General features: G+C 64.0%; 47 protein-coding genes (1 of these 47 only partly in view). 23 read left to right on the top strand and 24 right to left on the bottom strand.

The genetic code is table 11. The features are described from left to right. The first annotated feature begins 164 nt into the window (after positions 1-164). Positions 165-677 carry a hypothetical protein gene (locus tag SPHPH_RS18400; protein ID WP_051272732.1) on the top strand — a complete coding sequence of 171 codons (513 nt, stop codon included), beginning with the start codon at positions 165-167 and terminating at the stop codon, positions 675-677. Positions 678-728: 51 nt separating this feature from the next. Here SPHPH_RS18400 and SPHPH_RS0100430 read toward each other — a convergent pair whose 3' ends face one another. The 8 genes from SPHPH_RS0100430 to SPHPH_RS0100395 form a co-directional block, all read right to left on the bottom strand. Continuing rightward, on the bottom strand, positions 729-1790 hold the full coding sequence (locus SPHPH_RS0100430) for an NAD(P)-dependent alcohol dehydrogenase (RefSeq protein ID WP_028964943.1): 1062 nt from the start codon (positions 1788-1790) through the stop codon (positions 729-731). A 63-nt stretch (positions 1791-1853) separates the two neighbouring features. Further along, positions 1854-3167 carry an O-antigen ligase family protein gene (locus SPHPH_RS0100425; protein ID WP_028964942.1) on the bottom strand — a complete coding sequence of 438 codons (1314 nt, stop codon included), beginning with the start codon at positions 3165-3167 and terminating at the stop codon, positions 1854-1856. A 151-nt stretch (positions 3168-3318) separates the two neighbouring features. Next, positions 3319-3597 carry a hypothetical protein gene (locus SPHPH_RS0100420; protein ID WP_028964941.1) on the bottom strand — a complete coding sequence of 93 codons (279 nt, stop codon included), beginning with the start codon at positions 3595-3597 and terminating at the stop codon, positions 3319-3321. Positions 3598-3622: 25 nt separating this feature from the next. Then, the gene (locus SPHPH_RS21345; RefSeq protein WP_202900618.1) at positions 3623-3766 is read right to left on the bottom strand and encodes a hypothetical protein; all 144 of its coding nucleotides are present in this window, start codon (positions 3764-3766) and stop codon (positions 3623-3625) included. A gap of 121 nt (positions 3767-3887) precedes the next feature. Continuing rightward, positions 3888-6821 carry a TonB-dependent receptor domain-containing protein gene (locus tag SPHPH_RS0100410; RefSeq protein WP_051272730.1) on the bottom strand — a complete coding sequence of 978 codons (2934 nt, stop codon included), beginning with the start codon at positions 6819-6821 and terminating at the stop codon, positions 3888-3890. A gap of 319 nt (positions 6822-7140) precedes the next feature. After that, entirely contained in the window at positions 7141-7320 is a 180-nt protein-coding gene (locus SPHPH_RS0100405; RefSeq protein ID WP_028964939.1) for a hypothetical protein, read from the bottom strand. 3 nt (positions 7321-7323) lie between these two features. Then, positions 7324-8379 carry a sialidase family protein gene (locus SPHPH_RS0100400; protein WP_051272727.1) on the bottom strand — a complete coding sequence of 352 codons (1056 nt, stop codon included), beginning with the start codon at positions 8377-8379 and terminating at the stop codon, positions 7324-7326. A gap of 229 nt (positions 8380-8608) precedes the next feature. Beyond that, positions 8609-8971, bottom strand: a complete 363-nt coding sequence (locus SPHPH_RS0100395; RefSeq protein ID WP_028964937.1) for a hypothetical protein — start codon at positions 8969-8971, stop codon at positions 8609-8611. Positions 8972-9449: 478 nt separating this feature from the next. On the opposite strand from SPHPH_RS0100395, the gene SPHPH_RS18395 reads away from it, so the two are divergent. After that, positions 9450-11963: a TonB-dependent receptor gene (locus SPHPH_RS18395; RefSeq protein WP_202900617.1), complete on the top strand. Its 2514-nt coding sequence runs from the start codon at positions 9450-9452 to the stop codon at positions 11961-11963. 237 nt (positions 11964-12200) lie between these two features. Beyond that, complete coding sequence (locus SPHPH_RS21725; RefSeq protein ID WP_337587811.1) at positions 12201-12365, top strand: hypothetical protein; 165 nt, start codon at positions 12201-12203, stop codon at positions 12363-12365. Positions 12366-12369: 4 nt separating this feature from the next. Here the strand turns inward: SPHPH_RS21725 and SPHPH_RS0100385 are convergent, their stop codons facing one another. Beyond that, positions 12370-14628: a glycoside hydrolase family 3 N-terminal domain-containing protein gene (locus SPHPH_RS0100385; RefSeq protein ID WP_037487767.1), complete on the bottom strand. Its 2259-nt coding sequence runs from the start codon at positions 14626-14628 to the stop codon at positions 12370-12372. 366 nt (positions 14629-14994) lie between these two features. Between SPHPH_RS0100385 and SPHPH_RS0100375 the strand changes: the two genes are divergently transcribed. From SPHPH_RS0100375 to SPHPH_RS0100360, 4 genes are all read left to right on the top strand, one after another. Beyond that, the gene (locus SPHPH_RS0100375) at positions 14995-16062 is read left to right on the top strand and encodes a LacI family DNA-binding transcriptional regulator (protein WP_051272725.1); all 1068 of its coding nucleotides are present in this window, start codon (positions 14995-14997) and stop codon (positions 16060-16062) included. Continuing rightward, the gene (locus tag SPHPH_RS0100370) at positions 16059-19142 is read left to right on the top strand and encodes a TonB-dependent receptor (RefSeq protein WP_028964934.1); all 3084 of its coding nucleotides are present in this window, start codon (positions 16059-16061) and stop codon (positions 19140-19142) included. The genes SPHPH_RS0100375 and SPHPH_RS0100370 overlap by 4 nt, the downstream gene beginning before the upstream one ends. A 146-nt stretch (positions 19143-19288) precedes the next feature. Next, positions 19289-20764 carry a glucoamylase family protein gene (locus SPHPH_RS0100365; RefSeq protein WP_051272723.1) on the top strand — a complete coding sequence of 492 codons (1476 nt, stop codon included), beginning with the start codon at positions 19289-19291 and terminating at the stop codon, positions 20762-20764. A 51-nt stretch (positions 20765-20815) separates the two neighbouring features. Continuing rightward, positions 20816-21172, top strand: a complete 357-nt coding sequence (locus tag SPHPH_RS0100360; protein ID WP_028964932.1) for a hypothetical protein — start codon at positions 20816-20818, stop codon at positions 21170-21172. Between the two features lie 77 nt (positions 21173-21249). On the opposite strand, the gene SPHPH_RS0100355 is transcribed toward SPHPH_RS0100360, so the two are convergent. Continuing rightward, positions 21250-23019 (bottom strand): vWA domain-containing protein, encoded by a 1770-nt coding sequence (locus SPHPH_RS0100355; RefSeq protein WP_028964931.1) that lies wholly within the window; start codon positions 23017-23019, stop codon positions 21250-21252. Between the two features lie 192 nt (positions 23020-23211). Here SPHPH_RS0100355 and SPHPH_RS20295 point away from each other — a divergent pair, with 192 nt between their 5' ends. Both SPHPH_RS20295 and SPHPH_RS0100345 read left to right on the top strand, forming a co-directional pair. Then, positions 23212-23946, top strand: coding sequence for a LuxR C-terminal-related transcriptional regulator (locus tag SPHPH_RS20295; protein ID WP_051272721.1), 735 nt, complete (start codon positions 23212-23214; stop codon positions 23944-23946). Positions 23947-24015: 69 nt separating this feature from the next. Next, positions 24016-24576: a septal ring lytic transglycosylase RlpA family protein gene (locus tag SPHPH_RS0100345; protein WP_028964930.1), complete on the top strand. Its 561-nt coding sequence runs from the start codon at positions 24016-24018 to the stop codon at positions 24574-24576. A gap of 43 nt (positions 24577-24619) precedes the next feature. Here SPHPH_RS0100345 and SPHPH_RS0100340 read toward each other — a convergent pair whose 3' ends face one another. From SPHPH_RS0100340 to rfbC, 7 genes are all read right to left on the bottom strand, one after another. Continuing rightward, entirely contained in the window at positions 24620-27676 is a 3057-nt protein-coding gene (locus SPHPH_RS0100340) for a TonB-dependent receptor domain-containing protein (protein ID WP_238302772.1), read from the bottom strand. Between the two features lie 313 nt (positions 27677-27989). Further along, entirely contained in the window at positions 27990-30389 is a 2400-nt protein-coding gene (locus SPHPH_RS0100335) for a M10 family metallopeptidase C-terminal domain-containing protein (RefSeq protein WP_028964928.1), read from the bottom strand. 60 nt (positions 30390-30449) lie between these two features. Then, entirely contained in the window at positions 30450-31025 is a 576-nt protein-coding gene (locus SPHPH_RS0100330; protein WP_156025723.1) for a hypothetical protein, read from the bottom strand. A gap of 125 nt (positions 31026-31150) precedes the next feature. Then, positions 31151-32020, bottom strand: coding sequence for a glucose-1-phosphate thymidylyltransferase RfbA (gene rfbA / locus SPHPH_RS0100325; protein WP_028964926.1), 870 nt, complete (start codon positions 32018-32020; stop codon positions 31151-31153). Then, positions 32017-32904, bottom strand: a complete 888-nt coding sequence (rfbD, locus tag SPHPH_RS0100320) for a dTDP-4-dehydrorhamnose reductase (RefSeq protein WP_028964925.1) — start codon at positions 32902-32904, stop codon at positions 32017-32019. The genes rfbA and rfbD overlap by 4 nt, the downstream gene beginning before the upstream one ends. Then, positions 32904-33953, bottom strand: a complete 1050-nt coding sequence (gene rfbB / locus SPHPH_RS0100315; protein WP_028964924.1) for a dTDP-glucose 4,6-dehydratase — start codon at positions 33951-33953, stop codon at positions 32904-32906. The genes rfbD and rfbB overlap by 1 nt, the downstream gene beginning before the upstream one ends. 11 nt (positions 33954-33964) lie before the next feature. Then, positions 33965-34546 (bottom strand): dTDP-4-dehydrorhamnose 3,5-epimerase, encoded by a 582-nt coding sequence (gene rfbC / locus SPHPH_RS0100310; RefSeq protein ID WP_028964923.1) that lies wholly within the window; start codon positions 34544-34546, stop codon positions 33965-33967. Positions 34547-34754: 208 nt separating this feature from the next. On the opposite strand from rfbC, the gene SPHPH_RS20615 reads away from it, so the two are divergent. Continuing rightward, positions 34755-35414: a PglD-related sugar-binding protein gene (locus SPHPH_RS20615; protein WP_162143902.1), complete on the top strand. Its 660-nt coding sequence runs from the start codon at positions 34755-34757 to the stop codon at positions 35412-35414. On the opposite strand, the gene SPHPH_RS18385 is transcribed toward SPHPH_RS20615, so the two are convergent. From SPHPH_RS18385 to SPHPH_RS0100275, 6 genes are all read right to left on the bottom strand, one after another. Further along, positions 35374-36495 carry an aromatic ring-hydroxylating oxygenase subunit alpha gene (locus SPHPH_RS18385; RefSeq protein WP_051272719.1) on the bottom strand — a complete coding sequence of 374 codons (1122 nt, stop codon included), beginning with the start codon at positions 36493-36495 and terminating at the stop codon, positions 35374-35376. The two genes, SPHPH_RS20615 and SPHPH_RS18385, sit on opposite strands and share 41 nt — an antisense overlap. A 33-nt stretch (positions 36496-36528) precedes the next feature. Further along, a complete protein-coding gene (locus SPHPH_RS0100295) occupies positions 36529-37284 on the bottom strand; it encodes an SDR family NAD(P)-dependent oxidoreductase (protein WP_037487764.1) in 756 nt (251 codons plus the stop codon). Next, positions 37281-38330: a 3-oxoacyl-ACP synthase III family protein gene (locus SPHPH_RS0100290; protein WP_028964920.1), complete on the bottom strand. Its 1050-nt coding sequence runs from the start codon at positions 38328-38330 to the stop codon at positions 37281-37283. The genes SPHPH_RS0100295 and SPHPH_RS0100290 overlap by 4 nt, the downstream gene beginning before the upstream one ends. A gap of 1 nt (position 38331) precedes the next feature. Beyond that, complete coding sequence (locus tag SPHPH_RS0100285; RefSeq protein WP_028964919.1) at positions 38332-38544, bottom strand: acyl carrier protein; 213 nt, start codon at positions 38542-38544, stop codon at positions 38332-38334. Positions 38545-38563: 19 nt separating this feature from the next. Continuing rightward, positions 38564-39613: a ketoacyl-ACP synthase III gene (locus SPHPH_RS0100280; RefSeq protein ID WP_037487761.1), complete on the bottom strand. Its 1050-nt coding sequence runs from the start codon at positions 39611-39613 to the stop codon at positions 38564-38566. Positions 39614-39695: 82 nt separating this feature from the next. After that, on the bottom strand, positions 39696-40520 hold the full coding sequence (locus SPHPH_RS0100275) for an alpha/beta fold hydrolase (RefSeq protein WP_028964917.1): 825 nt from the start codon (positions 40518-40520) through the stop codon (positions 39696-39698). 308 nt (positions 40521-40828) lie between these two features. On the opposite strand from SPHPH_RS0100275, the gene SPHPH_RS0100270 reads away from it, so the two are divergent. The 6 genes from SPHPH_RS0100270 to SPHPH_RS0100245 all read left to right on the top strand — a co-directional run bounded on the left by SPHPH_RS0100270 (position 40829) and on the right by SPHPH_RS0100245 (position 47698). Further along, complete coding sequence (locus SPHPH_RS0100270; protein ID WP_028964916.1) at positions 40829-41974, top strand: DegT/DnrJ/EryC1/StrS family aminotransferase; 1146 nt, start codon at positions 40829-40831, stop codon at positions 41972-41974. Beyond that, the gene (locus SPHPH_RS0100265) at positions 41971-42576 is read left to right on the top strand and encodes a sugar transferase (RefSeq protein WP_028964915.1); all 606 of its coding nucleotides are present in this window, start codon (positions 41971-41973) and stop codon (positions 42574-42576) included. Before SPHPH_RS0100270 ends, SPHPH_RS0100265 begins: the two co-directional genes overlap by 4 nt. 63 nt (positions 42577-42639) lie before the next feature. Continuing rightward, on the top strand, positions 42640-43935 hold the full coding sequence (locus SPHPH_RS0100260) for an MATE family efflux transporter (RefSeq protein ID WP_156025722.1): 1296 nt from the start codon (positions 42640-42642) through the stop codon (positions 43933-43935). Further along, positions 43908-45074, top strand: coding sequence for an O-antigen polymerase (locus SPHPH_RS0100255; RefSeq protein ID WP_037487759.1), 1167 nt, complete (start codon positions 43908-43910; stop codon positions 45072-45074). Before SPHPH_RS0100260 ends, SPHPH_RS0100255 begins: the two co-directional genes overlap by 28 nt. 27 nt (positions 45075-45101) lie before the next feature. After that, positions 45102-45842: a glycosyltransferase family 2 protein gene (locus SPHPH_RS18380; RefSeq protein WP_051272717.1), complete on the top strand. Its 741-nt coding sequence runs from the start codon at positions 45102-45104 to the stop codon at positions 45840-45842. A 92-nt stretch (positions 45843-45934) separates the two neighbouring features. Further along, positions 45935-47698, top strand: coding sequence for a right-handed parallel beta-helix repeat-containing protein (locus SPHPH_RS0100245; RefSeq protein WP_162143901.1), 1764 nt, complete (start codon positions 45935-45937; stop codon positions 47696-47698). A gap of 21 nt (positions 47699-47719) precedes the next feature. Here SPHPH_RS0100245 and SPHPH_RS0100240 read toward each other — a convergent pair whose 3' ends face one another. After that, positions 47720-48724, bottom strand: coding sequence for a glycosyltransferase (locus SPHPH_RS0100240; protein ID WP_081668396.1), 1005 nt, complete (start codon positions 48722-48724; stop codon positions 47720-47722). A 189-nt stretch (positions 48725-48913) separates the two neighbouring features. Here SPHPH_RS0100240 and SPHPH_RS18375 point away from each other — a divergent pair, with 189 nt between their 5' ends. From SPHPH_RS18375 to SPHPH_RS20290, 7 genes are all read left to right on the top strand, one after another. Beyond that, positions 48914-50914 carry a polysaccharide biosynthesis protein gene (locus SPHPH_RS18375; protein ID WP_081668394.1) on the top strand — a complete coding sequence of 667 codons (2001 nt, stop codon included), beginning with the start codon at positions 48914-48916 and terminating at the stop codon, positions 50912-50914. A 44-nt stretch (positions 50915-50958) separates the two neighbouring features. Beyond that, a complete protein-coding gene (locus SPHPH_RS0100230) occupies positions 50959-52317 on the top strand; it encodes an O-antigen ligase family protein (RefSeq protein WP_081668392.1) in 1359 nt (452 codons plus the stop codon). A gap of 65 nt (positions 52318-52382) precedes the next feature. Beyond that, entirely contained in the window at positions 52383-53093 is a 711-nt protein-coding gene (locus SPHPH_RS0100225; protein WP_238302771.1) for a polysaccharide biosynthesis/export family protein, read from the top strand. 47 nt (positions 53094-53140) lie between these two features. Beyond that, positions 53141-55330, top strand: coding sequence for a GumC family protein (locus SPHPH_RS0100220; RefSeq protein ID WP_238302770.1), 2190 nt, complete (start codon positions 53141-53143; stop codon positions 55328-55330). Further along, on the top strand, positions 55302-56567 hold the full coding sequence (locus SPHPH_RS0100215; protein ID WP_156025721.1) for a tetratricopeptide repeat protein: 1266 nt from the start codon (positions 55302-55304) through the stop codon (positions 56565-56567). The genes SPHPH_RS0100220 and SPHPH_RS0100215 overlap by 29 nt, the downstream gene beginning before the upstream one ends. A gap of 155 nt (positions 56568-56722) precedes the next feature. Continuing rightward, positions 56723-56872: a hypothetical protein gene (locus SPHPH_RS20940; RefSeq protein WP_156025720.1), complete on the top strand. Its 150-nt coding sequence runs from the start codon at positions 56723-56725 to the stop codon at positions 56870-56872. Positions 56873-56974: 102 nt separating this feature from the next. Beyond that, positions 56975-57671, top strand: partial view of an Ig-like domain-containing protein gene (locus SPHPH_RS20290; protein WP_156025719.1) — the start only. It continues 3599 nt past the right edge of the window; the window shows 697 of its 4296 coding nt (coding positions 1-697); its start codon is at positions 56975-56977; its stop codon lies off the right edge, out of view.

Here is a 57671-nt window from a genome sequence, read left to right as displayed (position 1 = left end):
TCAGAACGTCACCGATCCGGCCCGATCTGTAAACCTTTGTTGCATCTGACATCATAAACCGCGTTTAATTGTCACCTATTTGCCACAGATCGGACCGGGACATGACCAATCGAGCCTTTCGTGAACCATCGCGCACGCCGGGCGTGCAGCGATGCCACTCTTGGTTGACGGCGCTGGGCGCCACGTTGCTGATCGCATTTCCAGCGACGGCGCAGGTCCCCGCACCGCTGGACGCGCTGCTCGGCTGTCGCGCGTTGCCGGAGGGGGCGGAGCGGCTGGCGTGCTTCGACCGCACCGCCGCGGCACTGTCGACCGCGATCGCCGACCGCGATCTGGTCGTCACGGATCGCCAGCAGCGCGCCGCGATCGCGAAGAACGAGTTCGGTCGCCCCGCCGGTGCGGCCGTGGCGGTCGAGCGCAAGGCGGACGGTGCGGAGCCCGCGCGCGCGGCGGTGCCGGCCCGCATCGATGCGACGATCGCGCGCGCGGCGCAGCTCGCGAACGGGCGGTGGTCGATCGTGCTCGACACCGGCGCGCGCTGGCAGCAGGCCGACGACCGCATCTTCGCCCGCGATCCGCGCGCCGGGATGAAAATCACGATCACGCGCGCGGCGCTGGGCAGTTATCTGGGCAAGGTCGACGGGCAGATCGCGGTGCGGCTGCGGCGGGTCGACTAGCAGAACTCGGAGAGCCGACGTGTCGTCATGTCGACACGTCGACCGGCCACCTCACTTCTCCAGCGTCGCCATGTCGATGACGAAGCGGTATTTCACGTCGCTCTTCTGCATCCGGTCGTAGCCCTGCTCGACGTCCTTCATGGCGAGCATCTCGATATCGGCGACCAGCCCGTGGTCGCGGCAGAAGTCGAGCATCTCCTGCGTCTCGGCGATCCCGCCGATCAGCGATCCGGCGATCGCGCGGCGCTTGAAGACGAGCGCGCCGACCGAGGGGGAGGGGTGCGGCTCCTCGGGCACGCCGACCAGCGTCATCGTGCCGTCGCGCTTGAGCAGCATCAGGAACTGGTCGAGGTTGTGGCTGGCCGCGACGGTGTTCAGGATGAAGTCGAACGTGCCGGTATGCGCGGCCATCGCGTCTTCGTCCTTCGAGACGATCAGGTCCCGGGCGCCCAGCCGGATCGCATCCTCGCGCTTGTTCGGCGAGGTCGAGAAGACATGGACCTCCGCCCCCATCGCCGCGGCGATCTTCACGCCCATATGGCCGAGCCCGCCCAGCCCGACGATGCCGACCTTCTGGCCCGGCCCGACCTTCCAGTGCTTGAGCGGCGAATAGGTGGTGATCCCTGCGCACAGCAGTGGCGCGACTGCGGCGAGATCCTTCTCGTCATGGCCGATCTTCAGCACGAAGCCCTGCTTGACGACGATCTGGTCCGAATAGCCGCCGAAGGTGTGACCGCCCAGCACCGGATCGGGCCCGTTATAGGTGCCGACGAAGCCGGTGGTCTCGCAATATTGCTCCTCGCCGTCGGCGCACGACGCGCAATGTCCGCAGCTGTCGACCATGCAGCCGACGCCGACCACGTCGCCGACCGCGAACTTCGTCACGTCGCTCCCGACCGCGCGGACGCGCCCGACGATCTCGTGCCCGGGAACGCAGGGGTAGAGCGTGCCGGGCCATTCGCCGCGCGCGGTGTGCAGGTCGGAATGGCAGACGCCGCAGAACAGGATGTCGATCGCGACATCGTCGGGCTGCGGGTCGCGACGCTCGAACGAGAAGGGGGCCAGCGGCGCGTCGGCGGACGGCGCGGCATAGCCGTGGGCGGTGGTGGTCATGCAAACCCTCGTGAAACCTGGATAGGCGCAGTCGCTCAGCCGTGACGGCCTGACTGCGCGCGCTTAACGATCGAGCGCGCGCGCGGTGCCGCGCGGCGCGAGGGAGATCGCAAGGCACGCGACGATCAGCATAACGAATTGCGCGAAGTGCAGCATGCCGTCGAGCAGGCTCATGACGAGGAGGCAGTCGAGCATCAGTACGAAGGGGAGCAAGGCGCGTTCAGCGCGCGCTCTACGGTGCGCGTTCCATGTGCCACCGACCAGGAGGGCCAGCGCGGGCAGGGTGGGGATGATGCCCCAGTTAAGCAGGAATTGCACGACAGCATTATGCGGCTGCACATGGTGCTGTCCGACCGCATGTATCGCCCACCAGCACGAACCGGCACCGGTGCCGAGCAGGGGATGGTGGCGTGCGGTGTCGAGCGCAGCGAGCCACAAGCTGAGGCGACCAGACGAAAAACTGTCCGCCGATCTGTTCATCTCCGGATTGAAGGCGTCGAATAGGGTGAAGGCGGGATGTCCGTATGGCTGAAGCAGGATCGCGAGTGCGGCCCCGGCCAGCAGGTACAGAGGCAGCGTCGTCAGCATCGCGCGCGACCGTGGGCGGCCCGCCATCGCCCCGGCGACCGGCAGCACGCACAACCAGCCGAGCAGGGCTGCACGCGTTCCGCTCCAGAACATCATGCCGAAGGCGAGGGTCATGGCGAGGTACAAGGCCCGGCGGCGTCGCGCGTCGCCCCCAGACAGCCATGCCACCCCTGTCAGCAACGCGAGCACCGCGCCGCACCATGCCCCGAACAGCCGCACCGAAATGAAGCCGGGGATGGCATTGCCCCAATTGATATCGTGCTCCCAGCCGCGCAACGCCGCGGGCAGCCAGGTAAAATGCACCGCGATAGCGACGGCCAGGGCGGCCAGCCCGAGCGCGAACCCGTGCCACACCCCCGCCAGGCGCGCGGGCGGCACCATGCCGGCCAGATACGCCAAGGCCGCCGCGAACAGTAATTGCATCGCCCAGCCGATCGTCAGCCCCAGCGAGAAATCGGGATGCTCCGATACGAAGGCGGAGCTGATCCAGAAAGTCGAGAGAAACAACGTCAGCGCGATGCGTGCCCAGCGCGGCAGCGCCGTCCAGGCCGCACGCATGGTGAAACCGCATTGCACGGCGTGTAGGATCAGCGCGAGTTCGCCGAGCAGCCACAGATGGCCGAGCTGCCGCATCTGTTCCAGCGTCGGCGAACGCATCGCGATGTCGTAGGTGGCATAGAGCATGGCCGCCGCCATCGGCAGAACGAAGCCGCCGACCAACCCAAGCCACCTGGGCAGTGCATCGCCGCGCACTGCGACGGGCAAGGGAGCGGCAAACGCGGCGGTCATTATCGACCGTCTTACGCAGTCGTGGTAAAGGAAGACTTGCCGATCGGAGCAAGTGGCTTGGACGACAGGCGTCATGGAGCGACGGTAGCCATCGAAGCCTGTCGTGGGATTGAAGACTGCCTTCCTACTGCAACGTCGACACCATCTCCGCTTAACCATCAAGGGCCGGCGGTGTGTCGGATCGCTCCAGCTCCACGATCTCGAACGCATGGTCGCGCCAGCCGCGCTGGCGGGCGGCGTCGGTGAGCGGGGCGCGTTTGCGTTTCGCGTCGGCGAGCGAGGCGGTGTGGCCCCAGAAGACCTCGGTCTTGCCGTTGGCGAGCGTCGCGACCACGCGCCAGTAATGCGTGAACGGCGACGCGGTCGGGCCGATCGTCTTGACGTAGCCGTCGGGAAGGCGCGCGGTCAGGTAGAGGCGGCGTTTCGCCATCGGACGACGCGAAACGGGCGCGCGATCAGTGGCCGTAGGTCTTGATGCCGCGGCGGCGCAGCTTCTCGCGGCGACGCTTGCGCATGATCACGATGCCGGTCGGTACCGCGACGATCACCAGCACGCCGATGATCGCATAGGCGACCAGTTCGCGGGAAAGCTCAATCATGCGCCATCCTCTGGCATGGAAGCCGGGTGGTGTCACCCCTTCCGCGTCATCGCTTCATCCAGGTCAACAAACGGCCGCCCGGTTTCCCGGGCGGCCGCCTGTCGTCACGTCATACCCGCGACTAGAAGCGGATCTGCGCGCCCGCGTAGAAGCGGCGACCGATCGGATCGTAGATGTCCGCGGCGGTCGTCGTGCCGGTGATCGTGCCGTAGAACACCGTGTCCTCCAGCACCGGCGGCTTGCGATCGAACAGGTTGTTGACGCCGACGAAGAATTCCATCGTCGAGCCTTCGCCCGCCCGCGCGCGCAACTGCATGTCATGGTAGAAATACGACTTGATGCGGTTGTGGCCGCGGATCTCGTCCGACAGCTCGATCGAGTCCGCATATTCGGCGAATTCGTCCCTGACGGTGTCGAGCATCGGGCTGAGGTACGTCGTCGTCCAGTTCAGGCTGAACGGCCCGGCGCTATAGGTTGCGGTGGCGTTGACCTTGTTGCGGAAGACACCGCCATATTCGAGGTTGCTGACGCCGCTGTAGACCGGCGCCGACGGATCGGACTGCGTCTCGTAGCCGAAGGTGTGCGTCCACAGCACGTTCAGGTCGAGGCGGTCGTCCTCGGCCAGCCCGAGCGCGCGGCCATAGGCCAGGTTGACGTCGAGCCCGCGGGTCTTGGTCGCCGCGACGTTGATGTTCTGCGCATTCACCGTCTGGATACGGCCGGTGCTGTTGCGGATGACGTTGTCGCAGAACTGCGCCAGCCCGCTGAGCAGACACTGCTGGATCGACGTCGAGCGCGGCACGATGTCGATCGCATTCTCCAGCCGGATGTCGAAATAGTCGACGGTCAGGCTGAGCCCGCGGACCTGGTCGGGCTGGATCACCGCGCCGAGCGTCAGGGTCTTGCCCTTCTCCTCGGTGAGATTGCGGTTGCCGCCGTTGAAGCCGTTGATGCTCTGGATGTCGGCCAGCGTGTAGGAGAAGGTGCCACCGTTCTGCACCGCCGCTGCGATCTGCGGGATCGCGCGGCACGCCGCCGCATAGGTGCCGGTCGAGGTCGCGGTCGTCCCGTCGCAGGGATCCTGCACCGACGGGAAGGTCTCCGATGCCGAGGAGAACAGCTCGCCGATGTTCGGCGCGCGGTTCGCGATCGCATACAGGCCACGGAAGCGCAGCCCGCGGAACGGCGAATATTCACCACCCGCGTTCCAGCTGAAGACATGGCCGATCGTCGAATAGTCCGAATAGCGCGCCGCGCCCTGGAGCGAGAGCGATTCCGCGAACGGCAGCCCCTTCAGCAGCGGAATCTGCACCTCGCCGAACGCTTCCTTGACGTTGAAGCTGCCGACGGTGTCCGGGGTCTGGTTACCCGAATTCTGCCCGGCGTTGGTCAGCGCGTCCCAATCCTCGGTGCTCTTCTCGCGGCGATATTCGCCGCCAACCGAGACCTGCACGTCGCCATACGGCAGCGTGAACAGCGAGCCGCCGACGTTGCCGGTGACCACGAACTGCGTGTTGCGGATGCGCACCGCGCGCGGTTCGGCCGCCAGCACATAGGCCGATGCCTCGGGGGTGGCGGTGTTGTAGCCGAACAGGTTGATCGGCACGCAGCCCGCCGCACGCGCCGCGGCGTCGCTGCACACCACGTTGCCGCTGGCGTCGGTGGTCGCGTTCACCGCCTGCGTATAGCGGGTGATGTCGATGTCCTGGCTGCTGGTGCGGTCGCGCAGCTCGCCATAGACGGCGCTCAGTTCGTAGTTCCACTTGCTCGCGAAATCGCCCCGCACGCCGCCGGCGATGCGGAAGGTGTCGCGGTCGTTGCGGTTGCTGCGGCTGAACACCTCGTTCTGGCGACGGCGGAAGGCGATCGACGTCACGTCGTTCTCGGCGATGCCGTCGCTGTTGCGCGCGATGATCTGCTGCCGGATCGCAGCGGGCAGGAACGGATTGTCGATGTTGATGCCACCGACGCCGTCATTGACCGAATCTAGCGCCAGCGCCTCGATCTGCGAGCTGGAACGCGTCTTGGCGTAGGTGCTCTCGAGGAACAGCGTCGCGGCGTCGGCGACCTCGTACTGCGCGTTCAGCGAGCCGATGATCCGCTCGACCGGGGTGGTGATCCGACGCACCGCGTTGCGGTTGAAGCCATAGCCCGACGGGAAGCCGAGCTGCAGGCTGTTGTCAGGGTTGAAGGTGAACAGGTTCGACGCGAACCCGCCATCGTTGCTCGACGCGCCGTCAGCGTTCTGGAACTGGAACCGGCCCTGCGGCGCGTAGCTGCTGTACGATTGCGGACCGCAGCCGAGGTTCGAACAATCCTGCGCCGAGATCGCGCGATTGCGCGAGAACAGCCCTTCTTCCTTCGAATAGGTGACGTTGGCGATCACCGAGCCACGCCCGTCGGCGCCGAACTTGGTGCCGCCGCTCAGGCTGGCGTTGTACGTCGCATTGTCGCCGCGATCGGTGACGCCATACTGGCCGCGCGCGATGATCCCGTCGATGTCGGTGCGCAGGATGTAGTTGACGACGCCCGCGATCGCGTCCGACCCATAGACCGCCGACGCACCGCCGGTGACGACCTCGAACCGCTCGATGAAGTCGGCGGGGATGTTGTTGATGTCGACGATCGAGGTGCCTGCAACGCCCGGCACGAAGCGGCGGCCGTTGACCAGCACCAGCGTGCGCGAGTCACCCAGGTTGCGCAGGTTGATCGTGGCGATGCCGTTGCCGCTGGTCAGGAAGTTGCTGTTCGCGCGGCTGAGCCCCGGGATGCCGACCTGCGGCAGCTTCTGGAGCAGGTCCTGCGTGTTGACGATGCCCTGCGACTGGATCTGCTGCTGCCCGATCACCGCGACCGGCGAGGCCGATTCCAGATCGGGGCGACGGATGCGCGAGCCGGTGACGACGACGTCGCCGGTCGGCTCCTCGGCGCCGTTGGCGTCGGTCTGCACCGGGCCGGCAGCTTCCGCCGCGGTGGTTTGCGCGCCCGCGACGCCGGGCAGCGTCACCGCCATACCCATCAACGCGGTGGCGCACAGAAAACGCGACAAGCTCATGATAAAGAACCCCTCTTTCAGATGGGGTTCATGAAGACGGGGCCGACCGACGATGACAAGCGCCGGACGGGTCCGTGACGATTGTAAGAATTAATTATTACTTAACAGTGTCCTTAAGGGCACGACATGAATTAGCGGCATTCCGGCCCTATCGCCACCCGTCGCAACCTTCTTACCGCGAGCGGTATTGCGACGACCGAAATGGACAATGATGCTGACCAAAAGGTTCAAAGATTACGCAAAGACGATCTAGCAACAATCTAAGGCTGCAGCGTAACATTGGATCGTCATCGTGGAATATTCAGTGTGAACGTCGCTCTCACCGCAATTTCGCGATCGACAGCCCGTCCTCCTTCGCGCGGTCCTTGACCGATTCCTCGCTGCGAGTCAGCGCTTTGGCGATCGCCTTCAGCGCCATGCCCTTTTTGGCGAGTTGATGGAGCTTCTGGATCTCGTCGGGGCGCCACGGCTGGCGGTGGCGTTCGAAGCGTTCGGCCATGACTTACCTCAACTGGCGGGGATCGAGCACGACGTGGCGGATACGCGTGCGGTTCCATGTATAACTAATGTGGACGCGCCCGTCGCGCGACTGGATCACCGCCGGATAGGCGTAACCGTCCTTGATCGGGCGGCTTTCGAGCGTCAGCACCGCGCGCCAGTGCACGCCGTCGTCGGATAGCGCGACGTTCAGCGGCCAGCGCGGACCGTCGCCGGGGGTCGCGGGATCGTGCGCGGCGTGGTTGTAGACGATCAACTGCCGCCCGTCCGCCAGCGTCACCGCATCGGTGCCGGCATTGGGGTTGGGCAAGGCGAGCGCGGCGAGCGGCGACCATGTCCGCCCGCCATCGCGCGAGCGGCTGGTCGCGACCACGCCCTGCCGCGTCCGCGCGACCAGCGCGAGCGTGCCGTCCTTCAGCGTCAGCACGCTCGGCTGGATCGCCTCGAGCCCGACCGGGGAGGCGATCTCCGGGCCGGCGCTCCACGTCCGCCCGCGGTCGGTCGAGCGTTCCATGCGCACGAACCAGCGGTTCTTCTCGGGCGTGCCGACCTCGCGGCTGGACGGCGCCAGCCACGTGCCGTCAGGCAGCACGACCGGCTTGTTCTTGATCGGCCCGAGCACGCCGTCGGGAAGTCGCACCGGCGCGCTCCAGCGGCGGCCGCCATCGGTGGAGGTGATGACCATCCCCCACCAGTCGCGCGGGTTGGGGCCGACCTTGTAGAACAGGTGGAGCGGCTGACCGGCCGGCTGGAACAGCACCGGGTTCCACGTCGGATAGCGCGCGTCGCGCGCGACCGCGACCGGGGCTTCCCAGCCCTTGGCGCTACGGCGCGCGAACCAGATCGCGACATCGGGCCGCCCTTCGCCCGACCCGCCGAACCATGCCGCGGCGATGGTGGTGTCGGGCAGCTCGACGATCGTCGAGGCATGCGCCTGCGGATAGGGCGGGGCAGGGTCGATATATTCGGACGTCACGATCGCGGACGGCGTGGCGGCGGTGAGCGCGAGCAGCACAGGCGCGGCAAGCAGCAACCGGCGGGCAGGGGAGGGCAGGGACATCGCGCGCGGGCTTAGAGCGTTACCGGAGTAGATTGAACCATCGTCATCGCCTTGCGGGCGACCGCTGTGCAGCGGGGCGAGAGGCCAATCATCCTGGACCGCCGTGGCTATCGATCGCGACATGCCCACGATCGTCGCCCCGAACCTGATCCAGGGCCCCGCTTCTTCTTCTCACGGCGCGGGCAAGGAAGCGGGATCCCGGATCAGGTCCGGGATGACGGGGTGGGCCCTACGCCGCCGCCAGCCAGCGCTTCGCTTCGTCGGGGTCGAGGAAGGTCCGGCAATTGGCGCCGACCAGATAGCGTTCGGTCTGCAACTTCGCGAGATTGTTCGCGACCACCGCCGCGATCGGCCGCGACGTGACCTTGAGCGCGCGCGGCATCATCGCGGCAAGCGCATCGACGACCTGCGGCGGCTGGATCGCCCCGGCGCGCAGATCGGCGAGCACCGTGAACGGCCCGTGCCGCAAGCGGAGCGCAGTGCCGCGCGCGAGCAGCTCGGCGACGAAGGCCGCGGTGACACTCGCGCTCCAGAACCCTTCGGTTACGATATGCAGCGTCCGCGTCGCTGCGTCATAGTCGATGGTGTACATGGGGCCGGGCCTTCTCGTCGAAGCCGACCGCTTTAGGATGTGATTGTCGATGAAGGATTAATCGAGCGGCGGAGGCCGTCCGCCGACATTTGGCCCGGCCGTTGTTAAGCGAGATGATGGTTGAACCCGCTGCCGTGAGGCGCACCGCCTGCCCTTCTGGAACATACCACGGCATCGCAGCGCACAGAAGAACTGGCACGGCAGGCGCTCCAGAAAGGGTTGCATCACCCTATCTCAGGTTTTTCGTGCATTATTAATATCTTCGTAGGTTTATTACTCGGGATTGCGCGACTGGCATCTTGACTGATTCCGGTTAAAGCCATCTTCATCGCTCAGCCCGCAGCTCTTCCTTCAACACTCTTCTAACCCATTATGGTGGAATCTTACGTACTTGTCATTGACACAAAAATGTATTTTGTCTGACAAATGTGTGTCGAACGGCAATTATGCCGCCGGCTAAAGATTGAAGGGGGAGGGAATGAAATCCCATCTATTCATGCTGTCGGTCGCCCCGATGGCCTTGCTCGCCATGCCTGCGCACGCGCACGCCGCCGAGCCTTCCGCGCCACAGAGCAACGGCAAGCCGGCCACGAAGCCTGCCAAGGCGGGTTCGACCGAGCAGGTCGATACTGCCGTCGTCCCATCGAAATCCGCGAACACCGACCCACGCGAAACGTCATCGTCCGCCGAAAAGGATGACGACATCGTCGTCACGGGGTTGCGCGCCAGCCTCGAAAGCGCGGCGGCACTGAAAAGAAATTCCGATTCGATCATCGATGTCGTGGTGGCACAGGACATCGGCAAATTGCCCGACGACACCGCCGCCGAGACAATTGCCCGGATCGCCGGCGTTCAGGTGCAGCGCTACAACGACGAAGTCAGCGGCGTGCTGATCCGTGGCCTGCCGGACGTGGCCACCGCCTACAACGGCCGCGAAATCTTCACCGCCGAGTTGCGGCGTGCGCAGCTTCAGGATTTCCCATCACAGGCGCTGTCGGCGCTCGAAGTGTACAAGTCGGGCACCGCGGACCTGATCGAGCCCGGCCTTGCGGGCCTGGTCAACGTCCGTACCCGCCGTCCCTTCGACTTCAAGGGTCTGGAAGTCGCCGGTGGTCTGCGCGGCACCTACAACGACCAGAGCCGGTTCTTCGACCCGCAGGGCAACATCCTGGTATCCGATCGCTGGGACACCGGCATCGGTGAGATGGGGCTGTTAGTCAATGTAACCTATGCCCAATCGCGATACCACAATGGCGTACGTTACAACAGCACCAACATCGCCGACTCCAGCCCGTCCTCGATCATCACACCGAAGCCGGCCGTCACGCCGATCCGCTATCCCTATAGCGTCGGTCTCTACAATGAGAGCGGGAAGCGGTATCGTCCCTCCGGCAATTTTTCGTTCCAATGGGCGCCAGCCAGCAATGCCGAAGTTTATCTGGAAGGCATCTACCAGGGCTATCGCGGCGAAACGATCGTCGACAATTTCGACGTAGATCTCCGCGGCCGTGCGCCGGTGCAGCCCGGGCAGACGATCGGCAATGCGCCGACCCTGAGCGATGTCGTGCTGGTCGGCGATACGACACAGGTCGCGAGCATGACCAAGTCGGGCGGCTACCGTCCCGGCATTTATCGCTCTACCAAGCATGATGCGACCAACACCACGCAGATCGCCACTGGCGGCAAGTGGAGCAGTGGCATTGCGACGCTGTCGACCGACTTCGCCTACAATAAGAGCAATTACCGCGCCACCGCCCACAGTCTCGATTCGGCGCTAACCACGGCACCGACGGTAAAGGTCAATTTCGCTGACGACGGAGGCGCGGCCTTCTCCTTCCCGGACTACGATTTCGCCAATCCGGCCAATTATATCTGGCGCGGTTATTACGAGTCCGACTATAAGGTGAACGGCAAGGGTTGGCAGTGGCGCGGGGACCTGGTGCTCGAACCGGACATGCCGCTCTTGCGTAAACTCCAGTTCGGCTATCGCGTCACGAACCGCGACGCGAACTACATCACCGGCAACCGTTACGCCTACACCGAATCGCTGAAGCGGCCATTCGCCGACTTGCCGATCGGCCAACTCTCGATGAGCCCGAATCCCTTCCGTGGCGCGGTGCAGGGCTTCACCAGCTATCTCGTACCCACCTTCGAAGGGGTCGACGGCAATCAGGCGAAACTGCGCGATCTGTCGCGTCAGGCGCTTCAGCAACTGGTCGCGCTCAATCCCGACGATCAGGGGTATAAGGACGCACTCACGAAGTTTCAGGGTGAGACGGTACCGCTCGATCCTTATTCGCAATTCCATGCCAAGGAGCAGAGTTACGCCGGTTACGTCCAAGCCAAATATGCGTTCGACGTCGGCTCGATGGAAGTAGACGGCGTTGCCGGCCTGCGCGCGGTCAATACCGTCGGTCGCTACTCAGGCCTGTCGAAGGTGACGGTGGATTCTGTCGTTACCGCAACGCCGCGTGACGTGCACCAGAACTATCTGGACTTGCTGCCCAATGCGAGCATGCGGGTGAAGTTCAGCGACAAGCTGCAGTTGCGCCTGGGCTATACCTACACCCGCACGCGGCCGGATTTCGGCACGCTCAACCCGGCGGTGTCGATCGAAAAAGTGGTGATCGATCCGACCAAGCCGGTCGATCCGACCGATCCGAACTCGCGCATTCAGGCATATGGCTCGGGCGGCAATCCCGATCTGCGGCCGCTGACGTCGCGCAATTACGATGTGTCGCTTGAATATTATTTTGCGAAATCCGGGTCGGTGACGCTAGCCGCCTTCCAGCACGACCTCAACGGCTTCATCAATTATTATACCCGCTATGTGCAGGATCCGACCTATGGTTTCATGCAGATCAGCCGACCGGAAAATTCGGGTGAGGGCAAGATCAAGGGGGTCGAGGCCGCCTTCCAGACATTCTTCGGTTTTATGCCCGGCGCGTTGAAGGGATTGGGTGTTCAAGCCAACGCCACCTATCTCGATTGAAAGAACCGGCAGCCGGAGTACGATACCGACACCGGTGTCTTTACTTATGGTGACTTCGTTAAAATTACCGGTCTGTCCGATTGGGCCTATAACCTTTCCGGCTTCTACGAACGTGAAGGGATACAGGCGCGACTATCGTACAATTGGCGGTCGGGTTATGTTCGCTCATTCGGAGTCGACATTCAGAACCGTACCACCACATGGCGAACCAAGCCGATCGGGCGCCTCGATTTCTCCATGAGCTATGACATCAACAAGAATGTCACGGTCGGCATCGACGCGACTAATTTGCTTGCCAAACCGTTCAACAACTTCTCGACCGATAACTACGGCTACGAATATGCGCAGGATGTGCGCGACGAAGGTCGTTACTATGGTGCCGGGGTCCGCTTCCGCTTCTGACCCCTCAAACCAGCATGAATGTTGCCGTTACCCCCTCGGCCTCGGCCGAGGGGGCGACCCACAGGCGGAAGGCGCCGGGTTCGGTGGTCGGCTTCAGGTCGCGGCCGGTGAAGGACAGATCGGCGCGGGTGAGCGTGAATTCCACCGTCCGGCGTTCGCCCGGCGCTAGCATGACGCGCTTGAATGCCTTCATCACGCGCATCGGCTGCGTCACGCTGGCGACGACGTCGTGGACGTAGAGCTGCACCACCTCGGTCGCCGCGACGCGGCCGGTGTTGGCGATCGTCGCGCGGATCGTCAGCGGGGCAGCGTCTGTCAGCGTCTTCGCGCTCAGCCGCAGGTCCGCATAACCGATCTCGCCATAGGTCAGGCCATGCCCGAACGGGAACAAGGCGCTGTTCGGCACCTCGCGATAATGCGCCTTGTAGGGCTGTAGCGCGCCCGCCGGGTTGGGGCGGCCGGTGCTGCGGTGCGCGTAATAATAAGGCACCTGGCCGCTGGCGCGCGGGAACGATACCGGCAGCCGCGCCGAGGGCGACACCGCGCCGAACAAAACGTCGGCGATCGCCGGACCGTCCTGCGAGCCGAGGAACCAGGTCACCAGCAACGCCGGCGCCTTCGCCACCGCCCCCGACAGCGCGAGCGCGCGGCCGGTGCGGAGTAGCACGACGTACGGCTTGCCGGTTGCGGCGATCGCCTCGGCGAGCGCCTGTTGCGCGGGCGGCACGACGATTTCGGTGCGCGACTGCGCCTCGCCCGACATGTTCTGCGTCTCGCCGATCGCGAGCACCACCACGTCGGCCGCGCGCGCCGCGGCGACCGCGCGCGCCACGTCGGTGCCGTCGTCGACGGTCGCGTCCGGCGCGATCTCGCGCACCGCGGTTTCGAGGTCGACCGCCTCGCGATCGGTGCCATAGACGTTCCACGGCCCGATCAGGTCGTGGCCACCGCCCGCGAACGGACCGATCAGCGCGATCCTCTTGTCCGAGCGGGGGAGGGGGAGCAGCGCGCCCTCGTTGCGCAGCAGGACGATGCTGCGCGCCCCCGCCTCGCGCGCGAGCGCCAGCGTCTCGGGGGTGCGCAGCCGCGCCTTTTCGCGCGCCGGGTCGATGCGGCGGAACGGGTCGTCGAACAGCCCGAGCGCGACCTTGAGCGCGAGCACGCGGCGCACCGCCTCGTCGAGCCGCGCCAGCGGCACCTCGCCCTTCTCGACCAGATCGGGGAGGTATTTCAGATACAGCCCGCTCTGCATCGACATGTCGACCCCGGCGAGGAAGGCGAGCCGCGCGGCGTCGCGACCGTCCTCCGCCAGCCCGTGCGCGATCAACTCCTCGTCGCCGGTGTAGTCGGAGACGACCAGCCCGCCGAACCCCCATTCCTTGCGCAGGATCGTGTCGAGCAGCCACGGATTGGCGGTCGCGGGGACGCCGGACAGGTCGTTGAACGACGCCATCACGGTCGGCGCCCCGGCCGCGAACGCCGCCTGGAACGGCGGGAAATAGATGTCGCGGAGTGTACGTTCCGACATGTCGACACTGTTATAGTCGAGCCCGGCCTCGCCCGCGCCATAGGCGACGAAATGCTTGGCGCAGGCCGCGACCGCGTCCGGCGAAGCGATGCCGCTGCCCTGAAAGCCCGCGACGCGCGCCGCCGCCATCAGCCGCCCGAGCAGCACGTCCTCGCCCGATCCCTCGACCCCGCGCCCCCAGCGCGCATCGCGCGCGATGTCGACCATCGGCGCGAAGGTCCAGTCGATCCCCGACGCCGACGCCTCGACCGCCGCGGCGCGCGCGGTGCGGCGCGCGAGTTCGGGGTCGAAGCTGGCCGCCTCGGCAAGCGGGACCGGGAAGACGGTGCGCAGCCCGTGAATGACATCGGCGGCGAACAGCAACGGGATCTTCAGCCGCGAGCGGCGCACCGCCTCGGTCTGCATCCGCCGCGCCATCTCCGCGCCATTGCCGTTGAACACGCCGGTCAGCTCGCCGCGCCGGACCATCTTCAATTGCGCGTCGAAGCTGGACGCCGCGCCGGCCGGGTTGAGCGAGATCGCCGCGCCGCCCGCCCAGGCGGCGGCGAGCAGGTTGAGCTGCCCGGCCTTTTCGGCGAGCGTCATGCGCGGGATCAGCGCCTCGACCTCGGCGGGGAGGGGGCGGGCGGCGACGGTGGCGAGCAGCGCGCGCGCCGGGCTCGCCGACCATGCCAGCGCCGCGCCCGCGCCGGCCAGCCATGCGCGCCGTGTGATCCGCCGGTCGTGTCCGTTCATCCTGCTCCCTTTCCCACTTCGTCCGCGCGCCGTCGTCTTGCGCGCTACCTACGTCGTCGCCCCGAACTTGATCCGGGGCCCCGCTTTCTTTCCCCCCACGAGAAGAAGAAGCGGGGCCCCGGCTCAAGGCCGGGGCGACGGGTGGGGAGGGGCCGTCGCATCACACAACGTCTTCCCACCCCTTCGTCATTGCGAGCGTAGCGAAGCAATCCATGGCGTCCTGGTCCGGCTCTGGATTGCTTCCCCCGGCCTTCGCCGGGGTCGCAATGACGATCAATGGCTACCCGATTGATTATCACATTTCGCTCATGTAAGCGGTTTCTGTAAGCGGTTACAAGCCTGTACCGAGAGGATGCTTCGCCGGCCATGTCGCCTGCCCGACCCGACCCCGTCGCCGCGCCCGTACCGCGCAGCGCGCACGCCACGATCCACGACGTCGCGCGCGTCGCGGGGGTGTCGGTCGCGTCGGTGTCGCGGGTGTTCAACGGGCGCGACCATGTCCGTGCGGCAATGCGCACGCGGGTCGAGGAAGCCGCGGCGCAGCTCGGTTACGTCCCGCACGCCGGCGCGCGCAGCCTGAGCATGGCGCGCACCGGCGCGATCGGCGTCGTGCTGCCCGATCTGCACGGCGAATTCTTCTCCGAATTGCTGCGCGGCATGGACCGCGAGGCGAGCACGCGCGGGCTGGGGCTGTTGCTGACCGTGCTCCACGACGGGCGCGGGCTCGATACGCTGGCGGCGCTGCGCGGGCAGGTCGACGGGCTGGTGGTGATGGCGCCGCAGCTCGATCCCGCGGTCGTTGCGCAGCATATGCCGCGCGGGGTGGCGACGGTGTTCCTGGCGTGTGCGCCGCAGGACGACAGCCCGAGCCTGCGCATCGACAATCGCGCCGGTGCCGCCGCGGCGGTCGCGCATCTCGCGGCGGGCGGGGCGAAGCGGATCGTGCATCTCTCCGGCCCGGCGGGCAATCTCGACGCGCAGGAACGCCGCGCGGGCGCGGAGGAAGCCGCCGCGGCCGCGGGCGTGACCTTGTGCGTGGTCGAGGGCGATTTCCGCGAGGGCAGCGGCGCTGTGGTCGGCGAGTGTGTCGCGGCCGGTACGATCGAGGCCGACGCGATCTTCGCCGGCAACGACATGATGGCGATCGGCGCGCTGATGGCGCTCAAGCGCCACGGCGTCGCCGTGCCCGAACAGGTGGCGGTCGCCGGGTTCGACGACATTCCGCTCGCCCGGCTGGTGTCGCCGGCGCTGACCAGCGTCGCGATCGACATCGCCGCGATGGGCGCGCGTGCGGTCGCGCAGCTCGCGGCGCGGATCGCAGCGGCGCGTGACGGGTTTTTGGAAGGCGCAACCGGCGGAGCGGACGAAGCGATCGTCCCGCATCTGGTGGTGCGCGAAACGACAATGATAAGCAGGCAGGGAACAGGGTTATGAAGAGGAACGCTTTTCGGCTGGCGCTGGTCGGCGCGACGATGCTGGCGGGGCTGGGCACCGCAGTGACGTGGAGCGCGCCCGCCGCGGCGCAGGCCGGGCAGGCGGCGCTGCGCGGCGTGATCCGCACCGCTCCCGACAATCCGATACAGGACGTGACGCTGGTGGAGGTCGGATCGGGCTTCCGCCGCACCGTCGTGCCGGGTGCCGACGGCAGCTACAACTTCCCGTCGTTGCGCGCGGGCGCGTACCGGCTGGAAATCCGGCTCCAGAAGGGCACGCGCAATTCCGATCAGTTCACGTTGCGCGTGGGGCAGAATGCCGGTCTCGACCTCGATCTGACCACCGCACCCGCGCCGGCACAACCGTCCCCGGCCGACAACACCGCCGGCGAAACCGCACCGCCGCCCGCCGAGGCGCAGGAAGGCGACATCATCGTCACCGGCAGCCGCATCCGCTCGCTGTCCGGCGGGCAGGTCGGGATCAACATCACCCCGCGGCTGATCGAGCAGCTCCCGCAGAACAGCCGCAACTTCCTCGCCTTCGCCGATCTGGCGCCGGGCGTGCGCTTCATCGAAAGCGCCGACGGCAGCTCGCGGATTCAGGGCGGTGCGCAGGGCACCAATTCGGTCAACGTGTTCATCGATGGCGTCAGCCAGAAGGATTACGTGCTGCGCGGCGGGCTGACGGGTCAGGACAGCTCGCCCGGCAACCCGTTCCCGCAGCTGGCGATCGGCGAATATCAGGTGCTGTCGTCGAACTATAAGGCGGAGCTGGATCAGGTCGGCTCGGTCGCGGTGATCGCGGGCACCAAGTCGGGCACCAACGAGTTCCACGGCGAGGGCTTCTTCGACTTCACCAACCAGAACCTGCGCGAGCGTCGCCCGACCGAGATCTTCCCGAACAAGATCGCCAAGGTCGCGTCGGAGGACAAGCAGTTCGGCGTTGCGCTGGGCGGCCCGATCGTCAAGGACGTCGCGCATTTCTTCGTCAGCTACGAGGGCAAGCGCCGGCAGGTGCCGATCGACATCCTGCCCGGCAACGGCACCGCGGTGGCGAGCCTGCCCGCGCAGTACCGCGATATCTTCGGCTCCTATAATTCCGATTTCCGGCAGGACCTGTATTTCGGCAAGCTCGACCTCGAGCCGACCGACAAGGACCTGATCGAGCTGACGGGCAAGTACCGCAACGAAAGCGGGCGGCAGATCGGCAACGGCATCGCCGCCTATTCGACCGCGACGTTGACCAAGGTCGAGGAAAAGCGCGGGATGCTGCGCTGGCAGCATAGCGAAGAGAAGTGGATCAACGACTTCCGCGTCTCCTACGAGGACGTGGCGTGGTCGCCGCAGCCGGCCGAGAACGGCATCGGCCAGCAGTTCCGCACCACGACGCGGATCAACGGCAATGTCTCCAGCTTCGACCTGTTCCGCACCGGCGCCGGGCTCGGCTTCCAGGACAAGGGGCAGAAGGGCTGGACCGTCCAGGACGACTTCACCTGGACCGGGTTCGAGAACCACACGATCAAGGTCGGCGCGAAGGCGAAGTGGGTGCGGCTCAACTCGCTCGAGCAGAACCTCATCAACCCGCTCTATCGCTACGACACGACGCTGCCGGTCGCCGACGGGTTCAACGACGAGATCCCGTACAGCCTCGAATTCGGCGCGCAAGGCGGGCTCGATCCGCGCATCCGCTCGAACAACTTCCAGCTCGGCCTGTATGCGCAGGACGATTGGGACGTGACCGACCGGCTGACGCTGAACCTCGGGCTGCGCTGGGATTACGAGCGGACCCCGGCGTTCCTGAACTATGTGACCTCGGCGACCGACATCGCGGCGGTGTCGCCCACGAACTATCCGAACCTGAACAGCGCCGATTACAACATCAACGACTATATCTCGAACGGCAGCAACCGGAAGGCGTTCAAGGGCGCGTGGCAGCCGCGGCTCGGCTTCACCTATCGCCTCGACGAACAGGGCCGGTTCACGGTGTTCGGCGGCTATGGCCGCTCGTACGACCGCAACCAGTTCGACTTCCTGCAGCAGGAGCTGGCCAACGGGCGCTTCCAGCGGCGGCAGTTCCTGTTCCAGGGCGCCGACACGGTCAATCCGTGCACGCCCAGCGCGACCTGTATCCCGTGGAACGACGTCTATCTGACCGAGGCGGGGCGCCAGCAATTGCTCGGCACCGGCAGCGCGCCGGGCGGGCGCGAATTCCGCTTCATCAACAACGACCTGAAGGTGCCGTATTCGGACCAGTTCAGCCTGGGCCTGCGCGGGCGGTTCAATCCGGTCGAGCTGGAGGTCGGCTACACCCGGATCGTCAGCAAGGACGGGTTCGTCTATCTGCTCGGCACGCGTCGCCCCGACGGGTCGTTCTTCGCGCCGTCGCCGTCGACCGGCGCGCCGCAGGGCCCCGACACCAGCTTCGCGCCGGCCGGTTACGGCGCGATCATCCTGGGCGACAACGGGCTCGAGACCAAGGCGGACTCGGCCTATGCCAAGCTGACCAAGGCCTATTCGGCGGCCTCGCCGTGGAGCATCGACGCGACCTATACCTTCACCGCGGCGGTCGATAACCGCCCGAACAGCGATCAGTCGTCCTACTTCCTGCTCGATTTCCCGAAGGTCAGCGATTATCCGTTCCTGCGCTCGGGCGTGGTGCCGCGGCACCGCTTCGTGGTGGCGGGCAGCGCGGACACGCCGCTGGGCGTGACGCTGTCGGCGAAGTTCCAGATCGAGAGCCCGACCTTCCAGCGGTCGCTGCTCGACAGCGCCTCGCCGTACCAGCGCACGATCGTCGGTTCCGAGGTGTTCGGGCTGGGCGATCGCTGGGGCCGGCGCCAGCTCGATCTGGCGTTCACCAAGTACGTGCCGCTGAAGTTCATCAGCGACGAGACGCGGATCCGCTTCCGCGTCGACATCATCAACGCGATGAACGACCGCAACTACGTCGATTACAACAACAATCCCGCCGACAACACGCGCACCGCGGACTCGCCCAGCGTGTACCGCGAGGTGTCGAGCTACAGCATCGGCGGCAACCCGCCGCGCACGATCAAGCTGTCGGCAGGGTTCAACTTCTGATGCCTCCCCGCCGTCACCCCGGACTTGATCCGGGGTCCCGCTTCTTCTGCAGCGATGGGCAAGCAGCGGGACCCCGGCTCAAGTCCGGGGTGACGGCGAGGAACCAGCGGTGAGGGCAAGAGGACGAGGATGACGGAAAGGACCGCATGACGTTCGACCGACGCGACATCCTGCGCGCCAGCGCGCTCGGCGGGGCGGGGTGGCTGGCGGGGTGCACCGCCGGCCCGCTCGCCCCCACCCGCGCCCCGCGGCTGGCCTTCCCCGGCGTCCTTCCCGAGATCGGCACCACCCCCGCCAGCGCCAGCGACCCGCTGATGGACGACATCCAGCGCCGCACCGTCAGCTATTTCTGGAACACCACCGATCAGGCGACCGGGCTCGCCCCCGATCGCTGGCCGACGCCCAGCTTCGCGTCGATCGCCGCGGTCGGCTTCGCGCTCACAACCTATCCGATCGCGGCGACGCGCGGCTGGGTCACCCGCGCGGCCGCCGCGCAGCGCACGCTCGCAACGCTACGCTTCTTCGCCAATGCACCGCAGGGGCCCGCAAAAGAGGGCACCAGCGGCTATAGAGGCTTCTATTATCACTTCCTTGGCGTCACCAAGGGGCACCGTTTCGCCAAAACCGAGCTGTCGACGATCGACACCGCACTGCTGCTGGGCGGCGTGCTGTTCGCGCAAACGTGGTTCGACGACGAGACCGACCCTGCCGAACGCGAGATCCGCGCGCTCGCCGACCAGATCTACCGCGCGGTCGAATGGGACTGGATCACCCCGCGCAAACCTTTCGTGTCAATGGGTTGGCATCCAGAGAGCGGGTTCATCGGCTCCGACTGGAACATCTATAACGAAAGCCTGATCCTCTACGTGCTGGCGCTCGGCTCGCCCACCCACGCGCTGCCGCCGACCACCTGGGACGAATGGACCGCCAAGTTCGACCCGTCGTGGGACGAAAAATACGACAACCCCTTCACCGCCTTCCCCCCGCTGTTCGGGCATCAATACAGCCAGGTGTGGATCAATTTCCGTGGCCTTATGGACACTTACTCGAAGCGGCGCGGGTTCGACTATTTCGAGAACAGCCGCCGCGCGACCTATGCGCAGCGCCGCTATGCGATCAACAACCCCGCCGGCTGGCGCGGTTACGGCGAGAACGTCTGGGGCCTGACCGCATGCGACGGCCCGGGCGATTTCGTCCGCGCGATCGACGGGCGCAACCGCGAATTCTTCTCCTATTCGGCACGCGGCCCCGGCGACCGCGACGACGGGACGATCGCCCCGACCGCCGCGCTCGGCTCGGTGGCGTTCGCGCCCGAGATCGTGCTACCCGCCGCGCGCGCGATGTATTCGACCTACGGCACCGCGATCTACGACCGCTATGGCTTTCGCGACAGCTTCAACCCGACGCTGACGCTGACCGACGTCAAGCTGCAGCACGGCAAGGTGGTGCCCTATATCGGCTGGGTCGCGGACGATTTCCTCGGTATCGACCAGGGGCCGATCGCGTGCATGATCGAGAACTGGCGTAGCGGCCTCATCTGGAAGACGATGCAAAAGAACCCGTATATCCGCGCCGGGCTGGAGCGTGCGGGCTTTGCCGGCGGGTGGCTTTCTCCGACATAAGTGAATGATTTCACATGGTTAACCGTTAGAGGATCGCGGATGACGCCCCGCATGTCCTTCGACGTCGACCCATCGCGCGATCTGGTGCGCATCACGTTGGCCGGCTTCTTCACCCCCGACGACGTCGCACGCTTCGTCGCCGCCCGCGACGCCGCGCACCGCCAGTTGCGCTGCGGCCCGAACGCGCATGTAACGCTGGTCGACATGCGCGCGATGCAGATCCAGTCGCAGGAAACGGTCACCGCGTTCCAGCAGGTGCTGGGCGACCCACGCCATACCTCTCGGCGATTGGCGTTCGTGGTGGCGCGCTCACTGGCGCGTTTGCAGATCAAGCGCGCGGCATCGGAGCGACAGGCGACGTATTTCACCACCGTCGAGGAGGCGGAGACGTGGGTGATCGGGCGCTAGTTTTACATAATTATTTTTATTGAAGCGCGCATGCTGATTCACGCGCCGGTATATCGGCCCAATCTCCTGATCGAGCCCTACTCCCCGCCCGCCTGTTGCGCCTCGGCGAGCGTCGTCAGTTTCACGAACTCCTGCCGCCAGTAATCGCGCGGGCTGCCCGCCAGCCGGCGCGCGTCGGCGAAGGTGAAGCGGCCGAGATAGGTGTCGCCGCGCAGCTTCTGGCCATAGGCCGCGACCGCGGCGGCGAAGGCCATGTCGCCGGCCGGCGCGCGCGCCGCGGCGAGTGCGCTGGCCGGGATCGCGCGCGTCAGCTCGCGCGACGTGGTGCCGCCGGGCAATTTGTAGCGCAGCCTGACGAAACACGCCTCGGTCCCGCGCGGCGCGGCGGCCGGCGGGCGGTTGGCGGCATAGCGGCGCGCGGGCGTCCAGCCCGGCGATCCGGCCGGCACGACCTCGTAGAGCGCGGTCACCTGATGCCCCGCCCCCATGTCGCCGGCATCGACCGCGTCGTTGGTGAAATCCTCCTCGCGCAGCGCGCGGTTCTCGTAGCCGATCAGCCGATACTGGCTGATGCGCGCCGGATCGAATTCGACCTGCACCTTCACGTCCTTGGCGATCGTGACCAGCGTCGCGGCCATTTCGTCGCCCAGCACCTTCTGCGCCTCCATCGCGCTGTCGATATAGGCGTAATTGCCGTTCCCGACGTCGGCGATCCGCTCCATCATCGCCTCGTTGTAATTGCCCGCGCCGAAGCCGAGCGTGGTGAGCGTGATGCCGTCGTCGCGGTTGCGCTTGACCAGTTCCTCCAGCGCCTTGTTGTCGCTGATCCCGACGTTGAAGTCGCCGTCGGTGGCAAGGATGATGCGGTTGACCGCGCCTTTACGGAAATGCGCACGCGCGGTGGCATAGGCCAGCTCGATCCCCTGCCCGCCCGCGGTCGATCCGCCCGCATCGAGGCACGCGAGCGCGGCGTCGACATATTTCTTCTGCGCGGTCGGCTCGAGGACGATCCCGGCGCTGCCGGCATAAGCGACGATCGACACGCGGTCGTCGGGGCGCAGCCGGTCGGCGAGCCCGCGCAGCGCGGTCTTGACCAGCGGCAGCTTGTCCGGCTCGCCCATCGACCCCGAGGTGTCGACGAGGAAGACGAGATTGACCGGCGGGCGCGTCGCCGCCGCCACGTCATAGCCGCGCAGCCCGATCCGGATCAACCGCGTCGCCGGGTTCCACGGCGTGACCGCGACATCGGTGGTGATGCTGAACGGCTGCGTGGGGTCGGACGAGCGCGGGTAATCGTAGCGGAAATAATTGAGCAACTCCTCGGTGCGCACCGCCTCGGGCGGAACCGGCTGTCCCTTGGTCAGAAAGCGGCGGACGTTGGCGTAGGAGCCGGTGTCGACGTCGATCGCGAAGGTCGAAACCGGGGTGGTCGCGGTATCGCTGATCGTGGCGACCGGGCGACCGTCGTAGCGCTCGGTGTTTTCCGGCGCGCCATAGGGGGCTGCCGACGCGGCGGTGCGCTGTGACACACGCGGCGCGGGCGGCGCAGCCGGCGCAATGCCCGGCGTCGCGTTGCGGAACGGTGCCGGGGTCGGCAGGGTCTGCACCGACACCGGCGGAGGGGGCGGCGGTGGTGGTGGCGGAGGCGGCGGTGGTGGCAATGGCACGCCGGGTGCCGGCATCGCGACCGCCGATGGGCGTGCGTAAAGCCGCTCGGGCGGCGCCGCCTTGCAACGAACCGGCGAGTCCGTGTCAGCGCCGACGCGCGCCGCGACGCCGGGCGGCGGGGGAGCGTTCGACAACAGGGCGGGCGCGATCAACAGCGCGGTGACACGACGGGCGAACATGGCAACTCCCCTTTTGCGACGACGTCATTGCGTCGCCGTATCGGCAGCTTAGCCGGGCTTCGTGACGGTTCGCCATCCCCCGCCCGGCGAACATGCACACGGTGCCGCCGCACCAGCCCACGCATCCCGGTTGCCGCCGCGTCGAATGGTGATGTATCGATCGCGTCCCTGTCTCTGCCGGTAAAGACCCTCGTGCCCGACGCCCCCTTTGGCCTCAGCGACAAGGAGCGCGCGGTGCTGCGGCTGCTGACGCGCGGGCATGACGTGAAGAGCGCCGCTGCCGAACTGGGCCTGTCGGTGCATACCGTCAACGAACGGCTGCGCGAGGCGCGGAGCAAGACCGGGGCGAGCAGCAGCCGGGGCGCGGCGCGGTTGCTCGCCGAACAGGAAGACCCCGCAAAATCTGTTCCTGCGAAAATCGGGGTTCGCGCCGCGTCGCGCACCAGCGACCTTTTGTCCGCGCCGCAGGTCGCGGCGACGGTCGGCTCCCGCTTCCCGAGCCGTTGGGAATTCTATGCCATGACGATCCTTCTCGCCACGATCATGATCGCAGTCGGTATCCACGGCAGCAGCGACAAGACCGCGCCGCCCGCGCCACGCGTCGTCTCGACCTATCCCGCAGCGGGCGCGAAGGTCACGCCCGGGCCGCTGCGCCTGCGGGTGACGTTCGACCGGCCGATGCGCGCGCAGAGCTATTCGCTCGTGCGCAGGAGTCTCGAGACCTTTCCCGATTGCGCCGCGACCCCACTGGCGCAATCCGCGGACGGGCGGAGCTTCATCTGGGCGTGCCGCGTGCAGGCCGGGCATTCCTACGAAATTTGGTTCAACGATCCGCCGTACATGAATTTCACCGATCGCAACGGGGTCGCAGCGGTGCCGTTCGGGCTGCGGTTCGCCGCCAAGGCGGCGGGCCCGGCCAGACCCTAGCCGTGCGCTTCGGCGACGCGCGCGCGCACGGCATTGCCCGCGCGCACCTCGCCCTGTAGCGACCCCCGGATGCACGCGCTCCCCCGCCCCGCCTGGCTGATCGGCGCGCTGGCGCTGCTGCTCGGCGGTTGCGGTGGACGCTATCGCGCGGTCAGCGACACGCCGGTAATGATCGGCCGGCCCTATGTGGTGCGCGGGGTCAGCTATGTCCCGGCCGCCGCCCCCGATTACGACATGCTGGGACGCGCGAGCTGGTATGGCGGCGAGAGCGGCAACCGCACCGCGCGCGGCGAGAAATTCCGCCCCGGCTGGATCACCGCCGCGCATGCGACGCTGCCGCTGCCGAGCTATGTCGAGGTGACGTCGCTCGATACCGGGCGCGTGATCGTGGTGCGCGTCAATGATCGCGGCCCGTTCGCGCGCGGGCGGATCATCGATCTGTCGAAGGGCGCGGCGCAGGCGCTGGGCCTGCGCGACGCCGGGCACGGCGCGGTGCGGGTGCGCGTCGTCGAACCACCAGAGCGCGACCGCGAGCGGCTGCGCCACGGCAAGCCCGCCGAACCGCGCCCGAATGCCGATCCGCAGGCGCTGGCGTTCTGGCGCGCGCAGCTCGCGGCATCGGGGATGTGAGAATCACCCATGCCGGACGTCGGCATGGGTGATCCCGAGGCGATCAGAAGCGCGCGGTCGCGCCGACGACGATCTGCCGGCCGAGCAGGTCGTAGCGGAACAGGGTGTTGCTGCGCAGCAACCCGAGCACGCTGCGCGAGTCCGGCAGCAACGGCGGATCGCGGTCGAACAGGTTGTTCACCGCCAGACGCAGCGTGAAGCGCTTGGCGACGTCGAAGCTGGTCGACAGGTCGATGTAATCATAGGCCGGCACACCGGCGTAGAAGGTCCGGATCTGCGGCTCGTTGCGCGGGATACCCGTATCGGCAGGCGCATTGTAGCCGATCGTCATCGCCGAGGTGTGGCGCCAGTTGACCGAGACGTTCGCGGTTTTGTCGAGCGCCGTCCAGGTCGCGCGCAGGCCGTGCGCCCAGCGCGGCATGCTTTCGCCGCACCCACCGCCATAATAGCCGACGCAGTTGCGCGCCGCCGCGTCGGGGGAGTCCTGGTTACCGACGCGCGTGGTCAACGAGCCGTTGAACGACGTGTCGAGCGTGCCGACCGTGCCGAGCCCGAGCGTATATTGCGCCTGGAAATCCCAACCATGCGCCTGCGACTTGTAGCCGTTGCTGGTGCCACGCGCGAAATAGCCGCTGGTGGGGTTGCCGGTCGCGGCGCTGTCGAGCCGGAACGTGCCGGGGGTACGAACGACGCCGCGACAATAATATTGCAGCCCGGTGGTCAGGCACCCGTCGAGGAAGTCGTTGACCTGGAAGTAGTTGATCGAGTCATTCAGGTTGATGATGAACCGGTCGGCCGACACCGTCAGTCCCTTGAGCATGCGCGGGCGCAGGATGACGCCGAACGTCTTGGTATAGGCGGTCTCCGGCTTCAGGTTGAACCCGCCGCTGCGCACCGTACAGCTGTTGTCGAGGCAATTGAGCGCCGCGCTGCCATAGAGATTGTCGGGCAGCCCGGTACGGCGGCATTGCTCGAGCGACGCGGTCGGCGCGATGCGGACATTGGGATCCGACGAATTGGGATCGGGAGTCGAGGCGCACGGATCGTTGCGGCCGTTGCGATCGTAATAGATGTTGCTCGCCTGATCGGCCTCGATCACGGTCGGTGCGCGCTGCGCCTTGTTGAACGAGGCACGGAAGCCGATGTCAGCGATTGGCCCCCACACGCCCTCGACCTTCCAGGTGTTGAAGGTGCCGTTCAGGCGGTTGTACTTCGAGACGCGATAGCCGGCATTGACCTGTAGCTGGTCGGTATAGGGCTTGTTCTCGATCAGCGGGACCTGCACCTCGATATTGGATTCAAGCACGTTCTGCGTGAAGCGCGCGTCATTGCCGCCGTTGGTCTGGCGGAACTGCGCGTCCGCGCCGCTCTTGTAAAGTTCGGCGCGGAACTCGCTGGCGATCGCAACCGCAATCCCCTGTTCGGCGAGCGGTGAGGTGAGGCCGTATTTGCCGAGATCGCCGTTCAGCACCGCCAGCGCCTGCCACATCAGCGACGTGCTGTTCTGCGTACCATCGACGCTGGTGAACAGATAATTGTTGAGCGCCAGATTGTTGTTGTACGGACGGAAGGCATTGAACGGCACGCAGGCGCGATCGACGCCGCTGACGACCGACGCGCAGGTCGGTGTGCCATTGACGTTGACGACGTTGAGCGAGCGATTGACCCGGTCGAAATCGGGCTGCGCAGGGTAGATCGTCTGGCTCTTGAGCAGCGAATAGACACCCGCGATGTCATAGCTCCACGCGTCGTCGAGCACCTTGCCGCGCAATCCACCAGCAATGCGGGCGCCACGGTTCTCGAAGCCGGTTCTGACCAGCGGCGCGCCATCGAAGCGATAGCGGACGTCGAGCGGCACCAGCCCGCTGGTCGCCGACCCGCACAGGGTCGTGCGCTGCGATCCCGACAGGAACGGGTTGTCGCAATTCACCCGATACGGATCGCTGCCATAGGCACTGTACGAGTAAACGCGGTTGGGCAGCGTGTTGAACGATCGGTCGCGATAGAACATCGCGGTCGAATAGAGTTCGATCTGGTCGGAGATCCGCGCGCTGACGAACGCACCGGTGTTGATGCGATTGAAATTGCGCTGGAATGCCAGGTTGTCGAACGGATCGGTGGAGGTTCCAGGGCCGGAATTGTACGGCAGCAGCGTGCCTGAGCCGTTCGGATTGTTGACGAGCGTGCTGCCCCGCCCGATCCCGCCCGGAATGATCGTGCCGACCTGCGTATAGGTGCTGCGCGTGCAGTTGAGCGCCCCGGTCGCGATCGTCTGCGACACTTCGCACGCCGACAGCGAGCGATCGTCGAGGCTCACCTGATCCGAACGGCGGTAATTGGCGTAGCCCGAGATGCTGAGCGCGCCGTCGAGGAAGGTCTTGCCCGCCGACAGCGTGACGTTCGCGCGCCCACCGTCGTTCGCCCAGCCGCGCGCCGAGGGGAAGAAGGCGCGGTCGGCCGCCGCGGTGACGGCATTGGTGTCGTTGTGATGGTTGAAGAAGCTGTAGTTGCCGGTCAGCGAGACACCGTCATAGTCCTTCTTCAGCACGAAGTTGACGACACCGGCGACCGCATCCGAGCCATAGACCGACGAGGCGCCGCCCGACAGCACGTCGATCCGCTCGACCAGCTCGTTGGGGATCAGGCTGACGTCCATGCCATTCTGGATGCCGAGCCGCAGCCCGTCGACCAGCGTCAGCGTGCGTTCGAACCCGAGGCTGCGCAGCTTGATGCGCTGGCGCCCGTCGGAATCGGCGTAATTCTGCTCGGCGTTGGCCTGCACCTGCGGCAGGCGATTGAGCACTTCCTCGATCGTCGTCGCGCCCTGCGCGGCGATCTCGGCGGCGGTGGTGGTGGTGATCGGCGCGGCGGAGCGGTTGTTCGGACGCATGATGCGCGTGCCCGTGACGATCACTTCGTTGGCGATCGGCTTGTCGGCATCCTTGTCCGTCGCCACGTCGGCCGCCAGCTTGGCGGAGGCGACCGGATCGCCGATCTGCGTGTTCGGTGCGGTATCCGCCTGCGCCGTCGCCACGGCCGGCATCGCCATCAATGCCGCCAGACAACAACCGCTGGCCAGCAACCCTTTTACCACCATCATCGAGAATTCCCCCTTGCTCGCCAAGCATCCGGGAAGATCTGCGCCGCCGCCTTTCTGGCTGGCTCATGCGTCCGCGATCAGCTGATCCCCCAGCGTCAGCAACATGACGCTGTCACCGCGCGGGCCGTTTAACAATACCATTTTGTTTCATTCGTAAAAGCGATTGAAATGCTTTTGTATTTTCCCGCTGCCCGAATGGAGGAGCCGAGATGATGACCCCGTGAACAGAAACGGCGCGGGAAGTTAGCCTTCCCGCGCCGCGCGATTCGGGTTGTCGGCCGCAGGCGTCGCCGCCTGCGGTCGCCGGACCGGATCAGCCGAAGATGATGTCGGTCACCAGGATCTTGAGGTTGGTCTGGATCGAGAAGTCGGCAACGCCGTCCCCGTCCACGTCACCCTCGAGATAGTTGAGACCGTCGATACGGACGGTGTGCAGCTCGCCGGCAGTCTTGGTGAAGGCGCCGTCGCCGAGCCACTTGAACGGATCGATCGCGCCGCCGGTCTTGGCATCGAGCTGGGTCAGGTCGATCAGGTCGACGCCGCGGGTGAAGTCCTTGATCGTGTCCTTCACGCCGAGGTTGGTGAAGCGGAAGATGTCCGCCCCGGTGCCGCCGAAGTAGGTGTTGTTGCCCGCGCCGCCGATCAGCAGATCGTTGCCGTCGCCGCCCAGCAGCAGGTCGTTGCCCGCGCCGCCGAACAGCACGTCGTCGTCGAACACGCCGTCGAGCGTGTCGTCGCCGTCGCCGCCATACAGCGTATCGGTGCCGCGCCCGCCGTACAGCTGGTCGTTGCCGATGCCGCCGTCGAGCCAGTCGTTGCCGTCATGGCCGTAGATGATGTCGTCGCCGGCCCCGCCGAACACGGTGTCGTCGCCGCCATTGGCGTACAGCTTGTCGTTGCCGGCATTGCCGATCAGCGTGTCGGCATTGTTCGAGCCGTAGAGCGTGTCGTCGCCGCGGCCGCCTTCCAGCGCCTCGATGCTGACGAACTTGTCGCCCTTGGCATCGCCGACGGTGCCCGAATTGGACATCAGCGACGCGGTGACGCCGACGGTGGAGGTGCGATAGCTGGCGGTATCGAACCCGCCGTTGCCGATCAGCGTATCGGCGCCCGCGCCGCCGATCAGCGTGTTCGCGCCATTGTCGCCGGTCAGCGTGTCGTTGCCGCGGCCGCCTTCGATCCCCTCGAAATTGAGGTAGATGTCGCCCTTGGCATCGCCCGCGGTGCCGCGCCCGGTGAGCAGCGAGACCGCGACCGCATCCGCGGAGTCACGATAGCTGACGATATCGGTGCCGGTGCCGCCGTCGAGCCGGTTGGCGACGCTGTTGCCGATGATCGTGTCGTTGCCGCTGCCGCCGACCGCGTTCTCGATGATCGCGCCGTACGCGATGCCGACGTTGTCGGTCAGCGCCAGGTTGCGCTGCCCGCTGATCAGCTGCGCATAGAGCCGGTCATAGCTGGCCTGATCGATCGGACCGTAGCCCAGCGCGGCGCGATTGGCGTTGACCTGATCGAACGACAGCCGCTCGCGCACTTCCTCGATCGTCACGCCACCGATGCTGCTGAGCGAGCCCGGGTTCAGGTTGATTTCCTGATTGGTGCGATAGCCCGAGGCATCGAGCGTGTCGTTGCCGCCGGCATCCCAGATCGTCACGATCGGCGCCTTGTTGACCGTGAAGTCGAACACCGACTTGCCCGCGGTCGAATTGAAGCCATATACCGTGTCGCCGGTGCGCGTGGTAGTATCCGCGCCGTACATCTTCTGCACCGCGAGGATGTCGTGGATCATCGGCGTGCCGCCATAGGCATAGGCCATCGTGTTCCAGTCGATGTCGCCCGCGCCGATCGCGCCCGGATTCCAGTAGGACATGATCGAATAGTTGCGCGAATCCTGGTAATATTCCGCGCCGTTGGCGTAATTGACCGCAAAGCCGGGACCGAAATTGTAATTGCCCGGGTGCGACAGGCCAATCGCATGGCCCAGCTCGTGCGTCAGCGTGTTGAGACCATAGCCACCCGGCGTAAGCTGGAAGTTGCTCGCCTGGCTCGCCGAGACCCACACGTCGCCCACGACGCGCTCGATATCGGCGTTGACCTGCGCGTTGGGCGCATAAACGGTGCCCTGCGGCAGATAGGCATAGGCCTGGGTGTCAGGCGCATCGGCGAGATTGCCGAACGCGATGTCGGCACGGTACGGGGTGTCGACTTCCTTGAACGACACCTTCACGACGTCGTCCCAGAAGCTGATCGCCAGCCGCGCGGCGTCCTTCTGCTCGGCGCTGAAAGCGGAAAAGTTGTAATATTCGTCGAAATACTGCGTCGTGCCGTCGGTCCAGCGATAGGAATAGCCGTTGTTCGCCAGCTCTTCCTGCGAGGTGTGGAAGCCGAACGTGATTTCGTTCAGGTTGCTGTCGCTCTGCCGGCCGGGGTCCTTGCCGCCGATCCAGCTCGCGCCCGAGCGGTTCAGATAGGCCGCGATCTGGTCCGCCGACCAGATCGCCTTGCCGTTCGCGGCGGTGGTGCCGGCGAGATAGTCGACCGAGCCCTGCTCGCCCGTCAGCTTCAACCCGACCAGCGGATTGACCAACCCGACGTCCTTCTGCAGCCCGCCGGTGCACGCCGGGCAGGTGCAGGCCACGCTCTTCAGCAAGTCGGTCTGATGCTCCGAATGCTGGATCAGCTGATCGATCTCAGCCGTGTTTCCGATCGCCATAAACCCGATTCCCCTCTTTTTGCTCTCAACGATGATGGTCTGGTGGTGAAGCGCCCCGCGTTATGATCGCGGTGGTCCGTCGTTGGGCAGCAGCCGCCCGCGCGGCCTGCTGCCGGCCTGCCAGGGCAGGGTATCGGCGAGCAGCGCCGCGACCGCCCGGTCGAGCGCCGCGGCATCGCCGCCCGCGACGATGCGCGGGGCGGCAGCGAAGAATTGCCCGGATTCGGTGGCGTTGCGGAACGGGCGCAGCGTCAGCGCGATCGCGTCCGCGCCGTTGACCGGCATGACGGTGGCCTGCACGAGCAAGGTGACGCGCCCGGCCGCCAGCGTCGCGCTGCCGAGCGGCGCGGCGGCGACCGGCACCGGCGCGCCCTTCGCCGCCTGGGTCGCGACCGCGGCGCACAGCCGATCGTGGAGCGCCCCGGTGTCGATGCCGCGCGGCGTGTGGACGAGGCAGGTGACACCGAGCGCCGTGATGTCCTGCCAGAGCGGCGCGATGTTACCCGCAGCGGGCGCGGCCGGCTGGCCAGCGGCAGGCGGGCTGGCGGCATCGGGCTGGGCGCCCGCGTCGGCCGCGAGCAACGCCAGCGACGACGCCGCTGCGATCCCTGCCCCCGACCGATACCCTGCCGCCACTCGCGTCTCCCCCAAGGAGGTTTCGACGGAGACTGTCTTGTCGACGTGACAGCGTCAATGGGATTTTAACGAATGTCTCACCCGTGTTTCACGGCCGCAACATCGGCGCGGCGGCAGCACGCCGATCAGTTGCTTTCGACGACCTTCAGGATCGCTCGTCCATAGGCAGTCTTCGAAAACTTCTCGCCCGCCGCCCGCGCTTGATCAGCGGAGATAAACCCTTGCTCAAAGGCGATTTCCTCAAGACACGCGATCTGAATGCCCTGCCGGTGCTGGAGCGTGCGGACGAACTCGCTGGCTTCCAGCAAGCTGTCGTGGGTGCCGGTATCGAGCCAGGCGTAACCGCGCCCCATCTGTTCGACGTACAGGTCGCCCGCCTCCATGTAGAGGCGGTTGAGGTCGGTAATCTCCAGCTCGCCGCGTGCCGAGGGCTTGAGATCGCGTGCCATAGCGACGACGCGGTTATCGTAGAAATAAAGGCCGGTGACCGCATGGTTCGACTTCGGCTTCTCGGGCTTCTCCTCCAGGCTGAGTGCCTTGCCGTTTGGACCCAGTTCGACCACGCCGTACCGCTCAGGGTCCTCGACGCGGTAGCTGAACACGGTGGCGCCGTGCGTCCGCGCCACTGCGCTCGCCAACAGGTCGGTCAGATGCGCGCCGAAGAAGATGTTGTCGCCCAGCACCAGCGCGACATTGTCGCTGCCGATGAAGTCGGCGCCGATCGTGAACGCCTGCGCCAGCCCCTCGGGCCGCGGCTGCTCGGCATAGGCGATTGATAGCCCGAATGCGCTGCCATCCCCGAACAAGCGCTGGTAATTGCCGAGATATTCCGGGCTGGAGATGATCAGGATCTCGCGGATGCCGGCGAGCATCAGCACCGACAGCGGATAATAGATCATCGGCTTGTCGTAGACCGGCAGCAGCTGCTTGTTGACCGCCAGCGTCGCCGGGTGGAGCCGCGTGCCCGATCCGCCCGCCAGGATGATGCCCTTCACTGCTTCGCTCCGATCAATTCGTCGAGGATGTCGGCCAGCGCATCGCGCCACGGACGGGGGGTGATACCGTAGGCATGCTCGATCGCATCATGCGCGAGAAGGGAATTGGCCGGACGCCGCGCCGGAGTCGGGTAATCCGCGGTTGCGATCGGTTCGACGGTCGCGGTCGCGCCGTCACGCGTGCCGGATTGGCGGAATATCTCCTCGGCGAACCCCGCCCAGGTCGTCGCCCCGGCATTGCTGAAATGGAAGGTGCCCGTCGGCGCCTGCGCATCTTCGGCGAGCCGTATCGCGATGCGGATCAGCGCATCGGCGAGATCGGCGGCGCTGGTCGGGCTGCCGTGCTGATCGGCGACGACGCGAAGATGCCCGCGCTCGCCTCCGACCCGGAGCATCGTCCTGACGAAATTGTCGCCGTGCGCCGACACCACCCAAGCGGTGCGGACGATCGCGTGGCGCGCGCCGCTGGTGCGCACCGCCAGCTCGCCGCCCAGCTTTGACGCGCCATAGACGCCCAGCGGCGCGACCGCATCGTCGACCGCCCAGGCCCCGTCCCGATCGCCGGGGAAGACGTAATCGGTCGAGACCTGCACCAGCGGGATATTCGCCGCCGCGCAGGCGGCAGCTAAGGCGGCGGGGGCGAGGGCGTTGACCTGCCATGCCGCGACCTGATCGCGCTCGGCCTTGTCGACCGCGGTATAGGCCGCGCCGTTGATGACCGCCGCCCATGGCCGCTCCGCCACCATCGCGGCGATCGCCGCCGGGTCGGTCAGGTCGAGCGCGGCACGGTCGAGCGCCACCACCCGCCAGCCTGCGGGCAGCGCCACGCGTTGCAGCTCCTGCCCGAGCTGCCCGTTCGCGCCGGTCACCAACACTTCACGCATCATGCGATCCCGCGCCGCTCGGCCGCCTTGGCCGCAACCAGCGGGCGCCACCAGCTCTCGTTATCGAGATACCAGCGCACCGTCTTCTCGATCCCGCTCTCGAACGTCTCCTGCGGGTGCCAGCCGAGTTCGTCGCCGATCCGCGTCGCGTCGATTGCATAGCGCTTGTCGTGGCCGGGGCGGTCGGCGACCGAGGTGATCTGCGTGGCGTAAAGCGCGCCGTCGGCGCGCGGGCGCAGCCGGTCGAGGATCGCGCAGACGGTGCGGACGACTTCGATGTTCTGCTTCTCGTTATGCCCGCCGACATTGTAGGTCCGCCCGACCTGCCCGCGCTCGAACACCGCCTGCAGCGCGCGGACATGATCCTCGACGAAGAGCCAGTCGCGCACCTGGTCGCCCGCGCCGTAAACCGGCAGCGGCTCGCCGGCGAGCGCCTTGACGATCATCAACGGGATCAGCTTTTCGGGGAAGTGATACGGCCCGTAATTGTTCGAGCAGTTGGTGATGAGCACCGGCAGGCCGTAAGTATGTCCCCACGCGCTGACCAGGTGGTCCGACCCGGCCTTCGACGCCGAATAAGGCGAGCGCGGATCGTAGTGAGTGTCCTCGGTGAACAGCCCATCCTCGCCCAGTGAGCCGTACACCTCGTCGGTCGAGATATGGTGGAAGCGGAAAGCCGCCTTCGCCGCGTCGTCGAGCGCCAGCCAATAGGCGCGCGCCTCGGCGAGCATCGTATAGGTGCCGACGACATTGGTCTGCACGAACGCGCCCGGTCCGTCGATCGAGCGGTCGACATGGCTCTCGGCGGCGAGGTGCGTGATGACGTCGGGGCGAAACTCGGCGATCGCGGTACGCACGGCGTCGGCGTCGCAGATGTCGCCTTGTACGAAGCAATAGCGGTTCGACGACGCGACGCGCTCGACCGTCGACAGCGTGCCGGCATAGGTCAGCTTGTCGAAGTTGAGCACCTCATGCTCGCTATGCTCGATCAGGTGACGCACCAGCGCCGAGCCGATGAACCCGGCGCCGCCGGTGACGAAGATGCGCATGTAGTCGGTCCTCAGGCGAGCGGCGTCAGCGGACGGCCGTCATAGGCGAAGGGGCTGTCGAAGTCGGCGAGCGTCGGCTGCACCTTGTCCTTTTCGCTCAGCTCGGGCGTGACGCCGGCGGGGAGCGGCCAGTCGATCCCGACGCTTTCCCAGCGGATCCCGCCATCATGCGCGGGGGCATAGGTGTCCGAGCATTTGTAGGTGACCTCGCAATCGGGCTCGAGCGTGACGAAGCCGTGTGCGAAGCCGACGGGGATGAAGAGCTGATGGCCGTTCTCGGCGCTCAGTTCGGCTCCGACCCACTGCCCATAGGTCGGCGAGCCGGCGCGCACGTCGACCGCGACGTCGTAGATCCGTCCGTTGACACAACGCACCAGCTTGTCCTGCCCGCGCGGAGGCGTTTGGAAATGCAGCCCCCGCAACGTGAAGGCGGGCGCGGAGAGCGAGTGATTGTCCTGCACGAACGTGCAGTCGATGCCGAGCGCGGCGAAGGTCTCGCGGTTGTAGGTCTCGGTGAACCAGCCGCGGCTGTCGCCGAAACGGCGTGGGCGGATGAGCTGCACCATCGACGGACGTGCATTGTCCACTGACATTACCACCTACTAAACGGCTGAACCAACAATTGACCCGCGCTGTACATGGCTGGCAGCCTCCCGTAAACACGCAATCAACGCCAAGATAATCATGATAAATGCAAGCGTGACATAGATAGCTAAAATCTTCAAAAGCATATTTCAATGTAAAACGCACCTACATCAATGTCTACATTTGATGTACGGTCGAAATAGAGAAGGAATTATTGTGAATAAGGATACTCGGCTGATATTGGTTGGTGGCGGTGGTTTTGGTCGTGAACTTGCCTCGTGGACCGATCATTGCGCCGAGGCGGGAAGCCTTCCGCCCTTAGCCGGGTTTATCGATGACCGCCCTCAGGCGATGGACGGCCACATTACCCCTTGGCTTGGACACTTTAAAGATTTTCGAGTAAACGACGAGGATAGATTTCTGCTCGCAGTCGGTAATCCGGCTACCAAAGCTCTCATGGTTGAGTCTTTGCGCGAGCGCGGAGGGAAGTTCGCTTCCCTTATCCATCCTAGTGTGGTGCTTGGTCGAAATCATCGACATGGGGAGGGCGTTATCATGGCGCCGTTCTCCATGAACACAGCTGATACAGTCCTCGGCGACTTCGTGACTATTTTATCATTTTCAGGGCTTGGTCACGATGCATCAGCCGGTGATTTTACCACTATCAGTTCACATGTGGATGTAATGGGAGGCGCAAATTTAGGAAAACGGGTCATGGTGGGATCCGGCGCTCGCATCATGCCCAACATTCATGTCGGTGACGATGCGCGGATTGGCGCCGCCGCATTGGTACTTCGCCGCGTTCCGGCGGGGGCAACAATGTTCACGCCGGCTGCTAAGCGACTTCGTTTGGGAGAACCTCGTTCGTCGTCGTGACGGAAGCGCGTCCTGCCATCATCTGCGTGTAGGCATCGTGAAAAGCGCGAATCCGTACTTCTTCGGCTCCAAGGACCGACGGGCGATCGGCCGCGATGATGCCCCGCTGGACCGTTTCCAAGATCGCACGGTCTTCTTCGATGACTTGGAGCGCAAGAGCCGAACCTTGTTTGTTGATCGCATCCTGCCGAAGCCGACCGGCGTCAGTCAATTCCACGTTAGGCTCAAAAAGCCGGACGCGCAGCGTCGTCGTGAGAGCGCCGTTCGGCAGCGCGTGGCCAACGTAGAAGGCTGCGCCTTCCGTCGACGAGATAAACAGATTGGGAAAGACATAGATGTGAAAGAAAGAGTCATGCACGAACGTGCGGCTGTCGAGATGAGAAACAATTTTCTTCCGCAGTGCTTCTCGCCGAGTCGGGACGCGCGGGAAATGACTGCTGGAATGCAAGCCGGCGTTTTGGATATCTGCGATCGGCCTTCGCCCTACACCAAGACCGGTGACGAACGTCTCGGGATGCACCGTCGAACAATGGTAACATTCCAGGACGTTCTCGACCAATAGCTTCCAATTGGCCGCGTGCGGCACCGACCCATAATACGTTTCTTGCCCGATATGTCGGCTTAGATCGGCGAGCAACGACGCGAAATCACCAAGGTACTCCTCCAGAGAAGGCCCTGACAGATCGCGTGACACGAACACGAACTTCCCGCAGGACGCGACCTTGTATCGCGTTAGGCACAGACGGGCTGGCTCCGCATCAGTCGGAATGAAGCCACCTTTACCAAGCGGCATACCTGCTGCATCGAAGACCCAGCCATGATATGCGCACATCAGATGCCGGTTACCTCGATCCACAGTCTGGATCAGGTTAAGTCGGTGCGTGCACACGTTCTTGAAGGCGCGCAACTCACCCTTGAAATTTTGTACCACGACCGAATCGCCGAGGTAATTTACGCAAACGAAATCGCGATTGCTGGCCAACTCATCGGTCATAGCAACAAATTGCCAACCGGTCTTAAATAGCTGCATCAGCTCGGTGTCGAGTAACGCAGAATCATGATAGTTGATGTTCGGGATCATCAAAAAAACGTCCCTTGAAGGTGCAGATTAGCGCTATTTGGCCGCGTACCCGCCGTCTACCGGCAGATCAATGCCGGTGATCCACCGCGATGCATCGCTCAACAGGAACATGACGGCATTAGCGACATCTTCCGCACGCCCAAATCCAAGCGGATGAAGGTTGCGGTAGTTCCGTACCATTTCCTCGCTCACGGAATTGGCGAAATCATGATGCATCTCGGTTTCGATAGCTCCGGCGGTGATCGCATTCACGCGTATGTGCCGATCGGCAAGTTCCACGGCCAGCGCCCGTACCATACCGCTCGTTGCGGCTTTGGATGCCGAGTAAGCGACCATGCCGCGGCGCCCGCGGAGCGCAGAAACCGACGACATGAACACCACAGATCCATGATCGTGCATGACGTTCTTTCGGCTGATCGCTCGGGCGACACCCAAAGCGCCGAACACCGCGGCACCGAACAATTCCTGTATCTGGCCTGTTTTCGTCAGCCGCATTGGAGCAACCAGACTGATGCCTGCCGAATGGAAAATGCCGTTGATTGCTCCGTCGACCGCAATGGCCCGAATGGCATCGTCCGCAGCGTCGTCGCTCGCCAGGTCCACCACCATCCAACGATGTCCGCCAGTGCGTTCGGAAATATCGCGAAGCCGCTCTTCATTCCGTCCGAGCAGGACCAGTTGTGCACCGCTATCCGCTAAACCGAGCGCCGCGGCACGACCAAGGCCTGAGGAGGCGCCAGCAATGACGATCTTCTTGCCGGCAAACGGGCGAGATGATGTGCCATTCACGATGTAATGGTTTCTACACAGGCAAGTCGACCAATCGTGATCGATGCAGACGCCCAGCTGTACCCGACGCCAAATCCAAACATGGCCAGCCGCATTGTCGAGGAACGCAGCCGCTCCGACAGATCATCAGCAATCAAGAGCGGAATAGTCGCGCTGCTTGTGTTCCCATAGCGATCGATATTAATCGGAACCTTGTCGGTTGGCAACTTGCTCTTCTTGGCCAAATGCTTGATCATAAACGCATTAGCCTGGTGGAACAGGAACGCGTCGTAATCGTCGGCCGACGCTTCGGCCAAGCGAAATGTGTCGGCGACGAGTGGCGGCACGGCCTTGAGGGTAAAGGTGAATATTTCTCCGCCATCCATAAAGAGGCGGGTCTGATCGTGATCGCCCCGCGCTGCGCCATCACGAAACGCGCCCTGCGGAATGATGAGATTTTGTGCACCGCGGCCATCGCTGCCCAGCACGAAGCTGGCAACGGGGGCAAGGGGATCGTATTCGATCGCCGTCACGCTACCAGCGTCGCCGAACAGCAGCGCCGTTGAGCGGTCGGACGGATCGACAACCCGGCTGCTCGTATCACCGACCGCCAGCAGGACACGACGCGCCGCCCCGGTCGCGACCATCGTCATCGCAAGCCAGAGCCCGTACGGATACGCCGAGCAGCCAAGATTCACATCAAACGCGATGATGCCGGGCCGCAGTTCAAGCCGCGCCTGCAGAACAGCGGCCGTCGCTGGCAATCGGTAATCCGGCGTTTGCGAGATGAATAAGATCGCATCGATCGAGTCCGTCGACCAGTCGAGGCCTGCCATCAGCCTCGTTGCAGCCTCGGCGCAAAGGTCGGACGTGGTGGTATTTGCATCGACCCAGTGACGATGCGCGACCCCCGTCATCTTTGTGACTTCAGCGACACTCTCCCCAAACCGCTCGACGAAGACATCGTTGCCGACACGGTGCGGCGGCACGCAGGCCACAACACCCTTTATGCTCGCGTTACCGACAACGGCAGCACGACCGGTAGCAAGTTCGGGAAGATTGTGCATGTCAGGCCGCTTGCGCCGCTTTCTCAATATCGCCGACCGTCCTGCATTCCTGCAAGGTGTCTGCACCGATCGCTTTGTCGAACACTTCGTCGACCAATGCTATCGTGGAAACGATCGCCAGAGAATCCCAGGCTTCGCCCAACTCATAGTCCGCATTGATCTCGGTAGCGTCAACCTCGAGGATTTCTGCCATACCTTCATAGAATTCCGACATCACAACTTCTCCAAAAAGGTCAAAAGGTTACTATTGCACCAGCCCATGACAAGCCGACGCCAAAACCCAAAAGCGCCACGCGCGATCCTTCCCCCAAGCGTCCGGATGCGATCTCTTGCTCGAGAACGAACGGGATTGTAGATGACACGGTGTTGCCAATTTGCTCATAACGCCGGGGCATTTTCTCTTCTGGGATTTTCATCTTCTTTTGAAGAGAATCCAACATGAATTTGTTGGCCTGATGAAGAATGATGGCCGAAAGATCAGCCTCATCCAAGTTCGCCCGCTCAAGAAGATTGCGAAACATGGTCGGCACCTCCCGCAGCGTGAAGCTCATTACAGCAGCGCCATCCATGAAAAGATCATCAGCGCTGCGCACGTTGCCGGAGCGATCTTCGACCTCGACGGAACTGCAAGCATCCGATGGGCGCCGAAACCCACCAGCAGGGACGATCAACCGATCGGCGCCACTACCATCCGTGCCGAAATTGAACGGCCCGATACCGGCGTCACCTTTCCCGTCGGCGCAGATTAGGGTTGCCGCAGCGCCATCGCCGAAAAGCGTACGCACACTTTTGTCGCGGTCGTTTATATACTTTGAATAGGTATCAGCTGTAACCAGTAGAATATTGCTGGCAGCGCCTGCACTTATCAACCCCGCAGCGAGTGACAGTCCATAAACAAAGCCAGAGCATCCGAGATTGACGTCGATCGCGCCGATCGCCTTACGTAGCGAGAGCCGCTCCTGCAGGATGCAGGACGAACTCGGAAGAATGTGGTCGGGCGCCTGCGTACACAGGATAACGAAGTCGACCAGCTCACGCGGCTTAGAATTTTCAGCGAACAGCCGCTCGGCAGCGGCAACGGCGAGATCAAGCGCGGTTTCGCCTTTCGCCGCGATCCGGCGTTCCCGAATGCCGGTTTTTTCAAAAATCTTGTCGGCGGTCCAGCCCGAAAACTCAGCGGCCAGTTGCTCATTGCTAAGAACCTCGTCCGGCACATGCGTCGCGACACAGGCGATACAGGCAGGAACATCGTGACGCGAGCGCGCAAGAGGAAGGGAGGGCATGATGGTCACGATCTCGGTGGCCGCTTTTAGGGGAGCGCTTCAGCTTCGTCTACGGCAAACTGGCCGGGCCACGCGGCAAGAGCTAGCGCCCGCATGCCGCGATCAAGAAGGCAAGTTGCGCCTGCACCATCTGCGGACCGTTCGAGTGAAGCTCATACAAATGCCCACCCGCTGGAAGCACATCCGATGTCATGTGTGACGTGTTACCAAATTGTGCCGCAAACTTGCCGGAAGCCAACTCAGCTAGATCCCATATTTTTTCATGCTCTGATAGAGAAATGGAAATTGGCATCGTCAGGCGCGCGGCGATCGCATCGAAACGCCGGGGCCATGCCAGCAGCACTTCGCAAACCTCGTCCAAATGCCAAGTCTCCGCGGCGCTCCGGAGCGCGATCGGCGCGCGCCAGTCGTATGTGCCCCTTGGGCCGAAGAAGAAGTCGATGGGAGGCACTCGATCTCTATCCGCCTTGAAGTCGGCCAACCACGACAAGGCCGCCTCGGTGGGAGAGCGGCCAATACCCGAAACGGCAATGGCACTGATGCGTAGCCGCGACGCAGCGGCAAAGGTTAGTGCCACCGCGCCGCCGATGGAATGGCCGAGCAACACCATCTCCGACGACGAACGCCTCGGCATCATCGCTTCCAAGAGCCCGGTTAGCAGACCCGCCGCTTCGACGATCGGACAGGCCGACCCGCCGGGCACGCTCAGGCCATGCCCCGGTCGGTCCACAAGCAAGACGTCAAACCCTTGTTGAACGGCGCGCTCGGCGACGGAAAAACCCGGCAGATGGAAATACCGGCCGTTGCATCCGCCGCCATGTAGGCACAGCAACAGCGGCGCACCGTCACGACCGCACGGGATCAAGCGACCAGCGAGCTGGTTGGCGGCGACAAGAACCTCTTTCATCGGCAGGATCGGACATCAATCATCGTTTGCTCGCAGCGTTGAAGTAGTGAGTGGACGAGGCTGAGGCATGGCGCGTTTCGATAAAGGTGGGTGCCGTCCGACAATGTGTGGCAGTCGGATCGGGCCGGCACCGACCCATGATCGTTAAACTAGCAAGCCGCGGCACGAGCGCCTATGCCATAAGCGTACATCAATTGCCGGTCCGAAGTTGAAAATCGACAGGGAACCAGCCAAGGGCGCTGCGCCGCGCGGATCGTTCACCGGTTCGGTCCAAGCCGGAGCGACGGGACGTGATCGAGGAGTAAGGCGTGCATCAAGTCAATCCAAACCGGATGTTTCTGTCGTCTCCTCACATGGGCGGTGCGGAGCGCGCGCTGGTGGAAGAGGTATTTGCGAGCAATTGGATAGCTCCCACCGGGCCGATGGTTACTCGGTTTGAGGAAGATCTCGCGCGTCTAACCGGCACGGGACATGTCGCTGCGCTCTCCAGCGGAACGGCCGCACTTCACCTGGCGTTGCGGCTATCGGATGTCGGCCCCGGGGATGAGGTATGGGGCGCGACCATGACGTTCATCGGCGGGGTGGCTCCAATCCTGTATCTGGGAGCCAAGCCGGTCTTTCTGGATGTCGACCCGGACGATTTTCTGCTCGACCTGGATCTACTCGAGACGCAGCTGAAGACGGCACGTGAGCGGGGAACATTGCCTAAGGCGCTGATCACAACAGATATTTACGGTCATGTCATTGATGGCAGCCGAGTAGCTGCACTTCGTCGAGAATATGGTTTCGTATGGATCAGCGATACAGCAGAGGCAGTCGGCTCCTATCGCGACGGTCAGCACGCCGGAAAAGGCGCTGATTTCATCATTCTTTCATTCAACGGCAACAAAATCATCACGACATCCGGCGGAGGCGCTTTGGCAAGCGACAATGCGGAAGCGATTGATCGCGCCCGCTTCCTTTCAACACAGGCTCGTGATCCGGCGGCACATTACGAGCACACGACGTATGGCTACAACTACCGTCTGAGCAATGTTTGTGCAGCGATCGGCGTCGGGCAGCTGCAGGTCCTTGTTCAACGGGTAGCGCGGCGTCGCCGGATCCATTCGCTGTATCGCGAGCGCTTGGGCGCGTTGCCGGGCTTCGGCTTCAGCGGCGAGGCACCCGGGATGCAGGCCAACCGCTGGCTTACGACGGTGCGGATCGGGCCGCAGACACGCGGTTTGGACAGCGAAGCCATTCGCCTTGCCCTAGAGGCAGACAATATTGAAAGCCGGCCGCTATGGAAGCCGATGCATTTGCAGCCCGTATTTGCAGACGCTTCGTATTTTGGCGGAGACGTGGCGGCGCAGGCGTTTGCCGAAGGGCTGTGCCTGCCCTCTGGCTCGTCGATGAGCGACAACGACGTCGACCGGGTTTGCTCCATCATCGAAGCGTTGGCGAGGTCGCGATGAGCCTGAAGCGCGCGATCGACATTGCAGGCGCGCTGACCGGACTGGTCTGTCTGTCGCCCGTAATCGCCGCAACGGCGGTGGCGATCCGGATCACAATGGGAAGCCCCGTCTTCTTCCGACAGGCCCGGCCGGGCCTTGGGGGGCGCCCGTTTACCATGATCAAGTTCCGCACGATGGCCAACGCCCACGACGCCGCCGGCCGGCCGCTTCCCGATAGCCAGCGGCTGACACGAATTGGCCGGCTGCTGCGGTCGACCAGCCTGGATGAGCTTCCCGAATTGTGGAACGTGCTGGTCGGCGATATGAGCCTGGTCGGCCCGCGCCCCCTGCTCACCGCCTATCTGGACCGCTACTCGCCCGATCAGGCGCGACGTCACGACGTGAAGCCGGGCGTGACCGGCTGGGCGCAGATCAACGGCCGCAACGCGATTTCATGGGACGAGAAGTTTGCGCTCGACCTGTGGTATGTCGATCATCGCTCTACCTTGCTCGACTTACGCATCCTCTTCGCGACCGTCCGCCAGGTAGTCTGGCGCAAGGGCATCAATTCGTCGGAAGCGGCAACCATGCCTGAGTTCACCGGAAACAATCCGCTTGACTAAGCGGATTTCACCGCAACGCTGCCCGCCAGTCTACCCTAATCAGCAGTGGAACAATATTAGAGCATGACCCCATATCGGACCCTCCCCAAGAAAATGGTTCCAATACTGCGGGCGACGTATCAGAACAAATTTTTTCTTTGGAACATGTTTGGCAACATCGGCCCACTCGTTTTTGCGCTGTTCGCCGTTCCCTATATCTACGGCAGTTCTTCTAAGGAATATGTGGGTTTTCTGACGATCGTCTGGGCAGCGATCGGATACACCGGTCTATTCGATTTCGGACTTTCGCGGGCCCTTTTCTATTTTGCGGCCGCAAGCAAGTTCAACCGCGAAACTGACCTAGAAGGCGCAATCCATAAATCGGTCGTCTTCGCGGTTGTGATCTCGATCGCGATCAACGTAATCCTGCTCGTCTTCAAGGACAGGCTCCTGTCTCATTTCGGCATGCGTGGCGCCGATCAACTGGCCGCGTTCTTCATCATATCGTCCAGCCTTCCGATCTATCTCGTGTCGAACATGATTCGGTCGTCGCTGGAGGGGCTGGAACTGTTCAAGGAAGCGAACATCTTCAAGTTCGCGGCCTATATATCGCTGTTTTTTTGTCCTGCAGTGTTGATCTATTCCGATGACCGGTCGCTATCACATGTTTGCGTGGCGTATGGGGTGATCCGTTTGCTATGCTGCCTGTACGCGTTCGCCAAGCTCCTTCCCCGCCTGTCCGAGCGCCGGCTACCGGCCGCCGAGCGGGTCACCATTCCGATGACGAAAATCTTGGGCTTTGGCGGCTGGGCGACCGTGTCGTCCACCATCAGCCCACTGATGGTATATGGCGATCGCTTCGCGCTGGCATATTTCAACGGCGCGTCAGCGATGGCGATCTATGCTCTCCTCCAGGAATTCATTGGTAAGACGATCCTGCTGAGTTCGTCCTACGTTACCTCCATCCAGCCGAAGCTTGGGTATCTCACCGAACCGGAGGCACGCGGCCTGTTTCGACGGGAGCACAGGAACGTCATTATACTGTCGGTACTCGTGTACACCTGCTGCCTGCTGGTTTCACCGGTCTTCGTCGCGCTGTGGTTGAACGTCCGCATCGCTGAGGTAGCGTTCCTGGCGGTGGTGTTATCGATCGGCTTCATGTTCAACTCGATGGCGCAGGCGCCTCTTACCTATCTTCTCGCACGTGGACACCCCAAGCGCATCGCGCACGCCCACATCATTGAAGCGTCGCTCTATTTTCCGCTTCTTGTCTTTGCCGCCATGCATCATGGCGTCTTCGGCGCGGCCATCGTCGGCGTTTTTCGTCAGATTTTCGATTATGGGATCTTGTCATGGCAGGCTCGACGCCAAACCGCTTAAGCGAATACCTGCCGATGCTGGCGTTCGTTGCGGCATGGGCTCTTCAAATCGTCTATTTCGTCGGGTACGACTCCCGCATCTTTTTTACTTACGGGTTCGGCGTCCTCTCCTTGGTCCTGTTGGCGGTAGGGTCCTATGTGACGGGATATTTCGCCTGCAAGATCATGCCGCTCGGCAAGGCGATCGCCGATCCGCCCGTTCGTACCCTGAGCGATATCCGCGCTACGACCATCTTGATGCAGGTCACCATCGTCATGGCGGCCATTCTCGTCACCGCCAACATCCTGCTGCCGCTAGCGCGCGGCATTTCGCTCTCGACGGCGCGCGAGCTAGCGCTGGAGGCATGGGAAAATGGAGGCGTTCTTCCCCGGATTGTCGCGGTAGCGGTGAACGTCACTATTTCGTTCAGTCTGATGATGATCGTCGACCGGATCGACATCAAGGGAAGGTTTCCATTCTTGCTGGTCCTGCTCTTCGTCGCGCTGACGATCGCCGCTTATTCCCGCGCCCATCTTCTGATGGGCTTGTCAATCATCTCTACCAAGTGGATTTCTCAGTCGAAATACCGCCTTTCCTTTATCTTCTTCGTTTTCGTGCTATTCGCCGGCCTTTTCTCGATATTGTCGGTTATCACGAGCGTCGGCAGTGCCGATCGTGGATCCGGAATCGAAGATATCCTGAAGAGCGTCGAAGTCTATGCCTTCGGAGGTGTTGCGGGATTTGAATTCTACTATACCACGGGCTTTCCGCAATATGCGTCTTTACTAACGATTCCCAGATTTATGTACTATTTCATTCCGGGAATTGGCGTCTTGCCGCCGTCTTACTTTCCCTTCATCGACACGGTACCGCCGATCAACGTGTTCAGCGCTCTCTATCCGCCGTTCCACGACTTCGGGGCAACCGGCTTGGCGGGCTTCTTCCTGTTATACGGTTTCATCTCGGCGCTCGTCGCTTTCCTGTTTCAGCGCCGCCCCAATCGCTATCTATGCATCCTGTCAGGGTTCCTTCTTTACGCCGCGCTGATGAGCCCGTTCGACGACCAGTATATCCGCGGTCTGACCATTCTCATTCTCATGCTGACCGGGGCGGCGTTGTACGGTTTCATCCGCCGCGCGATCCGCGCCGGCCTAGGGTAGGATGCTTCAATGTCAGAGCAAGGTCACATGTACGGCGGCGTCTCGATCCTCGTGGCGACCTACAACGGCGCTACCTATCTGGCGGAGCAGATGGAGTCGATCTTGGCGCAGGTGTCGCCGGACGACGAGGTCATCGTCGTCGATGACTGTTCATCCGACAACACCTTCGCGATGCTGTCGGACTATGCGCGCCGCTTTCCGGCCGTCATCGCGCTGCGCAATGAAAAGAATCTCGGAGTCAGGAAGACGTTCGAAAGGCTCCTCCATCTGGCGCGGAAGGACATCGTGTTTCTCAGCGATCAGGATGATATCTGGGTCCAGGGGCGCAAGGCGCGCATGACAGACGCACTTCGGCAGGACGGCTGCGTTGCGGTTCTCGCCAATTCGCTGATCCTGACGGAAAACGGGGTCGACCGTGCCTTCTATCCCGAACCGCATCATCCGGCTGTCGCCTCCATCTGGCGAAACTTCGCGCGCAACGCCTTCATCGGCTGCTGCATGGCGTTCCGGCGCGACATACTGGCCATCGCGCTTCCGTTTCCGGAGCGATTGTCGATGCACGACTGGTGGCTTGGCACCTGCGCCATGGCGGTCGGCCGGGTGTGCTACCTGCCCGAACCGTCGCTTCTGTATCGTCGGCACGGCGGCAACCTGTCCTCTAGCACGCGTCGCCCCTGGCGCGTCGTGTTGAGGGACAGGCGCGTCAACCTGCGGGCGCTTACGGTGCTGGCGGGGCGGCTCGTGCGTTATCGCCGCATAGCCCGATGAACGGATGCAATGGTCGGACGCGCGGTACGAGGAATGGCATTGTCATGACGCTAAGCCGACGCTCGCTTCTGGCGGTCGCTGCGTCGAGCACGTTGGCACGCGCCGCACCGTTGCGGGGCGGAGCGGTCGATGTCGGCGACGCAGTGTCGTTGCGTGACTATGGCGCCGATCCTGGCGGAAAAACCAGCGCAGTCGCGGCGTTCACCGCCGCGCTGGCGGCGGGGCGGCGTGTAACGGGCGAGCCGGGCGACGTATACCTGCTCGACGCCCCAGTCATGGTGCCGGCCGGACGCACACTCATCGGCAATGGCGCAACGCTGAAGATCGGCAGGAACGCTATCGGCCTAAAGCTGGCGAACGATGGATGCGAGGTCCGTGGCTGGTCGATCGACGGCAACGGGGGCCGCTACGCCGTGCTGAACACCGGCCGGGGCACCGTCTTCCGCGAGAATGTCTGCACCGGAAACATCGGCCACTTCTTTTTCTCGGTCGGCGCCGAGCATGTCACCGCGATTGGCAACAAGGTGCTGGGGATGACCGCCGACACCGAGATTACGACCGCGATTGTGACGGAAAGGTCGCGTTACATCGTGGTTCGAGGCAATCGGTTCGAGCAGATCCCGGTCGGATGGAGTGTCCAGATTCGCGACGGTTCCAGCGACTTCGTCGTGGAGGACAACGAATTCCTTCAGACCCGCTGGACCGCCAGCCGCACGGCGGCCGCAGGACAACGGATCTTCGCCTTCACCCTAGGTTCGCGCTGCCACTTGAAAAAAGTGCAGGTAAACGGCAAGCCGCTGTCGATCGGCTATGCCATCGTCGGCACCGGACCATCCTATAAGGTCACGTTTGAGCAGGGCCGGCCGGCCGGCGATATCGTCACGCTGGTCGGTTACCGTGGCGCCGAGAACATCCAGATCAACACCGCGGCGCACGACGGCGTGATCACGCGCAATTCGATCGACGGCACTGGTGACAGCGGCATCATCTGCCTTGGCTCGCATCTGGTCGTTTCAAACAACACCATTCGCAACTGCGGCTATGCCGGGATCGCGATCTACGGCGATCAGAACCATATCGTCGTGACAAACAATATAATTGCCGATTGCGCGCAACTGGACGACGGGCGCTCAAGCCCGGACGATCCGCGGCTGGCGTCGGTGTTCGCCGGCGCGATCCTCGCCAGCGGCGAAGATGCGACGATCACCGGAAACCGCATCACGAACGACGCAGGGACGATGCGCTACGCGATTCGCATCAACAAGGCGAATATGGCGCTGCGCACAGATGGCAGCGCCACGATCACCATCGCCGGCAACAGGATCGACGGCATTTACGCCGATGGTCGGATCAGCGCGCCGAACGAGACGAGCGGTGCGCGGATCAACTCGATTTCGGTCGACGGTGCAGAGGTGCGGTACCCGGGCACGATCGACCTAGACCGGCCATGGCTCCACGTACCCCCGGGGGACGATCGTTTCCGTACGTCGGGGTTCGGCAGGACTTGGGCAGTTCGCGACACGACGACCCGAATGGACGGCGCAGCTTCGCTGCGTACGGTCGCAGGCGAATATGTCGAATTCGACCTGTTGCAGGCCGCACTCCTCCGCAATTGCGACGTCACGGTGTCGTTCTGGGCCAAAGCGGCGGGCGGCCGCAGCTACGTCAGCGTGCTGACCGCGCTCGAGGGGTTGCTCCATCCGCTGACGGCCGAAATCGTCGATCCGGCATGGAAGCGATACGTGATCCGTTTCCCGCTGACAGCCAAATTGTCCGATACCATCATCATCCGCTGCGGGGCTACGACCGGCAGCGCCAACATCCAGCACATCGGGATAACAGGAAGTCGACTGTAGCTTGAGGGCGCGCCGCGTCGGTCAGACGGCGCGTGACAAGAGCGCAGCACGCAACTGCTGGACGCCTTGGGCTGTGCGCCTGAACCGGGTCGCGTGCCGGATCAGCCACCAGCGATCGGCCGCCCCACCCCGCTCGATGGCATCGAGAACGCGCAGTTCGTCACCACCCCCGGCGATGACATGCCTCAGCCACAGGATGTGATCGCGGTACCACCCCGACCGCGTCAGCCGGAGCTTGGCCAGCACGTCGCGCCAGCCACGCCGCGCGCCGTAAAGATTGGATGCGTGCTGCCGGTAGAGGATACCGGCACCGGGATCGCGGAACCAGGTCAGCCCGTATGAGCGGCAGATAGCGTAGACGATCCAGTCGTGCGATGCACCGGGGCACAGCGGAGGAACCTTCGCCATAACACGTGCCACCAGCTCCGCCGCTTTTGCGGACAGGACGTAGGTACATCCGGCCGAGCCACCTTGGAACAAATAGTCCAGCTCAGCCTCCTTCCCGGCCTTATGCAGCATCCAGACGGCGTTGTCGCCCCGATGATAGGCGATCAAATCTGAGGAATAGCCGTCCGCCCGATGTGCGGCCATCGACGCGATCGCCTGACACAGCTTGTCCGGCATCCAGACGTCATCCTGATCGGCGAAGGCGACATAATCGCTTTGCGTCAGGTCGATGCCCTGGAGCAGCGCGAAGAAGCTACCGGTCGCGGAGCCGGTGCGGATACCGCCACCGTCGATCACGGTAATCCGGTCGGGAAATCGTCGAGCAAGGCGGGCCACGATCGCCGATGTCTCGTCTTGCGAGCCGTCGTCCCGGACGTAGACATGCACGTCCACGTCACGTTGCCACAGCAGCGACAGGAGCTGATCCTCACAATGCGCTGCGCCATTGAAGGTCGCCATCAGCACACCCACAGTGGGAGACAAATTTTGATCAGCCAAGATACCGCTCGATCCATGGTGCAGAACGCAGGCGCCTCTGCGTGACGCAAGCCGCCGCACAGTCGCTTCGTCCGCCCGCATGTAGCGTGCACGGCGGCTGGCACAAGGTTACGGTGTCGCTGCATCGATGCGGTCGCGTATCGCGTCTACCGGCCGTAGCGCAGCGTCAGAGGATACCAAGCAGCCGCATCGCGTCACCACCGATCGGCACTGCAGTGGAAATTATGTGGCATCTGCGATATGCCGCGGCGCATCACCCGGAGTAAGCCGATGCGTTTGATTGCCGATCCCCTGTTGGCCCTGCCGAGGGGATCAAAGCGCATGATGGCCGCGACGATCGACATGGCGTTGTGCGCACTGACGATTTGGATCGCTTTCTATCTGCGACTTGGATATTTCATCTCGCTTGCCGGACGGCCCAGTGTGGCGGTGGTTCTGTCAATCGCGCTGGCGCTGCCAGCATTCCATGTCGCAGGCCTGTACCGCATGGCGTTTCGTCGCGCCGGTGCCGAAATCATCCCGGTCGCTGCTCTGGCCTGTGCGGCCTACGGGCTTTGCTACGTAACGATCATCTCGGCGTATGCGTTTGACAGGATCCCGCGTACGATCGGTATCGTCCAACCGATCCTATTGTTCCTGGCCGTGTGCGGCGTACGGCTGACCGTGGGCTATGTGCTAGGCGGCGGGATGCAGCGGCGGCTCGATGCCAAGCCGCGCAGCCGAGTGCTGATCTACGGCGCGGGTTCCTCCGGCCGACAGCTGGCCGCGGCGATCAGCGACAGTCGTGAATCCCATGTCGTAGGCTTCATTGACGACGATCGCTCCATTCAAGGAACGCGGATCAACGGTTTGTGCGTCTATTCGGCCGACAACCTGGCAGCCCTCATTGCCAGCAAAGACGTCGACGACATTCTTCTTGCGCTCCCGTCGGCGTCGCGCCAGCGACGCAACGAGATCATCCAGGATCTACGCTCGCTGTCGGTCAGCGTACGCACGCTGCCCGGCCTGATGGATCTGGCACACGGCCGGGTCGAGGCCAGCGATTTGCGCGAACTCACTATCGAGGATCTGCTCAGTCGCGATCCGGTCGATCCGGACATTGATGTGGTACGCGGGAAGGTGGCAGGCAAGACGGTCCTGGTGACTGGTGCCGGAGGCTCGATCGGAAGCGAGCTTTGCCGTCAGATCCTGGCGGCCGAGCCCGCGCGGATTTTGCTGCTCGAGCAGAGCGAATTCGCGCTCTACGCCATCGATCGCAATCTCGGCGAAGTGTCGCAGATCGAGATTGTGCCGCTGCTGGGCTCCATCACGGATGCCTTTCGCGTCGCCCAGATCATGGAGGCGTGGCGTCCCGACATTGTCTTTCACGCCGCTGCCTACAAACATGTGCCGCTCGTCGAGCACAATCCGCTTGAGGGATTGCGTAACAACGTCATCGGCACACGCCTCATCGCAGAAATGGCGACGAAATACGGGGTCAAGGACTTCGTGCTCGTCAGCACTGACAAGGCGGTGCGGCCGACGAACATCATGGGCGCCACTAAGCGCCTGGCCGAATTGATCCTTCAGGGGCTGGCGGCTGAGAAGACCGGGACGCGCTTCTCGATGGTCCGGTTCGGCAACGTCCTGGGGTCGAGCGGCTCCGTTGTTCCGCTATTTCGTGAACAAATCCGGCGGGGCGGACCTGTCACCATTACGCATCGTGACATCACGCGCTACTTCATGACCATCCCGGAGGCCGCACAGCTCGTCGTGCAAGCCAGCGCAATGGCGTCGGGCGGCGAAGTGTTCGTGCTGGACATGGGCGAGCCGGTGCGTATCGCCGATCTTGCCCGCAATATGATCGAACTCTGCGGGCTGACTGTGCGTTCAGCCGCCAACCCGCACGGCGATATCGAGATCGTGACCATCGGGATGCGCCCGGGCGAGAAGCTCTACGAGGAATTGCTGATCGGCAACGATCCGCGGACCACGAACCATCCGCGCATCATGATGGCTTCCGAGCATCACATCCCGTGGAGCATCTTGGAGGCGCAGCTGCGCCGGCTTGAGATGCTTATCAACACCGGGGCAGTCGTACCCGCGCGCGAACTGCTCTGCGAGCTGGTTAAGGAATATCAGCCGGCCAGCGAGGTCGTCGATCTGGTGCTGCTGCACCGGACCTCTCAGTCGTCTCTGTCGCAGGGGAGCGCGGCCGATCCGGTTGCGGACACCCCCGGCATGACGAATGCGGCGACCGCCGCGCCGATCCAGCTGACAAGGGCATCTTAGACGCGGGCTCGCCCCGTCACCCGCTTGCACAGGTTGACCTCCGAATGCCCACCATGCCGTCGCCCCGCCTCCTTCACAGGCCGAGCCTATCGTTCATCTTGTTCTGTTCGTTTCTGGTAGTGCTGTCGATCGCCGGGGGCGCATCGCGCGCCACGGTCTACGGGCAGTTCGTCGTGCGCTTGGTCGCCGTTTTGTCGCTTTTCCTACTGGCGCTTTTCGGTGATCGCCCGGAAGTTGGGCGTTCCCGCCCGGTCTGGTGGCTGTTGCTGGCGGCCATCGGATTGGCCGTCCTGCAATTGATCCCGCTCCCACCCGCGCTCTGGCAAGCGCTGCCCGGACGGACGCTGGTCGTCGACGCGACGATGGGGCAGCCTCAGCCCTGGCGCCCGCTGGCGCTGGTACCAGGTACCACATTGAATGCACTGGCCTCGCTGATCGTACCGCTGACGACGGTCGTGATGATCGACAGCATCCGGCCGGACGAGCGTCGGCTGCTGCCGGGCGTAATCCTGATTATGATCGTTGCGGCAAACCTGCTCGGGCTCATGCAGCTTTCGGGTTCGGGCTTCAACAATCCCCTCATCAACGACAGCGTGGGCGAAATGAGCGGCATCTTCGCCAACCGCAACCATTTCGCGCTCTTGCTGGCTCTGGGCTGTCTGCTGGTGCCGGCATGGGTGTTTGCCGGTCGCAACCGCGGACGCGGACGAGCGGTGATCGGGGTTGGACTGACGCTTTTGCTTCTGATGACGATTGTGGTGAGCGGATCGCGCGCTGGACTGTTGCTGGGGGCGCTGGCGCTTGCCGGTAGCCTGCTGGTGGCGCGCAGCAACATCCGGCGGGCGCTGCGCCGTGCGCCGACGTGGGCATTCCCGGCGCTGATCGCCGCAGTGGCGGCCATCGTTGCCATCTTCGTGCTGATCAGCGTCGCGGCGGACCGCGCGGTATCAATTCAGCGGATCTTCGAGATGGACGCCGGACAGGACATGCGCGGGCGCGCGTTGCCGACCGTGTGGGCGATGACGCTGAACTATTTTCCGGCCGGTGCCGGCCTAGGAAGCTTCGACCCTGTTTTCCGCATCCACGAACCGCTGGCGCTGCTGAAGCCGACCTACTTCAACCACGCCCACAACGATCTTCTCGAAATTGTGCTTGATGCCGGCATTTTGGGACTGCTGTTGCTACTGGCTGCGCTGGCATGGTGGGGATGGGCAAGCGTGGCGGCATGGCGGCGGCCGGCTGATCTGGCGGATCCGGCCCTTGCTCGAATCGGCTCGATCATGCTGCTGCTGACGGTGCTGGCCAGTGCCTTCGACTATCCGGCCCGTACGCCGACCATGATGATGTTGATCGTGGTCGCGGCCTCGTGGCTTCATGGAGTTAAGTCGGGTCGACAAGGCTGACCTTTACCTTGGACACGGCGCTAACTATGGCTCGTCAATCCCTAACCTGAGAGCATCGCCTCCGCATGCGTAAAATGTTGATCGTCCTGTTGGGCGCTTCGGTCCTAGCGGGCTGCGGGGGTCGTCAGCCGCTCGTACCGACGCAACGGCTCACCGTCGTCGAGAATGACACGACCCTGCCCGCACCGACACGAGGTGACCTCATCGCGGGCGACCGTCCTGCGTTGATCGGCCCCTTGGACACCGTGCAGATCGACGTCTTCAACGTTCCCGATCTCAGTCGCGAGGTGCAGATTGATGCGAGCGGCCGTATCGCGATGCCGCTGGCCGGAACGATCGACGCCCGTGGAAAGACGACCGGCGAGCTGGCCACCGCGATCGAGAACGCCCTGCGCACCCGCTACGTGCGAAACCCGGAAGTGACCGTCAACATCAAGGGGTCGGTCAGCCAAGTCGTGACTGTGGACGGTCAGGTGGTTGAACCCGGCTTGTACCCGGTCACCAATCAGATGACCCTGATGCGGGCGATCGCCTCGGCCAAGGGTCTGTCGGAATTCGCGCGGCAGGACGATGTGGTCATCCTGCGCACGGTGGAGGGCCGCAAGATGGCGGGGCTATACAACGTCGGCGCCATCCGGCGCGGCATGTACGACGATCCGCAAATCTACGCCAACGATGTGATCGTCGTGGGCGACTCCCCGCAACGACGGCGCTTCCGCGATCTGGTATCGCTCGCTCCTGTGCTTGCCGCTCCTCTCATCGCGATCCTGCAGTAATCGCGCGCTCTCAAGGGTCCCTCGCCGATATGAATCCAGCGACAGCCATGACACCTGGCGGCGTACTGCCGGCCGGGGGGGCTTTCAGCAGCCAGCAGCCGCCTGAGCCAGCGAAGATGCCGGTCCTGCGGCAATATCTTCGCATGATAATTCGGCGGCGATACGTTATCCTGTCGATCGTCGCGGCATGCGTTTTGCTGGGCCTCATCATCACCCTGCTGATGACACCCAAATATACCGCGACCGCTTCGATCGAGGTTTTGCGTGAATCCAGCAAGGTCACCGATATCCAAGGCGTCGAACGCGAAGCCAGTCTGGCGGATCAGGAATTCTATCAGACGCAATACGGGCTGCTGAAATCGCGCTCGCTGTCGGAACGGGTCGCGCAGCAGCTGAAGCTGGTCGACGATCCAAAGTTTTTTGAACGGTTCGACACCGCGGCGGACACGCCGGCATTCCAGCTGGTGAACGGCCGCTATCCGGCCGGCGGGCGTCTGGAACGACAGCGGGTGGCAGGCAAAACGCTCCGCGACAATCTCGTGATCACCCCGACGCGCTTGTCGCGCCTCGTGGACATTTCGTTCACCAGCCCTGACCCGGTCTTTTCCGCGCAGGTCGCCAATGCCTGGGCGGAAAATTTCATCCAGACGAACCTGGAACGCAAGGTACAGGCGACATCCTACGGCCGTAACCTGCTCCAGCGACAGCTGGCGCAGTCCAAGGAACGGCTGGATGCGTCACAGCGACAACTGGTGAACTACGCCTCCGCGCAGCAAATCATTAATCTGCCATCGCAATCGGGCGATGGAAAGACGACGACCGAGCGGTCGATTGTCGCGGATGATCTCGCCACCCTCAACACCGCCTTGTCGCAGGCGACGGCCGAGCGAATTCAAGCCGAGGCGCGCTTCCGTCAGGCTGGTGCCGCCGGCGCGTCGACCGAAGCGCTGCGAAACACCGCCATCAACAACCTGCGCCAGCGCCGTGCGGAGCTTGCCGCCGACTATCAGCGGTTAATGGTCCAGTTCCAGCCCGACTATCCGACCGCTAAGGCCGTCCAGTCGCAGATCGACCAGCTCGATCGGTCCATCGCCCGCGAGGAGCGACGCGTGTCCGGATCGCTCAATGCCGACTTCCGCGAAGCGCTGGAGCGCGAGCGTGGATTGCAGAACAAGGTCAACGCCCTGAAGTCGAGCTATCTCGACCTTCGTCGGCGAAGCATCCAGTACAATATCTACCAGCAGGAAGTGGATACCAACCGCGCACTTTATGACGGCCTGCTACAACGTTTCAAGGAAATCGGTGTTGCGGGTGGCGTCGGCATTAACAACGTTTCCGTAGTCGATGCTGCCGATACCCCCGAAAAGCCATCCAGCCCGCGGCTTCTGCTCAATCTAGTGCTATCGCTGCTAATCGGCACCGGTCTTGGTGCGGTAGCTGCTTTCGCACTGGAGCAGATCGATGAGGCGATAGCCGATCCCGCGGAAGTTGAACGTCGGCTTGGATTGCCACTGCTGGGATCGGTGCCGAAGGTCGATCGCTCTACGCCGAAAGAAGCGTTGCTCGATCGTAAGTCGGACCTGTTCGACGCTTATCTGGCGATCCAGACAAGTCTTGCCTTCACAACCGAGAGCGGCATCCCACGCAGTTTCGCGGTCACCTCGACGCGCCCTGCGGAGGGTAAGTCGACCACCGCTCTTGCACTGGCAACCACATTGTCTCGGGGGCGACGTAACGTCCTGCTCGTTGACGGCGACATGCGCTCGCCATCCATCCATCAGATGGGAGGCGTTGATCACGAGCGTGGGTTGAGCAACTTCCTGGCGGGCGACGACGACATTTCGACTATGTTGTTCCCGATGCAGGATATGGGCTTCATGGCCATGTCTGCCGGACCGATCCCGCCTAATGCGGCCGAACTGCTAACCGGCAACCGCCTGGCGGTGCTCCTTGCCCGACTGCTAGAGCAATACGACCATGTCATCATCGACTCGCCCCCCGTCATGGGGCTGGCCGATGCACCGCTAATCGCTAGCCGTGTCGAAGGCGTGATCTATGCGGTGGAATCCCACGGGATTCGCTCCAGCCTGGTCAAGACCGCACTCGGCCGTCTCGCCAGCGCCAACGCCCGCGTCTTCGGTGGTGTTCTGACGAAGTTCGAGGCACGCAAGGCGCATTACGGCTATGGTTACGAATATGGCTACGGCTATGGGCGCGAACGTGACGAAAAGGCCTGACCGGCCGCGTGGAAGCGGCGGTCGCCTTGCTCGCCGCTTCCGTAAACAATGGCCTGCTCGCGTCGCACTGGCGGCGATCGTGGCCGTCGTTGGCTATTACGAAGGCAGCTTCTCGCTTGCCCAGGCATCGGGTCGCGATGCCGAACGCGCCTTTGCCTTGGCGTCTTACGATGGACGCACGACGGCGCACCTCGCGGCGACGCTGAGCGGACCGGAAGCGACGGCAAGTGATCGACTGCGCAGCGATAAACTGGCTATTACGGCCTTACGCCAAGATGCGGTGAGCGTACCGGCGGCAGCGGCGCTGGGGTTCAACGCACAGATGCGCGGTGATACCGTGACGGCGCGCCGTGCCTTCACCTATTCGGAGACCCTCTCGCGTCGCGATCCTCTAACCCAATTGTGGAGGATTGAGGATGCCGTCGCACACGGCGACGTCGACGGCGCGCTACGCCATTACGACATCGCGCTGCGGGTCAAACCGGAGACGTCCGGTGCGCTCTTTCCGGTCTTGGCAGCGGCAAGCGTCGAAGCGCCCGTACAAGCGCGGCTGGTGCGCTTGCTCGCGACGAACCCGCCTTGGCGCGACGGCTTCATTGGCTTCGTGGCAGCGCGAGGGACCGATCCGCTTGCAACGGCGATGCTGTTCCGCCGCCTCGACCGCGTCGGCATCGCGACGCCCGAGTCAGCGAAAGCGGCCTTGCTTGCCGCCTTGTTCGCGAGCGGCAAGGTGGATCAGGCATGGAGCTATTACGCGACCATGCATCCCCTGGCGCCGCGGGACCGGTCACGCTCTGGCAATTTTTCGGGCCAGTCGGACACGCCGACGCCGTTCGATTGGGTTGTGGTCGGCGACGGCGGGATCACCGGCACGATCGCCAAGGACGGGTTCGATTTCTCCGCGCCGGCCAGCATCGGCGGGCCGATGCTGCAACAGGTTCAGTTGCTGCCGCCGGGTAGCTATCGGTTGCAGGGGCGAAGCATCGACATCGACCAGCCGGACGGCACGCTGCCGTATTGGACTTTGGTCTGTCAGAACGGGCGGGAGCTGGGCCGAGTGACGGTATCGCGATCAAGCCAAGGGAGCGCCGGGTTCGAGGGTGTGTTCCAGGTGCCGGCGGGCTGCCCTGTGCAGACGCTGATTTTGGCGGCCCGCCCGTCTGATAGTATTTCGGGCTTGTCCGGCCGTATTGAGCACGTGGAACTCAAGCCGCAGTCACCGGGAGGGCGGAAGTGAGAAGACGCGCTGTCTCGGTCGCCGCCTTGACCCTGTCATTGTCACTTGTTGGGGGCGTGGCGTCGGCGCAAGATATGGTCAACGGGCGTGTCGCAACATCCTCGGCGGGCGAGGCCGGCCAGCGTCGTACGCAGGCTGTTGCCGGGGTGGCGCCCATGGCACGGCTGAATACCCGCATTCAAAACCGCATCAACGCGCGCGTGGCGACACGCATCGACCGCAACCAGGATTCTTCCCTGGACGCTACGGCCGGCTACGATACTGCCGCCCGCGCGGTCAGGCAGACGGACAACGGCCCGCGGTAGGTGGCTTGGGCGTTGGTCATGACTGCGCGCATGCGAGATGGGAACATTCCGACGCCCCCTGACGCCAAATAGTCCCGGAATGGGCAAATCTTCCCGATATTCTTGAATCCTTCGGCAGTTGTTCTGCTAACGGCGACAAGGTTAACGGGGGAATACATCATGAATGGCTCGACCTGGGACGACGCGCAAGCGCTCGCCTATATTGCTTCCTATGCGGATCTGCGGGCGGTGCTGGGTGCCGATCCGGAGGCGGGCCGTCGCCATTACGCCACGGCGGGCCAACGCGAGGGGCGCAGCATCCGTTTCGATGCGCTTGGCTATACCGCCAGTTACGGCGATCTGCGCGGCGCCTTCGGCATCGACGCCGAGGCGGCGGCTCGTCACTACATCTTGTCCGGCGCGCGCGAGGGACGTACGCCGTCGTTCGATGCCTTGAGCTATATCGCCAGCTACGCCGACCTGCGCGCCGTCTATGGCACCGACACCGCCAGTGCCACCCGCCACTACATCCAATGGGGCGCCAACGAGGGGCGCGGAACCTCCTTTGACGCGCTGGCCTATCTCGCCAGCTACGCGGATTTGCGCGCCGCTTTCGGAACAGACACCACGGCTGCCACGCGCCACTTCATCAAGGAGGGTGCGGCCGAGGGACGCGCCGTCACCTTCGATCCGTGGAGCTATCTGGCGTCGAACGCCGACCTGCGCGCTGCCTATGGCACCGATACGCGCGCGGTGACGCAGCATTATTTGGCATGGGGCGCCGCGGAGGGACGCACCGTCACGTTCGACGCATTGAGCT

Origin of the sequence: Sphingomonas phyllosphaerae FA2 (assembly GCF_000427645.1) — a bacterium.
Lineage (GTDB): Bacteria > Pseudomonadota > Alphaproteobacteria > Sphingomonadales > Sphingomonadaceae > Sphingomonas > Sphingomonas phyllosphaerae.
This window is presented reverse-complemented; position numbering and strand designations above follow the sequence as displayed.

Bases quoted from the DNA above. Each gene is read 5' to 3' on its own strand.
- SPHPH_RS18395 (WP_202900617.1), top strand. From the start codon at position 9,450: ATGAAATCCCATCTATTCATGCTGTCGGTCGCCCCGATGGCCTTGCTC.
- SPHPH_RS0100425 (WP_028964942.1), bottom strand. From the start codon at position 3,167: ATGACCGCCGCGTTTGCCGCTCCCTTGCCCGTCGCAGTGCGCGGCGAT.
- SPHPH_RS0100395 (WP_028964937.1), bottom strand. From the start codon at position 8,971: ATGTACACCATCGACTATGACGCAGCGACGCGGACGCTGCATATCGTA.
- SPHPH_RS0100215 (WP_156025721.1), top strand. From the start codon at position 55,302: ATGGGCGCGAACGTGACGAAAAGGCCTGACCGGCCGCGTGGAAGCGGC.
- SPHPH_RS0100405 (WP_028964939.1), bottom strand. From the start codon at position 7,320: ATGGCCGAACGCTTCGAACGCCACCGCCAGCCGTGGCGCCCCGACGAG.
- SPHPH_RS0100345 (WP_028964930.1), top strand. From the start codon at position 24,016: ATGCACGCGCTCCCCCGCCCCGCCTGGCTGATCGGCGCGCTGGCGCTG.
- SPHPH_RS0100420 (WP_028964941.1), bottom strand. From the start codon at position 3,597: ATGGCGAAACGCCGCCTCTACCTGACCGCGCGCCTTCCCGACGGCTAC.
- SPHPH_RS20940 (WP_156025720.1), top strand. From the start codon at position 56,723: ATGGCACGGCTGAATACCCGCATTCAAAACCGCATCAACGCGCGCGTG.
- SPHPH_RS0100230 (WP_081668392.1), top strand. From the start codon at position 50,959: ATGCCCACCATGCCGTCGCCCCGCCTCCTTCACAGGCCGAGCCTATCG.
- SPHPH_RS0100365 (WP_051272723.1), top strand. From the start codon at position 19,289: ATGACGTTCGACCGACGCGACATCCTGCGCGCCAGCGCGCTCGGCGGG.
- SPHPH_RS0100220 (WP_238302770.1), top strand. From the start codon at position 53,141: ATGACACCTGGCGGCGTACTGCCGGCCGGGGGGGCTTTCAGCAGCCAG.
- SPHPH_RS0100370 (WP_028964934.1), top strand. From the start codon at position 16,059: ATGAAGAGGAACGCTTTTCGGCTGGCGCTGGTCGGCGCGACGATGCTG.
- SPHPH_RS0100400 (WP_051272727.1), bottom strand. From the start codon at position 8,379: ATGTCCCTGCCCTCCCCTGCCCGCCGGTTGCTGCTTGCCGCGCCTGTG.
- SPHPH_RS0100265 (WP_028964915.1), top strand. From the start codon at position 41,971: ATGAGCCTGAAGCGCGCGATCGACATTGCAGGCGCGCTGACCGGACTG.
- SPHPH_RS0100410 (WP_051272730.1), bottom strand. From the start codon at position 6,821: ATGAGCTTGTCGCGTTTTCTGTGCGCCACCGCGTTGATGGGTATGGCG.
- SPHPH_RS0100335 (WP_028964928.1), bottom strand. From the start codon at position 30,389: ATGGCGATCGGAAACACGGCTGAGATCGATCAGCTGATCCAGCATTCG.
- rfbC (WP_028964923.1), bottom strand. From the start codon at position 34,546: ATGTCAGTGGACAATGCACGTCCGTCGATGGTGCAGCTCATCCGCCCA.
- SPHPH_RS0100360 (WP_028964932.1), top strand. From the start codon at position 20,816: ATGTCCTTCGACGTCGACCCATCGCGCGATCTGGTGCGCATCACGTTG.
- SPHPH_RS0100375 (WP_051272725.1), top strand. From the start codon at position 14,995: ATGTCGCCTGCCCGACCCGACCCCGTCGCCGCGCCCGTACCGCGCAGC.
- SPHPH_RS0100385 (WP_037487767.1), bottom strand. From the start codon at position 14,628: ATGAACGGACACGACCGGCGGATCACACGGCGCGCATGGCTGGCCGGC.
- SPHPH_RS0100290 (WP_028964920.1), bottom strand. From the start codon at position 38,330: ATGCACAATCTTCCCGAACTTGCTACCGGTCGTGCTGCCGTTGTCGGT.
- SPHPH_RS18385 (WP_051272719.1), bottom strand. From the start codon at position 36,495: ATGATCCCGAACATCAACTATCATGATTCTGCGTTACTCGACACCGAG.
- SPHPH_RS18380 (WP_051272717.1), top strand. From the start codon at position 45,102: ATGTACGGCGGCGTCTCGATCCTCGTGGCGACCTACAACGGCGCTACC.
- SPHPH_RS0100340 (WP_238302772.1), bottom strand. From the start codon at position 27,676: ATGATGGTGGTAAAAGGGTTGCTGGCCAGCGGTTGTTGTCTGGCGGCA.
- SPHPH_RS21345 (WP_202900618.1), bottom strand. From the start codon at position 3,766: ATGATTGAGCTTTCCCGCGAACTGGTCGCCTATGCGATCATCGGCGTG.
- SPHPH_RS0100260 (WP_156025722.1), top strand. From the start codon at position 42,640: ATGACCCCATATCGGACCCTCCCCAAGAAAATGGTTCCAATACTGCGG.
- SPHPH_RS0100355 (WP_028964931.1), bottom strand. From the start codon at position 23,019: ATGTTCGCCCGTCGTGTCACCGCGCTGTTGATCGCGCCCGCCCTGTTG.
- SPHPH_RS0100225 (WP_238302771.1), top strand. From the start codon at position 52,383: ATGCGTAAAATGTTGATCGTCCTGTTGGGCGCTTCGGTCCTAGCGGGC.
- rfbD (WP_028964925.1), bottom strand. From the start codon at position 32,904: ATGCGTGAAGTGTTGGTGACCGGCGCGAACGGGCAGCTCGGGCAGGAG.
- SPHPH_RS0100430 (WP_028964943.1), bottom strand. From the start codon at position 1,790: ATGACCACCACCGCCCACGGCTATGCCGCGCCGTCCGCCGACGCGCCG.
- rfbB (WP_028964924.1), bottom strand. From the start codon at position 33,953: ATGCGCATCTTCGTCACCGGCGGCGCCGGGTTCATCGGCTCGGCGCTG.
- SPHPH_RS0100240 (WP_081668396.1), bottom strand. From the start codon at position 48,724: ATGCGGGCGGACGAAGCGACTGTGCGGCGGCTTGCGTCACGCAGAGGC.
- SPHPH_RS0100275 (WP_028964917.1), bottom strand. From the start codon at position 40,520: ATGAAAGAGGTTCTTGTCGCCGCCAACCAGCTCGCTGGTCGCTTGATC.
- SPHPH_RS0100280 (WP_037487761.1), bottom strand. From the start codon at position 39,613: ATGCCCTCCCTTCCTCTTGCGCGCTCGCGTCACGATGTTCCTGCCTGT.
- SPHPH_RS0100255 (WP_037487759.1), top strand. From the start codon at position 43,908: ATGGCAGGCTCGACGCCAAACCGCTTAAGCGAATACCTGCCGATGCTG.
- SPHPH_RS21725 (WP_337587811.1), top strand. From the start codon at position 12,201: ATGAGCTATGACATCAACAAGAATGTCACGGTCGGCATCGACGCGACT.
- SPHPH_RS0100285 (WP_028964919.1), bottom strand. From the start codon at position 38,544: ATGTCGGAATTCTATGAAGGTATGGCAGAAATCCTCGAGGTTGACGCT.
- SPHPH_RS18375 (WP_081668394.1), top strand. From the start codon at position 48,914: ATGCGTTTGATTGCCGATCCCCTGTTGGCCCTGCCGAGGGGATCAAAG.